Origin of the sequence: Microbacterium sp. GbtcB4 (assembly GCF_019091465.1) — a bacterium.
GTDB lineage: Bacteria > Actinomycetota > Actinomycetes > Actinomycetales > Microbacteriaceae > Microbacterium > Microbacterium paraoxydans.
Window position 1 is genome coordinate 111,300 of the sequence record NZ_JAGXJJ010000002.1, and the last position, 50,146, is coordinate 161,445.

46 protein-coding genes (1 of these 46 running past the window's edge) are annotated in these 50,146 nt (G+C 70.7%); 16 read left to right on the forward strand and 30 right to left on the reverse strand.

Annotation, left to right across the window (positions count from 1 at the left end; genetic code table 11):
• The 5 genes from KVS71_RS04385 to KVS71_RS04405 form a co-directional block, all read right to left on the reverse strand.
• Positions 1 to 2,772 carry the 5' portion of a DNA-directed RNA polymerase subunit beta gene (locus KVS71_RS04385; RefSeq protein WP_025104411.1) on the reverse strand. It extends 732 nt beyond the left edge of the window, so the window shows 2,772 of its 3,504 coding nt (coding positions 1–2,772); the start codon lies at positions 2,770 to 2,772; its stop codon lies beyond the left edge, outside the window.
• 296 nt (positions 2,773 to 3,068) lie between these two features.
• Positions 3,069 to 4,835, reverse strand: a complete 1,767-nt coding sequence (locus tag KVS71_RS04390) for an ABC transporter ATP-binding protein (RefSeq protein WP_217584003.1) — start codon at positions 4,833 to 4,835, stop codon at positions 3,069 to 3,071.
• Positions 4,832 to 5,797 (reverse strand): ABC transporter permease, encoded by a 966-nt coding sequence (locus tag KVS71_RS04395; RefSeq protein ID WP_025104413.1) that lies wholly within the window; start codon positions 5,795 to 5,797, stop codon positions 4,832 to 4,834. Before KVS71_RS04395 ends, KVS71_RS04390 begins: the two co-directional genes overlap by 4 nt.
• A gap of 34 nt (positions 5,798 to 5,831) precedes the next feature.
• Positions 5,832 to 6,836: an ABC transporter permease gene (locus KVS71_RS04400; protein ID WP_060922593.1), complete on the reverse strand. Its 1,005-nt coding sequence runs from the start codon at positions 6,834 to 6,836 to the stop codon at positions 5,832 to 5,834.
• 83 nt (positions 6,837 to 6,919) lie between these two features.
• Entirely contained in the window at positions 6,920 to 8,593 is a 1,674-nt protein-coding gene (locus KVS71_RS04405) for an ABC transporter substrate-binding protein (RefSeq protein ID WP_060922594.1), read from the reverse strand.
• Between the two features lie 167 nt (positions 8,594 to 8,760).
• Between KVS71_RS04405 and KVS71_RS04410 the strand changes: the two genes are divergently transcribed.
• Positions 8,761 to 9,681, forward strand: coding sequence for a sugar kinase (locus KVS71_RS04410; protein WP_060922595.1), 921 nt, complete (start codon positions 8,761 to 8,763; stop codon positions 9,679 to 9,681).
• Positions 9,682 to 9,693: 12 nt separating this feature from the next.
• On the opposite strand, the gene KVS71_RS04415 is transcribed toward KVS71_RS04410, so the two are convergent.
• From KVS71_RS04415 to KVS71_RS04435, 5 genes are read right to left on the reverse strand one after another with little or no spacing between them, the layout of a single operon-like run.
• On the reverse strand, positions 9,694 to 10,569 hold the full coding sequence (locus KVS71_RS04415; RefSeq protein ID WP_025104417.1) for a MurR/RpiR family transcriptional regulator: 876 nt from the start codon (positions 10,567 to 10,569) through the stop codon (positions 9,694 to 9,696).
• Positions 10,570 to 10,583: 14 nt separating this feature from the next.
• Entirely contained in the window at positions 10,584 to 12,092 is a 1,509-nt protein-coding gene (locus KVS71_RS04420; protein ID WP_217584005.1) for a glycoside hydrolase family 3 N-terminal domain-containing protein, read from the reverse strand.
• Entirely contained in the window at positions 12,089 to 12,922 is an 834-nt protein-coding gene (locus KVS71_RS04425; protein WP_025104419.1) for a carbohydrate ABC transporter permease, read from the reverse strand. The genes KVS71_RS04420 and KVS71_RS04425 overlap by 4 nt, the downstream gene beginning before the upstream one ends.
• On the reverse strand, positions 12,919 to 13,893 hold the full coding sequence (locus KVS71_RS04430; RefSeq protein WP_025104420.1) for a carbohydrate ABC transporter permease: 975 nt from the start codon (positions 13,891 to 13,893) through the stop codon (positions 12,919 to 12,921). Before KVS71_RS04430 ends, KVS71_RS04425 begins: the two co-directional genes overlap by 4 nt.
• Positions 13,894 to 13,908: 15 nt before the next feature.
• Positions 13,909 to 15,198 (reverse strand): sugar ABC transporter substrate-binding protein, encoded by a 1,290-nt coding sequence (locus KVS71_RS04435; RefSeq protein ID WP_105949318.1) that lies wholly within the window; start codon positions 15,196 to 15,198, stop codon positions 13,909 to 13,911.
• Between the two features lie 146 nt (positions 15,199 to 15,344).
• Between KVS71_RS04435 and KVS71_RS04440 the strand changes: the two genes are divergently transcribed.
• From KVS71_RS04440 to KVS71_RS04455, 4 genes are all read left to right on the forward strand, one after another.
• The gene (locus tag KVS71_RS04440; RefSeq protein WP_217584007.1) at positions 15,345 to 16,619 is read left to right on the forward strand and encodes an LCP family protein; all 1,275 of its coding nucleotides are present in this window, start codon (positions 15,345 to 15,347) and stop codon (positions 16,617 to 16,619) included.
• A gap of 30 nt (positions 16,620 to 16,649) precedes the next feature.
• Positions 16,650 to 17,510 carry a spermidine synthase gene (locus KVS71_RS04445; RefSeq protein WP_060922338.1) on the forward strand — a complete coding sequence of 287 codons (861 nt, stop codon included), beginning with the start codon at positions 16,650 to 16,652 and terminating at the stop codon, positions 17,508 to 17,510.
• A gap of 81 nt (positions 17,511 to 17,591) precedes the next feature.
• Positions 17,592 to 18,119 (forward strand): hypothetical protein, encoded by a 528-nt coding sequence (locus KVS71_RS04450; protein WP_025104424.1) that lies wholly within the window; start codon positions 17,592 to 17,594, stop codon positions 18,117 to 18,119.
• A 44-nt stretch (positions 18,120 to 18,163) separates the two neighbouring features.
• A complete protein-coding gene (locus KVS71_RS04455; protein ID WP_060922339.1) occupies positions 18,164 to 18,652 on the forward strand; it encodes a SprT-like domain-containing protein in 489 nt (162 codons plus the stop codon).
• Positions 18,653 to 18,683: 31 nt separating this feature from the next.
• Here KVS71_RS04455 and KVS71_RS04460 read toward each other — a convergent pair whose 3' ends face one another.
• The 11 genes from KVS71_RS04460 to KVS71_RS04510 form a co-directional block, all read right to left on the reverse strand.
• A complete protein-coding gene (locus KVS71_RS04460) occupies positions 18,684 to 19,226 on the reverse strand; it encodes a DUF3054 domain-containing protein (RefSeq protein WP_082750066.1) in 543 nt (180 codons plus the stop codon).
• Between the two features lie 26 nt (positions 19,227 to 19,252).
• A complete protein-coding gene (locus KVS71_RS04465; protein ID WP_217584009.1) occupies positions 19,253 to 19,912 on the reverse strand; it encodes a 2-phosphosulfolactate phosphatase in 660 nt (219 codons plus the stop codon).
• Between the two features lie 18 nt (positions 19,913 to 19,930).
• The gene (locus KVS71_RS04470; RefSeq protein ID WP_217584011.1) at positions 19,931 to 21,391 is read right to left on the reverse strand and encodes an ABC transporter permease; all 1,461 of its coding nucleotides are present in this window, start codon (positions 21,389 to 21,391) and stop codon (positions 19,931 to 19,933) included.
• Positions 21,388 to 22,149 carry an ABC transporter ATP-binding protein gene (locus KVS71_RS04475; RefSeq protein ID WP_136051761.1) on the reverse strand — a complete coding sequence of 254 codons (762 nt, stop codon included), beginning with the start codon at positions 22,147 to 22,149 and terminating at the stop codon, positions 21,388 to 21,390. The genes KVS71_RS04470 and KVS71_RS04475 overlap by 4 nt, the downstream gene beginning before the upstream one ends.
• Positions 22,150 to 22,317: 168 nt before the next feature.
• Positions 22,318 to 22,953 (reverse strand): response regulator transcription factor, encoded by a 636-nt coding sequence (locus KVS71_RS04480; protein WP_060922342.1) that lies wholly within the window; start codon positions 22,951 to 22,953, stop codon positions 22,318 to 22,320.
• Positions 22,950 to 24,131 carry a sensor histidine kinase gene (locus KVS71_RS04485; RefSeq protein ID WP_105949311.1) on the reverse strand — a complete coding sequence of 394 codons (1,182 nt, stop codon included), beginning with the start codon at positions 24,129 to 24,131 and terminating at the stop codon, positions 22,950 to 22,952. The genes KVS71_RS04480 and KVS71_RS04485 overlap by 4 nt, the downstream gene beginning before the upstream one ends.
• Positions 24,132 to 24,185: 54 nt before the next feature.
• Positions 24,186 to 24,977, reverse strand: coding sequence for a class I SAM-dependent methyltransferase (locus KVS71_RS04490; RefSeq protein WP_105949310.1), 792 nt, complete (start codon positions 24,975 to 24,977; stop codon positions 24,186 to 24,188).
• Positions 24,978 to 25,082: 105 nt separating this feature from the next.
• Positions 25,083 to 26,234 carry an AMP-binding protein gene (locus KVS71_RS04495; RefSeq protein ID WP_217584013.1) on the reverse strand — a complete coding sequence of 384 codons (1,152 nt, stop codon included), beginning with the start codon at positions 26,232 to 26,234 and terminating at the stop codon, positions 25,083 to 25,085.
• A 15-nt stretch (positions 26,235 to 26,249) separates the two neighbouring features.
• Entirely contained in the window at positions 26,250 to 27,191 is a 942-nt protein-coding gene (locus tag KVS71_RS04500) for a 1,4-dihydroxy-2-naphthoyl-CoA synthase (RefSeq protein WP_105949309.1), read from the reverse strand.
• Between the two features lie 5 nt (positions 27,192 to 27,196).
• Positions 27,197 to 28,159, reverse strand: coding sequence for a permease prefix domain 1-containing protein (locus tag KVS71_RS04505; RefSeq protein WP_105949308.1), 963 nt, complete (start codon positions 28,157 to 28,159; stop codon positions 27,197 to 27,199).
• A 1-nt stretch (position 28,160) separates the two neighbouring features.
• A complete protein-coding gene (locus tag KVS71_RS04510) occupies positions 28,161 to 28,493 on the reverse strand; it encodes a PadR family transcriptional regulator (RefSeq protein ID WP_105950747.1) in 333 nt (110 codons plus the stop codon).
• Positions 28,494 to 28,582: 89 nt separating this feature from the next.
• Here KVS71_RS04510 and KVS71_RS04515 point away from each other — a divergent pair, with 89 nt between their 5' ends.
• Positions 28,583 to 29,569, forward strand: a complete 987-nt coding sequence (locus KVS71_RS04515; protein ID WP_105949307.1) for an o-succinylbenzoate synthase — start codon at positions 28,583 to 28,585, stop codon at positions 29,567 to 29,569.
• On the opposite strand, the gene KVS71_RS04520 is transcribed toward KVS71_RS04515, so the two are convergent.
• Positions 29,566 to 30,192, reverse strand: coding sequence for a TetR/AcrR family transcriptional regulator (locus tag KVS71_RS04520; RefSeq protein WP_025104438.1), 627 nt, complete (start codon positions 30,190 to 30,192; stop codon positions 29,566 to 29,568). The genes KVS71_RS04515 and KVS71_RS04520 overlap by 4 nt on opposite strands.
• Positions 30,193 to 30,321: 129 nt before the next feature.
• On the opposite strand from KVS71_RS04520, the gene KVS71_RS04525 reads away from it, so the two are divergent.
• The 3 genes from KVS71_RS04525 to KVS71_RS04535 all read left to right on the forward strand — a co-directional run bounded on the left by KVS71_RS04525 (position 30,322) and on the right by KVS71_RS04535 (position 35,786).
• Entirely contained in the window at positions 30,322 to 33,108 is a 2,787-nt protein-coding gene (locus KVS71_RS04525) for an efflux RND transporter permease subunit (RefSeq protein WP_105949306.1), read from the forward strand.
• The gene (locus tag KVS71_RS04530; RefSeq protein WP_217584015.1) at positions 33,105 to 35,072 is read left to right on the forward strand and encodes a YhgE/Pip family protein; all 1,968 of its coding nucleotides are present in this window, start codon (positions 33,105 to 33,107) and stop codon (positions 35,070 to 35,072) included. The genes KVS71_RS04525 and KVS71_RS04530 overlap by 4 nt, the downstream gene beginning before the upstream one ends.
• Positions 35,073 to 35,195: 123 nt before the next feature.
• On the forward strand, positions 35,196 to 35,786 hold the full coding sequence (locus KVS71_RS04535; protein WP_254635465.1) for a 2'-5' RNA ligase family protein: 591 nt from the start codon (positions 35,196 to 35,198) through the stop codon (positions 35,784 to 35,786).
• A 106-nt stretch (positions 35,787 to 35,892) separates the two neighbouring features.
• Here KVS71_RS04535 and ccsB read toward each other — a convergent pair whose 3' ends face one another.
• Genes ccsB through KVS71_RS04560 form a run of 5 tightly spaced genes read right to left on the reverse strand, consistent with a single transcriptional unit; the run spans position 35,893 to position 40,578 of the window.
• Positions 35,893 to 36,876: a c-type cytochrome biogenesis protein CcsB gene (ccsB, locus tag KVS71_RS04540; protein ID WP_105949304.1), complete on the reverse strand. Its 984-nt coding sequence runs from the start codon at positions 36,874 to 36,876 to the stop codon at positions 35,893 to 35,895.
• A 9-nt stretch (positions 36,877 to 36,885) separates the two neighbouring features.
• A complete protein-coding gene (locus KVS71_RS04545; protein WP_144880672.1) occupies positions 36,886 to 38,667 on the reverse strand; it encodes a cytochrome c biogenesis protein ResB in 1,782 nt (593 codons plus the stop codon).
• 16 nt (positions 38,668 to 38,683) lie between these two features.
• Complete coding sequence (locus KVS71_RS04550; RefSeq protein WP_060921716.1) at positions 38,684 to 39,451, reverse strand: cytochrome c biogenesis CcdA family protein; 768 nt, start codon at positions 39,449 to 39,451, stop codon at positions 38,684 to 38,686.
• Positions 39,452 to 39,467: 16 nt separating this feature from the next.
• Entirely contained in the window at positions 39,468 to 40,118 is a 651-nt protein-coding gene (locus KVS71_RS04555; RefSeq protein WP_082749996.1) for a TlpA disulfide reductase family protein, read from the reverse strand.
• Between the two features lie 55 nt (positions 40,119 to 40,173).
• Entirely contained in the window at positions 40,174 to 40,578 is a 405-nt protein-coding gene (locus KVS71_RS04560) for a MerR family transcriptional regulator (RefSeq protein WP_060921714.1), read from the reverse strand.
• Between the two features lie 55 nt (positions 40,579 to 40,633).
• Here KVS71_RS04560 and KVS71_RS04565 point away from each other — a divergent pair, with 55 nt between their 5' ends.
• Positions 40,634 to 41,527 carry an NAD(P)/FAD-dependent oxidoreductase gene (locus tag KVS71_RS04565; RefSeq protein ID WP_217584017.1) on the forward strand — a complete coding sequence of 298 codons (894 nt, stop codon included), beginning with the start codon at positions 40,634 to 40,636 and terminating at the stop codon, positions 41,525 to 41,527.
• A gap of 66 nt (positions 41,528 to 41,593) precedes the next feature.
• Here KVS71_RS04565 and KVS71_RS04570 read toward each other — a convergent pair whose 3' ends face one another.
• Together KVS71_RS04570 and KVS71_RS04575 are read right to left on the reverse strand one after the other, a co-directional pair.
• Positions 41,594 to 42,235 (reverse strand): histidine phosphatase family protein, encoded by a 642-nt coding sequence (locus tag KVS71_RS04570; RefSeq protein WP_025104448.1) that lies wholly within the window; start codon positions 42,233 to 42,235, stop codon positions 41,594 to 41,596.
• Position 42,236: 1 nt separating this feature from the next.
• Positions 42,237 to 42,626, reverse strand: coding sequence for a DUF5684 domain-containing protein (locus tag KVS71_RS04575; protein ID WP_217584019.1), 390 nt, complete (start codon positions 42,624 to 42,626; stop codon positions 42,237 to 42,239).
• Positions 42,627 to 42,758: 132 nt separating this feature from the next.
• Here KVS71_RS04575 and aspS point away from each other — a divergent pair, with 132 nt between their 5' ends.
• Complete coding sequence (aspS, locus tag KVS71_RS04580) at positions 42,759 to 44,537, forward strand: aspartate--tRNA ligase (protein ID WP_217584021.1); 1,779 nt, start codon at positions 42,759 to 42,761, stop codon at positions 44,535 to 44,537.
• Positions 44,538 to 44,642: 105 nt separating this feature from the next.
• Here the strand turns inward: aspS and KVS71_RS04585 are convergent, their stop codons facing one another.
• The gene (locus KVS71_RS04585) at positions 44,643 to 45,416 is read right to left on the reverse strand and encodes a TSUP family transporter (protein WP_060921721.1); all 774 of its coding nucleotides are present in this window, start codon (positions 45,414 to 45,416) and stop codon (positions 44,643 to 44,645) included.
• A gap of 105 nt (positions 45,417 to 45,521) precedes the next feature.
• Between KVS71_RS04585 and KVS71_RS04590 the strand changes: the two genes are divergently transcribed.
• The 5 genes from KVS71_RS04590 to KVS71_RS04610 all read left to right on the forward strand — a co-directional run bounded on the left by KVS71_RS04590 (position 45,522) and on the right by KVS71_RS04610 (position 50,123).
• On the forward strand, positions 45,522 to 46,037 hold the full coding sequence (locus KVS71_RS04590; RefSeq protein ID WP_144880668.1) for a GNAT family N-acetyltransferase: 516 nt from the start codon (positions 45,522 to 45,524) through the stop codon (positions 46,035 to 46,037).
• Positions 46,038 to 46,172: 135 nt separating this feature from the next.
• The gene (locus tag KVS71_RS04595; RefSeq protein WP_217584023.1) at positions 46,173 to 47,312 is read left to right on the forward strand and encodes an ABC transporter substrate-binding protein; all 1,140 of its coding nucleotides are present in this window, start codon (positions 46,173 to 46,175) and stop codon (positions 47,310 to 47,312) included.
• 89 nt (positions 47,313 to 47,401) lie between these two features.
• The gene (locus tag KVS71_RS04600; protein WP_368874559.1) at positions 47,402 to 48,247 is read left to right on the forward strand and encodes an ABC transporter permease; all 846 of its coding nucleotides are present in this window, start codon (positions 47,402 to 47,404) and stop codon (positions 48,245 to 48,247) included.
• Positions 48,244 to 49,035 carry an ABC transporter permease subunit gene (locus KVS71_RS04605; RefSeq protein ID WP_217584027.1) on the forward strand — a complete coding sequence of 264 codons (792 nt, stop codon included), beginning with the start codon at positions 48,244 to 48,246 and terminating at the stop codon, positions 49,033 to 49,035. The genes KVS71_RS04600 and KVS71_RS04605 overlap by 4 nt, the downstream gene beginning before the upstream one ends.
• On the forward strand, positions 49,032 to 50,123 hold the full coding sequence (locus KVS71_RS04610) for an ABC transporter ATP-binding protein (protein WP_217584029.1): 1,092 nt from the start codon (positions 49,032 to 49,034) through the stop codon (positions 50,121 to 50,123). The genes KVS71_RS04605 and KVS71_RS04610 overlap by 4 nt, the downstream gene beginning before the upstream one ends.
• The last annotated feature ends 23 nt before the right edge of the window (positions 50,124 to 50,146 follow it).

Here is a 50,146-nt window from a genome sequence, read left to right on the forward strand (position 1 = left end):
GACCTGGCCGAAGTTCATTCGACCCGGGATGCCGAGCGGGTTGAGGACGATGTCCACCGGGGTGCCGTCCGCGAGGAACGGCATGTCCTCGACGGGCAGGATCTTCGCGATGACACCCTTGTTGCCGTGGCGGCCGGCGAGCTTGTCGCCCTCGGTGATCTTGCGCTTCTGGGCGATGTAGACCACGACGCGGCGGTTCACGCCGGAGCCGAGCTCGTCGTCGCCGTCCTCGGCGTTGAACTCCTTGACCGCGATGATCGTGCCCTGCTCACCGTGGGGCACCTTCAGCGACGTGTCGCGGACCTCGCGGCTCTTCTCGTTGAAGATCGCGCGGAGCAGACGCTCCTCGGCCGACAGCTCGGTCTCACCCTTCGGCGTGACCTTGCCGACGAGGATGTCGCCGGGGCGGACCTCGGCGCCGATGCGGATGATGCCGCGCTCGTCGAGGTCCTTCAGGAGCTCCGGGCTGACGTTGGGGAGATCACGGGTGATCTCCTCCTTGCCGAGCTTCGTGTCGCGGGCGTCGACCTCGTACTCCTCGATGTGGATCGACGAGAGGGTGTCGTCCTTCACCAGGTCCTGGCTCAGGATGATGGCGTCCTCGAAGTTGTAGCCCTCCCACGTCATGAACGCGACGAGGAGGTTCTTCCCGAGGGCCAGCTCGCCGTTCTCGGTGGCGGGGCCATCGGCGATGACCTCACCGACCTCGACGCGCTCACCGGCCGAGACGACGACCTTCTGGTTGTAGGAGGTGCCCTGGTTCGAACGGTCGAACTTGCGCAGGTGGTACTCCTGCGTGCCGCCCTCGTCGAGCATGACGACGACGCGGTCCGCGGAGACCTCGGAGACGACACCGGCCTTCTCGGCGGTGATCACGTCACCGGCGTCGATGGCCGTGTAGCCCTCCATACCGGTTCCGACGAGCGGCGAGTCGCTGCGGAGCAGCGGCACGGCCTGACGCTGCATGTTGGCGCCCATGAGCGCGCGCTGCGCGTCGTCGTGCTCGAGGAAGGGCACGAGCGAGGTCGCGACCGAGACCATCTGGCGCGGCGAGACGTCGATGTAGCCGATCTCCTCCGGGAGGAACAGGTCGACCTCACCGCTGCCGCCCTTGGGGCGCGCGAGCACGTGGCTCTCGCGGAAGCGACCCTTCGCATCGAGCGGCGCGTTGGCCTGCGCGATGTTGAAGTCGACCTCCTCGGAGGCGGTCAGGTAGTCGATCTGGTCGGTCACGACACCGTCGACGACCTTGCGGTACGGGGTCTCGATGAAGCCGAACGAGTTGATGCGCGCGAAGGTCGCGAGCGCACCGATCAGACCGATGTTCGGGCCTTCCGGCGTCTCGATCGGGCACATGCGGCCGTAGTGCGAGGGGTGGACGTCACGGACCTCGACGCCGGCGCGGTCGCGGCTCAGACCACCGGGGCCCAGAGCCGACAGACGGCGCTTGTTGGTCAGACCCGCGAGCGGGTTGTTCTGGTCCATGAACTGCGACAGCTGCGAGGTTCCGAAGAACTCCTTGATCGCGGCGACGACCGGGCGCACGTTGATCAGGGTCTGCGGCGTGATGGCCTCGATGTCCTGCGTGGTCATGCGCTCGCGGACGACGCGCTCCATGCGGGACAGACCCGTGCGGACCTGGTTCTGGATCAGCTCGCCGACCGCGCGGATGCGACGGTTGCCGAAGTTGTCGATGTCGTCGGTCGCGAGGCGGATCTCGGTCTTCTTGCCGCCGCGGATGCCCTCGAAGGTCTCCTCGGTGCCCGCGTGCAGACGCACGAGGTACTTGATCGTGGCGACGATGTCCTGCACCGTCAGCACCGACTCCGTCAGCGGGGTGTCGAGACCCAGCTTGTGGTTGATCTTGTACCGGCCGACCTTGGCGAGGTCGTAGCGCTTCGGGTTGAAGTAGAAGTTGTCGAGCAGCGCGCGGGCGGCCTCGGCGGCCACCTGCTCGCCCGGACGCAGCTTGCGGTAGATGTCGCGCAGCGCGTCTTCCTTGGTGACGATCGTGTCCTTCGCGAGCGTCTCCTCGATGGAGGTGTAGCCGGCGAACTCCTCGAGGATCTCCTCGCTGGTCATGCCCAGCGCCTTGAGGAAGACCGTCACGGACTGCTTGCGCTTGCGGTCGACGCGGACGCCGACCTGGTCGCGCTTGTCGATCTCGAACTCGAGCCAGGCACCACGGCTCGGGATGACGCGCGCCGAGACGATGTCCTTGTCACTCGTCTTGTCGGGGGTCTTGTCGAAGTAGACACCCGGCGAGCGCACGAGCTGCGAGACGACGACGCGCTCGGAGCCGTTGATGATGAACGTGCCCTTGTCGGTCTGCAGCGGGAAGTCGCCCATGAAGACCGTCTGGGTCTTGATCTCACCCGTGAGGTGGTTCATGAACTCGGCCTCGACGTAGAGCGGGGCCGCGTAGGTCTTGCCACGCTCCTTGCACTCCTCGATGGAGTACTTCTCGGGCTCGAGGTACGGGTTCGTGAACGACAGCTGCATCGTCTCGCCGAGGTCCTCGATCGGGGAGATCTCCTCGAAGATCTCGCCCAGACCGCTGTTCTCGTTCACGTCGGTGCGACCGGCGGCCTTGGCCTCGGCCACGCGCGCCTTCCAGGCGTCGTTGCCGACCAGCCAACCGAAGGACTCGGTCTGCAGGGCGAGAAGGTCGGGGACCGTCAGCGTGTCGGAGATCTTGGCGAACGAGAGACGGGAAGCTCCGCGTCCGTTCTTGGTGGTGGTGGATGTGGATGCGTTGGGAGCAGCAGCCAAGGGAATAACCTCCGTGAGCCCCGCAGGGCTTCTCGATTCCTTTGTCGTCAGGTGGAGTGCGCTCAGAAGCTCACGAGATGCCGACCACCATATGAGGGCAGGGAGAAGCGAGCGCAACTACCAACTATAGACGCGATCTCGCGACATGGCAAGCGCAATCCTTGACCAATCTTCGATGCTGCGGTAATGGGACCGCCGAGACCCCGCCTGCGCGCCGAAACCCCGCCCTCGCCGCGGAGGCAGGGCGGGGTTTCGACGTGAAACCGGGGTCTCGGGTCAGGTCGGCTCGGCGACGGTCAGGAGGCGATGTTGAGCTCGTTGCCGGGGATCGAGGCGAGGAGGCGGCGCGTGTAGGTGTCACGGGGGTTCGTGAAGATCTCCTCCGACGACGCGGCCTCCACGAGCTTCCCGTCCTTCATCACGCACACGTAGTCGCTGATGAGCCGCACCACCGCGAGGTCGTGCGAGATGAACAGGTAGCTCAGCCCGTACTCGCGCTGGAGGTCGCCGAGCAGCCGCAGGATCTGATCCTGCACGAGCACGTCCAGCGCCGACACGGGCTCGTCGCACACGATGAGATCCGGCGAGAGGGCCAGGGCCCGCGCGATCGCCACCCGCTGACGCTGCCCGCCGGACAGCTCGGACGGGTAGCGCCGCAGCATCGACTGCGGCAGCGCGACGTCGTCCAGGAGCTGTCGCACGCGCTTGCGCCGGTCCGCCCCGCTCCCCCGCTTGTAGAACTCCAGCGGCTCCGCGATCAGGCGCTCGATCGTGAACATGGGGTTCAGGCTGGAGTACGGATCCTGGAAGATCGGCTGCACCCGCTGCCGGAAGTCCTTCGTCTCCGCACGGCTCAGCGTCGAGATGTCCTTGCCCTCGTAGCGGATGAGGCCGCTCGTGGGCTCGATCACCTTGAGCAGCATGCGCGCGGTCGTGGTCTTGCCCGATCCGGACTCCCCCACGATCGCGACGGTCTCCCCGCGCGGGATCGCGAGCGAGACGTCGTCGACGGCCACGAAGTCCTCGTGCTTGCCACGCACGGGGTACACCTTCGTGAGGTTCTCGATCTCGACGATGTTGCCCTTCGACGAGCTCAGGGACCCAGGCCCCTCGTGGGTCGCTGAGCCTGTCGAAGCGCCGGACTGGGTCGCTGAGCCTGTCGAAGCGCCCGCTGAGCCTGTCGAAGCGTCCCGCACGAAGGCCTCCGGACGGAGCCGCGCCACCGCCACCGACGGCGCCGCCTTCACCAGCGACTGGGTGTACGGGTGCTGCGGGTCCTCGAGGATCCGCCGCGCGGGGCCCTGCTCCACGACCTTGCCGCGGTGCATCACGATCACCCGCTCGGCCCGCTCGGCGGCGAGCCCGAGGTCGTGCGTGATGAGGAGCACGGCCGTGCCCAGCTCCCTCGTCATCTCGCCGATCTGGTCGAGGATGGTCTGCTGCACCGTCACGTCCAGGGCGCTGGTGGGCTCGTCGGCGATGAGCAGCCGCGGCTTGCACGCCAGCCCGATGGCGATGAGCGCCCGCTGGCGCATGCCGCCGGAGAACTCGTGCGGGTACTGCTTGGCCCGACGCTCCGGATCAGGAAGACCGGCGGCGGTCAGCGCCTCGACGACCTTGGCCTGCACGTTCTGCCGGGTGGCGAGGCCGTGGGCGAGAAGCGTCTCGGCGACCTGGGTGCCGATCTTCGCGACCGGGTTGAGGTTCGACATGGGGTCCTGCGGCACCAGGCCGATGTCCCGTCCTCGGATCGATCGCAGCTCGTTCTCGGAGGCACGGGAGATGTCGCGCCCGTCGAGCTTGATGCTGCCGGCGGCCACCTTCCCCCCGCCCGCGAGCAGCCCGATGATCGCCATCGCGGTGGTCGACTTGCCGGAACCGGACTCGCCGACGATCGCCACGGTCTCCCCCGGGCGGATCTCGAGGTCGACGCCCTCGACGGCGTGCACGACGCCGTCCATGGTGGCGAAGTCCACCGCCAGCCCCTCGACCGACAGCAGGGGCTGGTCCGCCATGCCGTTCTCCTTCGCGGCGCGCACGGCGCCCTCGTCGCGGATGTTCATCGTGCCCTCGTCCTCGGGTCCATGGCCTCACGCAGCGCCTCACCGAGCAGGGTGAAGCCGAGCGCGGTGACGGCGATGCAGATGCCGGGGAGGAACGCCAGCCACGGGGCGATCGCCAGCTCCGCCTGCGCGTACGTGAGCATGCGGCCCCACTCGGCCGTCGCGGGGCCGCCGCCGCCGAGACCGAGGAACGACAGCGCCGCCGCATCGATCACGGCGGTCGCGAGGGTCAGGGTGCCCTGCACGATCACGGGCCCGATCGCGTTCGGGAGGACGTGCGACATCGTGATCCGGCCGCGGCCGAGACCGAGCGTCTGCGCCGAGAGCACGTAGTCGCTGGAGCGCTGCTGGAGCATGGACGCCCGCAGCAGGCGCGCGAAGATCGGCACCTGGGAGGCCCCGATGGCGATCATCACGGCGTACGGCGTCTGTCCGAGGATCGCGGCGATCGACACCGCCAGCAGGAGGTTCGGCACCGAGAGGATGATGTCGACGACGCGCATGATGACGGTGTCGACCCAGCCGCCGAACGTGCCGGCGAGGAGCCCGAGGATCATGCCGCCGACGAGACCCATCGCGGTGGAGACCACGCCGATCAGCAGCGACGCCTGGGCGCCCCAGATGAGCTTGGACAGCACGTCGCCGCCGAACCGATCCAGACCGAGGGGGAACTGCGGCAGCTCCCCCGGGCCGGGGATGTGCGTCGGCGTGATCTCCTTCGCCCCGGGGAGCGCGGTCTCCGGGTACGGGGCGAGGACCGGCGCGAGCACCGCGACGAGGAGGAAGAGGAGCACGATGACGGCGCCGATCCACGCCGTCGGATTGCGGCGGAGCCGGCGGAACACGTCCCGCCAGAACCCGCCGCCGCTCTCCTTGAGGTCGGCCTGGGCGATGGCGACGGTGTCGATGCTGCCGCCGCTCTCGGCGGACGGCCCCTGTGCGGGAGGGAGGGCGATGCTCATGCGAGCGCCTCCTTTCGGATGAGGGAGGAGGACATCACTGCACTCTCACTCTCGGATCGATGAAGCTGTACGACACGTCCACGGCCAGGTTGATGAGGGCGTAGGCGATCGCGATGAAGATGATGAACCCCTGCAGCACCGGGAAGTCGCGCGTGAAGATGGCCCGCGCCAGGAACGACCCGATGCCGGGGAAGGCGAAGACCGTCTCGGTGAGCACCGCCCCGGAGATGAGCAGTCCGGTCTGCAGGCCGATCGTCGTGATGACGGGGAGCATGGCGTTGCGGAGGATGAACCGGCTGCGCAGCGTCGCCGAGCCCACGCCCTTCGCCCGTCCCGTGCGCACGTAGTCGGCGTTCTGCACCTCCAGCACGCTCGCCCTGGTGATGCGGACGATGATCGCGAGCGGGATGGTGCCGAGGGCGAGCGCCGGGAGGATCAGATGGAGGATCGCATCCCACGCGGCGTCGAACTCCCCCGTGATGATGCCGTCCCAGACGTAGAACCCGGTGGGATGGGTGGCATCGATCCGCGGATCCTGCCGACCGTCCGAGGGCAGCCACCCCAGCTGCACGGCGAAGACGTACTTGAGGATGAAGGCAAGGAAGAAGACCGGGATCGTGATGCCGATGAGGCTCAGCACGACCGACGCGTGATCGGTGAACTTGCCGTGGCGACGGGCAGCCCAGTATCCGAGCGGGATCCCGACGCCGATCGCGAAGATGAGCGCCGCGACGCTCAGCTCGATCGTCGCGGGGAAGCGGCGGAGGAACTCCTCCGTGACCGGCCGGTTGGTCTGGATGGACGTGCCGAAGTCGCCCTGCAGCAGCCGGGTGACCCAGATGAAGTACTGCTCGATGAGGGGCTTGTTGAAGCCGTAGAGCTCGTTGACCCTGGCGATGGCCTCCGGGGTGGCCTTCTCGCCGAGGAGGGCGACCGCGGGGCCGCCGGGGAGGGCCCTGACCCAGGCGAACAGCAGGATGCTGAGCCCGAACAGGGTGGGGATGAGGAACAGCAGTCGCCTGCCGATGGTGCGCAGCACAGAGTTCTCCGTCGATCAGAAGGTACGCCGTGCCCCAGTCCCGCGAGAGCGGAACCGGGGCTCGGCATATCAAATGGTCAGGCCTACTTCGTGAGGACGATGTCCGTGAAGACCTCGTCGTTCACCGGGCTGGCGGGGTAGCTCTCGACGCGCGGGTCGAAGGCGAGCGTCGGCGCGGGGTGCGCGAGCGGGACACCGGGGATGAACTCCGCGACCATCTCGTTGATGTCCTCGTAGAGCGCCGTCTGGTCGTCGAGGTTGGAGACCCCGCGCGCCTCGGTCAGCGCCTGGAACAGCTCCGGGTTGTCGAAGCCCCACTCGGAGCTCTTCTGGCCGAAGAACACGCCGACGAAGTTGTCGGTGTCGTTGTAGTCGCCGGTCCAGCCCAGCAGGTGAATGCCGTGGTCGGAAGTGCCGGTGGTGCGGTCGAGGTACTCGACCCACTCCTCGGAGACCGGGGTGGTCTCCACGCCGACCTCGGAGAGCTGCGACGACAGGACGGTATAGATCTGCTCGGGGTCCGGCATGTACGGCCGCGAGACGTTGACCGGGTAGTTGAAGTCCAGCGCCAGCGGGTTGGCCTCGTCGTAGCCGGCCTCCGCGAGCAGCTCCTTGGCCTTCTCCGGGTCGTAGTCGTAGGTCGTGACCTCGTCGTTGTAGCCGTTGACCACCGGCGGGACGAACTGCGTCGCCTTCTCGGTGCCCTCGGGGAGGACCTGGCTGATCAGGGCGTCCTTGTCGATCGCGTAGGACAGCGCCTCACGCACCTTCGGGTCCTGCAGCTCCGGGATGGCCTGGTTGAAGGCGAGGTAGAGGATCGTGAACGGGGGACGCGACACCATGGTGAAGTCGTCCTCCTCCAGGGCCTTCGTGTCGGCGGGGCCCACGAGGTCGTAGCCGTCGATGGAGCCCGACTCGAGCGCCTGGCGACGCGCCGTCGGGTCGTCGATGGTGCGGAAGATGATCTCGTCGATCTGTCCGGCCTCGCCCCAGTAGTCGTCGTAGGCCTTGAGCTTGACCTGCTCGCCCGGCGCCCACTCCTCGAACTGGTAGGGACCCGTGCCGACCGGGTGGCCCATGGCGTACTCGGACAGCTGCGGGGCCTCGGCGGTGCCGCCGACCTCGTCCGCGCCGAACTCCTGCATGGCCGAGGGGCTCTGCATGCCGAAGGCCGGGAGCGAGAGCGAGGCGATGAAGCCGGCGAACGGCTTGTTCAGCTCGATCGTGACGGAGTTCTCGCCGTCGGGCGTGCAGGACTTGTAGACCGCGTCCTCCGGGTTGGAGGCGTAGCCCTTGAAGAGCTTGTTGTAGTAGTAGCCGAAGGCCTCGGAGGCGGCGAGACCGGTCCAGTTGTACCAGCGGTCGAAGTTGGCGCAGACGGCCTCGGCGTTGAACGGCGTGCCGTCCTGGAAGGTCACGCCCTCCTTCAGCGCGAAGGTGTGGGACATGCCGTCCTCGGACGACTCCCACGACTCCGCCAGCAGCGGCGCCGGGTCGGCCGTGCCGGGCTCCGTGCCCACCAGACCCTCGAAGATCTGGCGGGAGACGCGGAAGGTCTCGCCGTCCTGCGCGAACGCCGGGTCGAGGCTCGCGGGATCCGACGAGGCGGCGAAGACGAAGGTGCCGTCGACGTCACCCGATCCTTCCGACCCGTTGTCCCCGCGCTCGCTGGCGACGCATCCGGCGAGTGCGAGAGCGGCGATGGTCGCTCCGGTGACGGCGGCGAGTCCTCGCCGAGGCATGGCTGACTGGTGCATGTGTGTATGACCTTCCCTGTCGGGCGCTTCCTTGCGCGTCTCCGGGCATCGTCGCCGCGGAGACGGTGATTCCTCGAAGGTACCCAGCGGTCCGGCGGATGCCAAGAGTCCGAGGTTGCGATCCGGTATCGACGCGGGGCCGCTCCTGATCCGGTAATGTCCAGAACGTGCCGGACACCACTCCCCGCGTCGTGTGCCTGGGCGAGGGCCTGGTCGCCCTCGTCGCCGCCACCGCCGGACCGCTCGAGACCTGCCGCACGTTCCACCGCTCCCTCGCCGGGGCCGAGTGGAACACCGCCATCGCGCTGGCCTCCGCGGGCATCCGCACCGCGGTCGTGTCCCGCGTCGGCGACGACGGCTTCGGACGCTTCCTCACCGCCGAGCTCCGTGCGCACGGCGTGGACGATCGGGCCGTGGAGGTCGACCCCGTCGCACCGACGGGGATCTACGTCAAGGAGCTCTCACCCCGGGCGGACGGGGCCGTGGAGGGGACGATGCACTACTACCGCGCCGGATCGGCCGCGGCGGCGCTGTCGCCGGCGTCGCTGGAGTCGTCCGTGGCAGTGGACCTGCTCGCCGCGGCGGCCCTCGTGCACACCTCCGGCATCACGCCCGCACTCTCGCCCTCCGCACGCGCCGCCCAGGAGGCCCTGGTCGCAGCCCCGCGACCAGGTCGTCTCGTCAGCTTCGATCTGAACTGGCGCCCCGCGCTGTGGCGGGGCCGGGAGGACGAGGGACGTGCCGTCCTCACCGATCTCGCCCACCGCGCCGACGTGCTGTTCTGCACCCGCCCCGACGCCGAGGCCGTGTTCGGGACGAGCGCGCCGGACGACCTGCGCACGCTGTTCCCCGAGCCGCGGTACCTGGTCGTGACCGACCCCTCCGGCGCCGTGGCGTTCGACGGCGCCGACCGTGCCGCGAGCGATGCCCTCGATACGCCGGTCGTGGAGACGATCGGGGCGGGCGACGCGTTCGCCGCCGGCTTCCTCGCCGGCGTCCTCACCGGCCTGACGCTGCACGGAAGCCTGGCCCGCGCCCACCGCATCGCGACGCGCGCGATCGCCAGCACGCGCGACCACGTCGACTGAGCAGGCGGCGGCTCAGTCCGCGGGGTGCCCGCGCCGTGGCGGGACCGCATCGTGCGTGCGCTGCAAGGACACCGCGACGTGCTCGCCCCGGTGCTGCACGATGCGCACGAAGAGCACGTCGATGAGCGCGAGCTGCGCGATCCGGCTCGACATGGCGGCCATCCGGAACGGCGATTCCTGGGCTTGGCTGAGGAGCACGACGTCGGCGAGGGCCGCGAGCGGGGAGTCGGCCGCGCTCGTCACGGCCACTGCAAGGGCGCCCGCGGCCCGGGCGACCTCCAGGGCGCGGACCGTCTCGGCCGTCTCGCCGCCGTGCGAGAAGGCGATCGCCACATCCGCGGAGGACCGCAATGCAGCCGCGGTGACCGCGAGATGCGGATCGGCCGAGTGGGTCACGGAGCAGCCGATCCGGGAGAGCTTGAGCTGGAGATCCTGCGCCGTCAGCGACGAGGCCGCCTGCCCGAACAGGTCGATGTGCCGGGCGACGACCACCGCCCGCGCCACCCGGTCGAGGGCGTCCGCATCCAGGGCCCTGGCCGTCTTCTCGATCGCGTCGATCTCCTGCGCAGCGAGCTTCGCGGCGATCGCGGCCGGGCCGTCGTCGCGGTCGATCGCCGTGGAGTCGAGTCCGAATCGGGCCTGCTGCGCCTGGGCCAGGGTGACCGCCCGCGCCACGGCGACCCTCAGCTCCCGGTAGCCGCTGTAGCCGAGCGACTGCGCGAAGCGGGCGACGGTCGACAGCGAGGTCTGGCAGAGCTGCGCGAGATCGTTGATCGCGAGGTCCACCACGAGGGTGGGGTCTCCGAGGATCCTCTCGGCGACGCGTCCCTCCGCCGCGCTGAGCTTGGGGAGGGAGCGCCGCACCACGGCCAGAACGTCGTCGTCCATGCGCTGATCCCGTCTCAACCGGTGGCGGTCGTCCTCTGTCGTGGCCGGAACCGGCCGAGGATCGCGTCCCGCGCGGTCTGAGCACCGAGTCGGCTGGCAGCACCGACCTCGACGGTCGGCAGCGGCAGCGGCTCCTGCACGGGCAGGCCGACGTTCACGACGACCGCACTCGGGTCTCGGAGCGCGGTCCGCTCGATCAGCGCCCGCTGCGCCGGCTCGGCATCCGGTCGATCCACGAGGACGACCGTCGTGCCGGTCGCCGCGGCGACCTCGTCGATCACGGCGTCCTGCTCGGCCACGGGACGTGCGGCCACGTCGAGCCGCACCCGGATGCCGTCGCCCGCGAGCGCCTCCGCGACGTACGAGGCGGCGCTGTCCACCGCGAGCGTCGAGCGACGTCGGGCATCGATCACCGCCAGGGCCTCCGCGGCCTCGGGGACGGCGCCGGCGAGCGACACGGACCGACGGACGATCTCGGCGGCGTCGAACGCGGCGGCCTCCTCGTCCGAGGTCGCGCTCGCGCGCAACCGGGTGGCGAGGGCCGACACCCGCGCGGCGGCCTCCTCGACGCGCTCCCGGGAGAGCGAGCCGTCCCGCAGCGCGGCGACGATCCCGTCACGGGCGGCGAGGAAGTCGCGCCGGTCCTGGTCGGGAAGAGCGGCCTCGCCGGGGTTGGTCGGGTTGCCGATGCACAGCAGGTCGGCGCCGGCGGCCAGAGCGAGGGCGGCGCCCCCGCCGAGTCCGACGGTCTCGCGGATCGCGGCCATGTCCAGCGCGTCGGTGATGATGACGCCCCGGAAGCCCCACTCCCGAAGCATGCCGAGCACGCGCGGGTTGAGGGTGGCCGGCTGCGCGCCCCACGCGGGGACGACGATGTGCGCGGTCATGATCGCGTCCACCCCCGCCTCCACGGCGGCGCGGAACGGCTCGAGGTGCACGCGCTCGTACTCGGCGACGTCGAGCGCGATCTCGGGCAGTGCGTGGTGGGAGTCGAGGTGGGTGTCGCCATGGCCGGGGAAGTGCTTGACGCACGCAGCCACCCCGCCGTCCTGGATGCCGTCGACCGTGGCGACGACGTGTCGCGTCACCAGCGCTTCCTCGGAGCCGAACGAGCGCACGCCGATGACGGGGTTGCGCGGGTCGGTGTTGACGTCGGCGACCGGACCGAGCACGACGTTCGCCCCGACGGCGCGCACGCGGCGGGCGAGTTCCGACCCGGTCCGCTCCGATGCGACGACGTCGTCGAGGGCGCCGAGCTGCGCGGCACCGGGGAGGGTGGAGCCGCTCCCGGACTCCAGGCGCGTGACGCTGCCGCCCTCCTCATCCACACCGATCAGGGCATCCGGGTTGGCGTCGAGGATCTGCGCGCTCAGCGCGGGCAGTCCCTCGCCGACGTTCTGGCCGAAGTACACGACGCCGGCCAGGCCCTCGCGCAGCTCCTCCACGAGCCAGGCGGGGGCCGTGGTGCCGAGGAATCCGGGCCAGAGCACGCCGTTCGCGAGGCGCTCGAGCTCGTCGGTCATCCCTTCACCGCCCCCGCGACCATGCCGGCGGAGAGCCGGCGCTGCACGATGACGAAGAAGATCATGACGGGAACGGTGATGATCGTCGAGGCGGCCATGATGCTGCCCCAGTCGTTGGAGTACAGGCCGAAGAACGACTTGAGGCCGATCGAGACCGTGTACTGGTCGGTCTGCGCGCCGAGGATCGTCATGGCGAAGATGAACTCGTTCCACGCCGTGATGAAGCTGAAGATGCTCGTCGCGACGAGACCGGGCATCACGAGCGGCAGCAGGATCGAGCGGAACATCCGCCACCAGCTCGCGCCGTCGATGTAGGCGGCCTCCTCGAGCTCGACGGGGACGGCCGCGACGAAGCCGCGCAGCATCCAGATGCCGAACGCGAGCGACAGCGCCACGTAGACGACCATGAGGCCGATGATGCTGTTGAGCAGACCGAGGCTCTTGACCTGGAGGAACAGCGGGATGACGAGCGCCTCGAGCGGCACCATCTGCACCACGAGGATCATCATCAGGACCGTGGTGCGGAACTTGAAGCGGAAGCGCGCGACGGCGACCGCCGCGAGCAGGCAGACGATGGCGCTGACGAGCACCGTGACGAGGGCGACGATCGCCGAGTTGCGCAGGTACGTGCCGAAGCCGCCCTCGGTGAGCACGAAGGCGAAGTTGTCCCACGTGAACTCCTGCGGGAGGAGCGACTGCCCGCCGCTGGATGCCTTGGCGTCGAACGCGCTGGAGACCATCCAGTAGACGGGGAACAGGGTGAAGACGAGGACGGCGGCGACGCCGATGCCGAGTCCGATTCGCGACCGGAGCCTGGGGCGGGGGTTCACAGCTCGTCCTCCTTCATGAGGGAGCGGATGTAGACGATCGTGATGCCGATCAGCACGAGGGTCAGCAGCACGGCCAGCGCGGCGCCGAATCCGTAGCGGTTCTGACCGAACGACTCCACGTACGACCACACGCCGAGGTTGAGCACCTGGCGGTTGCCGCCGCTGCCGCCGGGCATGAGGTAGACCTGCGCGAAGACCTTGAAGTCCCAGATCGTCGACAGGATGATGACGACGGAGAAGACGGGCTTGAGCGTCGGGAAGATGATCTTCCAGAAGCGGCGCCATGCGCCGGCCCCGTCGAGCGCCGCCGCCTCGAGCATCTCCTTCGAGACGCCCAGGAGCCCGGCGAGCACGGTGATGGCCACGAACGGGAAGCCGTGGTGGACGACGTTCAGCAGCACGATCGCGTAGAACGACCACTGGTTGGTGAACCAGTTGACCTGGCCGTCGATGAGGCCGAGGTCCTGCAGGACGCTGTTGAAGATGCCGCGGTCGGCATCGAAGATGAAGGTCCAGACGTACGTGCCGGTCACGGCGGGCATCGCCCACGCGACCATGATGCAGCTGGAGACGATGGTGCGCCAGACGGTACCCAGGCGCGCCAGCAGCAGCGCCACGAGGGTTCCGAGTGCGACGGTGGTGAACACCGCGACGGCCGCGAAGCCGACCGTGTTGGGGAGCACCACCGTCCACAGGGTCGGATTGGTGAGCGCCTCGGCGTAGTTGGCCAGCCCGATCCAGTTGCTCTCACCGGTGTTGATCTCGCGCAGACCGTAGTCCTGCAGCGAGTAGAGGAACACCTGCACGAGCGGCCAGAGCATGAGCCCCGCGAGGATGATCAGCCCGGGGGCGAGGAGGAGCCAGGGGCGGGCCGTGACGATCGAGAGACCGCGACGCTTCCGGCCGCCGGCCACGGAGGCGGAGGAGGGCTCCGCCTTCGTGGCCGGCAGTGGCGCTTGCACCATCGACATGGAAGGAATGGTTCCTTACTGGTTGAGCAGTTCGGTCATCTCGGCGGCGGCGTCCTTCGTCGCGGTCGCGACGTCCTTCTGCCCGCTGAGGATGGCCTGGATCATGGCGTTGGTGGTCTTCTTCGCCTGCACGGCGCCGAAGTTCGGCGTGACCGGGACGGACGCGCCGCCGTCGACCATCTGCTCGGCGAACGGAGCGACGAGCGGGTCGGTCGAGGCGAGGGCCTCCTCCATCGCGGACTGGACGCCCGGGAAGTAGCCGGTCTCGTCGGACCACTGCTCGGCGAACTCACCGGTGGTCATGAGCTTGACGAACTCCCACGCGAGGTCGGCGTTCTTCGTGGTGTTGAACACCGACAGGTGCGAGCCGCCGAGCACGGACGGAGCGATGCCGCCGTCCTGGCCGGGGATCACGGCGGCGCCGATCTTGCCCTCAAGCTCGGGGTTGGCCTCGATGAGGGCGTTCGGCGTCCAGGAGCCGGAGAGCATCATCGCGACGTTGCCCTGCGTGAAGGCGTCCCGGAGGTCGGTCTCCTTCCACGTGGTCGCACCGGCCGACGAGAAGCCGTGCTCGGTGGCCAGGCCCGTGTAGAACTCGATGCCGGCCTGCGACTCGGCGCTGTCGAGCTCGCTGGTCCAGGTGTCGCCGTCCTTCGTGGCGATCTCGCCGCCGGCGCCCCAGACCCAGGGGTAGACCTGGAACTCGGCGTCACCCGCGACGGGGAAGGGCAGCATGTCGGGCTTGGCGGCCTTGATGGCCTCGCCCGCGGCGACGATGTCGTCCCAGGTCTTCGGGGCCTCGAGACCCAGCTCCTCGAAGACGTCGGTGCGGTAGACGATGGAGCGGACACCCGCGTACCACGGCATGCCGTACAGCTCGTCCTCGTAGGTGCCGGCGACGGCGAGGCCCTCGACGAGGTCGTCACGCAGGCCGTCCTCGGCGTCGACGTACTCGTCGAGCGGCTCGAGCGCGCCGGCGTCGGCGAACTCCGCGGTCCAGGTGGTGCCGGTCTCGGCGATGTCCGGAGTGGTGCCACCGGCGATCGAGGTGACGAAGCGGTCGTGGGCGTCGGCCCACTGGATCTCCTCGATGGTGACCTTCGCGCCGGTCTCCTCCTCGAAGGCGTCCGAGACCTTGTCGTAGAACGCGGTCGCGTCGGGGTTGGTCCCCTTCATGATCCAGACCGTCAGCTCCTGGCCCTCGCCATTGGTCGAGCCGTTGTCGCCGCTGCCGCCGGCGCAGCCGGCCAGAGCGATCGTGGCAGCGGCGCCGAGCGCCACCGCCGGAAGAATGCGCTTGTGCATGGGGGATCTCCTCTTTGAAAGTCCAGGTGTGCATCGGGTGCGTACCGGGGATAGGAAAAAGTATTCACGACTAACTAATTCCCTGCAAGTTCCTCCCAGAATCGTCATACCCCCGTAACATCAGGCCTCCGGGGTAGGCTCCCCGCATGCCCCGCCGTGGATCAGACGCCGACCGCCCTCCGCTCCCCCGGCACGCACCGCCGTCGACGCGCGGCCGGACCTCCCGGGTCCTGCGGGGCCTCGCGATCGGGCTCGCCGTCGCTCTCGTCTCCACCGCGGCGGTCGCGGGATTCCTCGTCTGGGACGTGTTCAACCGCGTGGGCGACGGGGCCGTCACCCTGGAGGGCGCCCCGCAGGTCGACCCGCCCACCCTCGGCGCGTATCCCGACGACAAGGCCTTCAGCCTCCTCATCGTGGGGACGGACGAGTGCGGCCCGAAGGCCACCGCACTCTTCGACGAGCGCTGCGCCGAGGCGGACGGACTCAGCCGGAACGACGTGAACCTCCTCGTGCACGTCTCCGCCGCACCCCGGAACGTGACCGTCGTCTCGCTCCCCCGCGACCTCGGCGTCCCCGTACCGGAGTGCACCCGTGAGGACGGCTCCGTCGCATCCGCGATGGAGAAGGCATCGATGAACTCGCTGTTCGAGCACGCCGGCCTCTCCTGCATCGCGAAGACCGTGAGCGAACTGGGTGACATCCCCGTGGAGTTCGCCGCCAAGATCAGCTTCGACGGTGTCATGGCCGTCACCGACGCGATCGGCGGCGTCGAGGTCTGCATCGCCGGCGACGGCATCCGCGATCGTCACACCGGCATCGACTGGCCGGCGGGCCTGCGGACGGTCTCGGGCGTGGAGGCCCTCCAGTTCATCCGCACCCGGCACGGCGTGGGGGACGAGAGCGACCTCGCGCGCATCTCCAACCAGCAGCAGTACATGTCACGGCTGGCCAAGAAGGTGCTCAGCGAGGACACTCTGACCGACATCCCCAAGGTGCTTCGCCTGACGAACGCCATCGCCGACAACATCGATCCCAGCGACGAGCTCGCCGACCCGCTGCGCCTTGCCCAGCTCGCACTCGCCCTCAAGGATGTGAACTTCAGCGACTTCGTGTTCGTGCAGTACCCGAACGTCGTCGATCCGTTCGACGACGACAAGGTCGTGCCGGACGAGGAGGCCGCGGCCGCGCTGTGGGACGCGGTGCGCGCCGGCCGCCCCCTGCAGCTCACCGGCGACGTGACGACCCATCGCGGCGTGGAATTGGTCACCCCCGCACCCACGGCGCCGGAGACGCCGGAGACGCCGGAGACGGAATCCACTCCCGAGGCGAGCGCCACGCCGGACGCGCGCGCGACGCTCCCGCCGGAGGTGTCGGGTCAGACCCTCGAGCAGGAGACCTGCGCGGTGGGCAACCAGCGCTGACCACCGCGCCCGCGGCGTAGGCTCGACAGCATGGGACGGACGCGAGCACGGGACGCCGAGCACCCGCAGGCCCGCCTCGACCACGGTGGTCTCGCCCGCATCGTCCCCTCGGAGTTCACGAGCGGCTTCGAGCTCGTCGTGGACGACACCCCGCAGTCGCACGTCGACCTCGACGATCCCACGCACCTGCACTTCGAGTACATCGTGCGGATGGGGGCGGTGATCGACCAGCTCCGCCCCGGTCCGCTCACCGCGGTGCACCTCGGCGCCGGGGCCCTCACCATCCCTCGGTACATCGACGCGACCCGCCCCGGGTCACGCCAGCAGGTCATCGAGCTGGAGGCCCCGCTGGTGCAGCTCGTCCGCGAGCACCTCCCGCTGCCCAAGGGGGCGGCCATCCGGTTGCGCATCGGCGATGCGAGGGAGGGGGTCCGTAAGCTTCCGGCGGCCCTGCACAGCGCCTGCGACCTCGTCGTCTCGGATGTGTACTCGGGCGCGCAGACGCCCGCTCACCTCACGAGCGTGGAGTTCTACCGGGAGCTCGCCGCGCTGCTCGCGCCGGGCGGCGTCCTGCTCGTCAACGTCGCCGACGGTCCCGGTCTCGCGTTCGCCCGCCGACAGGCCGCGACCATCGCCGAGGTCCTTCCCGAGATCGGGATCCTCGCCGACACCCAGGTGCTCAAGGGCCGCCGCTTCGGCAACCTCGTGGTGGCGGCCTCCGCCGCCCCTCTCCCGACGGAGTGGCTGCCGCGGATGCTCGCCGCGGGTCCGCATCCGGCGAAGATCGCCCAGGGGGACGAGGCCCGCGCCTTCCTCCAGGGCGCCCGGATCGTCACGGACGCCGACGCCGTCGCGTCCCCGCGACCCGATGCGTCGCTGTTCCTCCGCTGACGTGGCGCGCCGCCCCGAGGAGCGCGGAAGCGGCAGGCAGACTGGACGGGGACAGGTGCGGGGACGCGCGGAAGGAGAGCAATGAGTTTGATCCGGGGATACGACCGGGAGAGCCTCCGCGAACAGGTCGATCTCGACGAGTGCGCGGCACGCCTGGCCGAGATCGAGGAGCAGCGCAGCCTTCCCGCCCTGCTGGAGCGGGTCTGGCTGCTGAAGGTGCTGGGACGCCTCGACGACGCCCTCGCGCTCGCCGACGAAGCCGTGCGGCAGGCCCGGATGGCCGGCACCCGCAAGGACGTGCTCCGCGCCCGTGTGCTGCACGCGACGATCCTGCAGTACCGGGGCGCATACGCCGCGGCCGAGCAGGAGCTGGCGACCTGCGCCGCGGAGGCGGAGGGGCAGCGCTGGCTGTCGATCGCCGCTTTCGCCTATCAGCACCACGGCAAGAACGCCTACGACGCCGAGGACTACGAGACCGCGCGGGAGAGCTTCAAGCAGTCGCTGTTCCTGCGGCGCGAGTCCGGCGCGGAGGACCGGGAGCTGGAGACCGTGCTCCTCGCCATCGAGGCCGTGGAGCGCCGTCGTCCGGCACAGCTCGTCGCCGGCTGACGTCGTTGCGCCCGAGTGTCCGCGGCATGCCTTAGCCTGAGCGCATGGCGGAACTTGACCGCGTGCGCGTCTGGGGCGAGGCACTGATCCGGTTGCATCTCGACGACAGCTGGTCGTTCGACTTCGACCATGCCAAGCGTCGCGCCGGCCAGTGCGACTACACACGCAAGCGCATCACCGTATCGCGGTATCTCGCCGCCCGCTTCGAGGACGACGAGATCCATCAGGTGCTCCTGCACGAGGTGGCCCACGCCCTCGCCGGGCACCAGGCCGCCCACGGCCCCACCTGGAAGCGCGTGGCCCGCGACCTGGGCTATGTCGGCGGCACGACGCACCGCGGGGAGACCGCCGTCGAGCTCGCTCCGTGGGTGGGCCGCTGCCCGGCCGGTCATGTCACGTATCGACACCGCCGCCCGAGCCGGGCCACGTCCTGCGCCCGCTGCTCCCGCACGTTCGATGCCCAGCACCTGTTCGCCTGGACGCGTCGCGAGATCACGACCGACGCCCGCCTCGCCGCGCAGGCCCCGCGCTGAGGGCCGAGGGAGCGGGGCCGCCGCTCCCGCTTCAGTCGGAGGAGCTGCCGGAATGCGGCTTTTCCTCGGAAGCGGAGGTGTCCCCCTCGGCAGGCGTGGCGTCCTCCGCGTCCGCGTCAGCGGCCGTCGGAGCAGGCTCCGCGGCTGCGTCCGGGTCCGCCGCGGAGTCGACAGCCGCGGGAAGTCCTGTTCCGCTCTCGGTCTCGGTCTCGCGAGGGCTGCGGCGTCGACGGACGAGCGCGGCGAGACCACGCCAGCCGAGCAGGAACGCGCCGAGCACGAGCGTGGCGACGATGATGAAGGGCAGCTCCGCGGTGTCGCCGCTGACCAGCCGCAGCAGCATCCCGCCGACGACCGTCACCGCCCAGACCACCGCGCCCCACGGCAGCGACCACGGCCGACGCGGCCGTCCAGGGAGCAGCAGCGCGGCGGCGTGTCCCAGCAGCAGGGCCACGAGGAAGGGCCAGGCCGTGAGGAGGAACCCTGCCGGGTCCTCCTGGTGGGAAGCGCGGCCGATGGCGGCGAAGACGAGGACGAGGACGGCATCGACGAGGAGAGCGGGGAGGAACCTCATTCCTCGACCCTACGCGGATCGCGTGCTCACTCGAAGCGCGTGAACCGCCCGTCGCGCAGAACGGGGACCGCGTCCACCGCATCCAGGACGGCCGCGTCGGCGGTGCTCGTCGGCACCAGTCCGGCGGCCCGGATCCGGTCCGTCGCGGAGACCCCGGCCTGCAGCTCGCGTCCGGAGCCCGTCGCCCCGATCAGGTGCTTCAGCGCACGCCGCAGGGCGCGGAAGCCCTCTGCGGCCACCGCGGCGTCCGGGGCCGTGTGGTCGATGCCGAGATCGGTGAGCGCCGCGGCGATCGCTCCGGCCCCGAGCTGGTCCTCCACGGCGACGCGCAGCTCGCCCGCGGCATCGAGCTCGCCGGCCGGGATCAGCGCCACCGAGGTGCGACCCTGGCGGCGTTCCTGCTCCACCTGCACGGCCCTGGCCACGGCACCGGCGTTGCGGATCGCTCCCAACAGCACCGTGGCGCCGGTCGGGGCGGCGGCCGCCACCACCGCCCCGTTCCGCGACCAGTCGAGCGCTCCGGCCAGCTCGACCTCCGCTCCCGCGGCCACCGCATCGGCGACCGTCGAGGAGAACCGGAGGACGTCGATCACCACGACGACATCGGCCGGGGCGAGACGGGCGAGCCCGGACACCCCCCAGTCGAGTCGGACCTGATACGGGGACTGATCGAACGGCGACGGCATCCGTCCAGCCTAGAGCCGTCAGTCGGCCGCGAGCGCCTCGACGGGAGCCACCCTGGTCGCCAGTCGCGTCGGCGTCGCGGCGGCCACGAGCGTGAGCAGCGCGGTCGCGGCGACGATGATCACCACGGGGAGCCACGGCACCTGCGGGGCGAGCAACCCGGCGGGCGTGAACTCCGGAAGGACGGGCACGGAGCCGAGCAGCGACTGCGCCGCGATCCACCCGTACAGCACCCCGAGCACGAGACCGGTGAGGGTCGCCGCCACCGTGATGTGCGTCGCCTCCAGCAGCACCATGCGGCGCACCTGGCGGTTGGACAGACCGATCGAGCGCAGCAGTCCGAGCTCGCGGCGCCGCTGCACGACGCCGATGGTCAGGAGGTTGACGAGGCCGACGGCCGCGATCACGGCCGACACCGCGACGAGCACCATCATGATGGCCGCGAAGGCGTCGTACGGCGCGAAGAACTCGGCCGGGATCTCCTCCGTGGTCTGGCTGGTCATCAGGCGCTTCGACGACTCCAGCGCCACCGCGAACATGGTCACCAGGGTCACGCCCATGACGACGCCGATGGCCATCCGCGACGACCGCTCCGGGTACCGCAGAGCGTTCTCGGCCGCGAGACGCGCGGTCGCGCTCGAGCCGAAGAGGCGCCCCACAAGCCGGAGCACCGGCGGCATGAACAGCACGGACCCCAGGGCGAGTCCGGTGAAGGAGAGGATGCCGCCGAAGAACGCGACCACGACACCGAGCGGTGTGACGAGTCCGAGGACGACGCCGCCGGCGAGCAGAGCCGCGCCGGAGATCAGCAGCACCCAGGCCCCGACATGGCGGCCCTTCCGCCCGGAGACCTCGTCGCGCGTGCGCTCCACCGCGCCGCCCAGAGCCTGCAGCGGCGTCACCGCGAGCACGCGACGCGAACCCACCCAGGCGGCCGCCCAGGTGGTGAGCGCGACACCGATCGCCGGGAGGGCGAGAGCGGGCTGGGCGAGCGAGAAGGACGACGGTGAGGTGGCGACGAGCTGTCCGCCGAGCTGGACGGCCGCCGCAGAGAGGAGCAATCCGCCGAGAAGGCCGAGCCCTGCGCCGAGGAGCCCGACGACGAGGCCCTGCCGGCCGACCTCCGCCCGCTGCGCACGCGCCGTCGCCCCGATGAGACGCATGAGCGCGATCTGCCGGGTGCGTCCCGCGATGATCGTCGAGAAGGTGTTCGCCGTGACGATCGCGGCCACGTACATCGCGACGGCGGTGAGCAGCACCGACAGGATCGCGACGACGACCGCGAGCGTGCCGCTGTCGCCGATGAACGGATCGGCCTGGAGGACGGCGCCGATGTAGGCCGTGATCTCGACGAGGAAGACGCCGAACGCCGAGGACAGCGCCGCGACGAGGACGCTCGCGCCCATGCCGCGGTCACGGAGCCAGGCCAGCCGGGGTCCGGTCGTCCGCGTCTCCGGGACGACCGTGGCGAGCGCGGTCATGCCGACACCTCCGCGGCGAGCATGTAGGCCGAGATCTGCTCCGCGGTCTGCCGCGGGTGATCCGCCACGATCCGGCCGTCGCCGAGGTAGAGCACCCGGTCGGCGTGGCTCGCCGCGATCGCGTCATGCGTGACCATCGCGATGGACTGGCCATGCTCCCGGCTGGCGGACGCGAGCAGGCGCAGCACCTCCCGTCCGGTCTGGGAGTCGAGGTTGCCCGTGGGCTCGTCCGCGAACACGAGGTCGGGGGCGGTGGCGAGGGCTCTGGCGATGGCGACGCGCTGCTGCTGTCCGCCCGAGAGCTGGTGCGGCCGGTGGCCGAGGCGCTTGCCGAGGCCGAGCGTCTCGATGAGGCCGTCGATCCGTGCCCGCTCGATGGCGCTGGGGCGGCGGCCGTCGAGCTCGAACGGCAGCAGGATGTTGCCGAGGGCGTCGAGCGTGGGGACGAGGTTGAACGCCTGGAAGATGAACCCGACGCGGCGGCGGCGCAGGATGGTGAGGTCGAGGTCGCCGAGACCCGTGATCTCGGTGTCGCCGATCCACGCCCGCCCCTCCGTCGGACTGTCGAGGCCGGCCATGATGTGCATGAGGGTGGATTTGCCGGATCCGGACGGACCCATGATGGCGGTGAACTGTCCGCGGCGGATGCCGACGCTCACATCGTCGAGCGCGCGGACGGTGCCCTCGCCCGAACCGTAGGTCTTCTTCAGGTGCTGGACGCGGGCGGCGAGCCCGAGGTCGGTGGTCGTGATCTCCATGTCCACGACGCTATTTCCGCGCCCCCGGCCCCCGCGTCGCCCGCCGGGAGCATCCCGCTACATCGGGAGGATGATCCCGCGTCCTCCCGACCCACCCCCTTGCGCGCCTCCCACCCCTCTACGGGCCGCCGCAAGGGGCCGGGTCGAACGGAAGGGGGTGGGTCGGCGTCAGGCGAGGCCGTGCTCGAACGCGAACACGACGAGTTGCACGCGGTCGCGGAGCGCGAGCTTCGTGAGGATGCGGCTGATGTGGGTCTTCACCGTGGCCTCGCTGAGGAACTCCCGCGCGGCGATCTCGGCGTTCGAGAGTCCCCGGGCGGCGAGCGCGAAGATCTCCCGCTCGCGCTCCGTCAGCTCGGCGTACTGCGGCGGCACGGGCTTCGGAGCCTCCGCGAAGTGCTCGAACAGTTCCCGGGTCGCCGAGGCCGCGATCACACTCGATCCCGCGTGCACGGTGCGGATCGCGGCGAGCAGGAACTCCGGATCGGCGTCCTTGAGGAGGAAGCCGCTCGCCCCCTGCCGGATCGCCCGGGCCGCCGCCTCGTCGAGGTCGAACGTGGTGAGCATGACGATGCGCGGGGGCTCCGGACGGGACAGGATCTCGGCGGTCGCGGTCAGCCCGTCCATGACCGGCATCCGGATGTCCATGAGGACCACGTCGGGCCGGGTCGCGGCGACCACGGCGAGCGCCTCCTGCCCGTTCCCCGCCTCCCCCACGACCTCGAGGTCCGGCTGGGAGGCCACGAGCATGCGGATCCCGGCCCGGAACAGCGCCTGGTCGTCCACCAGCACGACTCTGATCACTGCGGGGCTCCGATCGGAAGGCTGCTCTGGACGACGAACTGCGCACCACGGCGCTCGGCTTGCAGACTACCGCCCACGAGCTGCGCCCGCTCGCGCATGCCGATGAGGCCGTGTCCTCCGGGGGTCCCCGGCGTCGACTCCGGCGAGACGGTGTTGCGGACCTCGATGTCGACGCGATCGGGGAGCCATGCGAGATGCACGTCCACCGCGCCGTCGCCGTGGCGGATCGCGTTGGTCAGCGCCTCCTGGAGGATCCGGTAGACCGCGAGCTGGATGGCCCCCGGCGGCTCCCCCGGGGGCATGGGGTCGACGGTGACCCGCGGCTCGATGCCGGCCTGGCGCACCTGGGCGAACAGCGTCTCGAGGTCGGCGAGGGTCGGCTGCGGACCGTCCCCCTGCCGATGACGGAGCTGGGTGAGGAGCATCCGCACGTCGCTCAGGGCTCCGCGGGCGGTCTGCGCGATCGTGCCGAGGGCCTCCGTCGCGATCTCCGGCTTCACCGCCGCGGCATAGCGGGCACCGTCAGCCTGGGCGATGACGACCGCGAGCGAGTGGGCCACGACATCATGCATGTCCCGCGCAATGCGGACCCGTTCCTGCTCCTCGGCGGCCAGGGCCTCGGCCTGCAGCTGCGCCGAACGCGTGCGCCGGTTGCGCAGCACGACCCGCCAGAGGAGACCGCACACCCACGCGAACCCCAGCGCCATGATGGAGGCCGCGACGAGCAGGGTGCCGCCGGTCACGAGCTCCCATCCGCTGCCGGAGCCGAACATGACGCCCCCGACGACGACCATGTACAGCGCGGCGACGATGCCGCCGACGATCACCGATCCGAACCCCCACCAGAGCACGCGGCGGGTGCCCCACGCGGAGGTCGCGTACAGCACGAGGAGGATCGCGAAGTCGGTCGGCAGCGGCCCGAACCCGGCGAGCATCTGCACGATGGCGCCGGCCCAGGCCGCGGCGAGCGCAAGACCGGGGGCCAGGCGTCCGATCGCGACACCGCCGAACAGGAACACCGACGACGAGATCAGACCGATGACGTTGACCGCGGAGGACCCGGCCAGGTCCGGTTGGGGCGCATAGAACACGACCCCGAGCGGCGTCAGAAGCGCGAACAGCAGCACCGCCCCGACGATGTCGAGGACGAGGCCGGTACGGGACAGCGGACGGATCACTCCCCCACGCTACGCGAGCGCGCGGGGACTGGCATCCGTCGCGGGATGTATCCGTCAGGCGCGGGCGAGGATCTCCCCGTGCGGCACGAGGAACCAGCCGTCGCCGTCGTCGGACCAGCGCTTCCAGGCGTCGCTGATCTCCTGCAGGTCGGCGGCGGAGGCCATCTCCTGGTCCACGAGCTGCCGCGCGAGCGCCGACTCCAGGATGCGGTCGGCCCACATCCCGCCCCACCAGGCGCGCTCGGACGGCGTCGCGTAGCACCAGGTCGACGCGGTCGCCGAAACGTCCTCGAAGCCCGCCGCCCGCGCCCAGGCCAGGAGGCGGCGGCCGGCATCCGGTTCTCCGCCGTTCGCCCGGGCGGCGGCGCGGTACAGCGCGAGCCAGCGGTCGATTTCCGGGAGCACCGGGAACCACAGGAAGCCCGCGTAGTCGGCGTCGCGGGCGGCGATGAGCCCCCCGGGCTTCGCGACCCGGCGCATCTCCCGCAGCGCCTGCACCGGATCGGCGACGTGCTGCAGCACCTGGTGCGCGTGCACGACGTCGAAGGAGTCGTCGGCGAAGCTCAGCGCGTGCACGTCCTCGACGGAGAAGGCGATGTTCGTGACGCCTCGCGCGGCGGCGAGGTCGCGGGAGAGGGACAGCGCAGCATCGTCGATCTCGGTCGCCGTGACGTGCGCGACCACACCCGCGAAGTCCACCGTGATCGACCCGGGTCCCGCTCCCACGTCGAGGAGCCGGGTTTCTGCCGTGAGGTGCGGTCGAAGGTAGGCCGCCGAGTTCGCGATGTCCCGCACACTGTGCGAGCGGAGGACGGATTCGTGGTGTCCATGCGTGTACGAGGCCATGCCCTCAGTCTGGCACTCCCGCCGACCCACCCCTTTCCGTGTGTCCCGGCCCCTTGCGGCCGTCCGGAAGGGGCCGGGTCGGCGCGAAAGGGGTGGGTCGACGGGCTAGAGGGAGGCGACCATGCGGCGGATCGCCTCGCGGTCGGGTTTGCCGGAGGAGAGGACGTCGAGCTCGTCCACGAGGATCAGGCGGGACGGACGGGCGTGGGCGCCGATCTCGCCGGCCACCGCCTCCCTGGCCTGGGCGAGCTGCTCGGACTCGCTGCGCCGCAGGGCCTCCCCGCGCGCCGCGACGATGACCGAGGCCTCCCCCCAGCGGTCATCCGACACCGCCACGACCACGGCCTGATGCAGCCCGGGCACGGCGCGCACGATGCGCTCCACCCGGTCGAGCGAGATGTTGATGCCGCCCGACACGATCACGTTGTCCGCGCGACCGTGCACGCGCACGACCCCGTCCTCGAGGAGCCCGAGGTCGCCGGTGCGGTACCAGCGGATGCCGTGCTCGTCCCTGACGAACGTGCGCGCGGTCAGTGCCGGGTCGCCCAGATAGCACTCCGCGAGCATGGGGCCGGCGATCCGCAGCTCGCCGTCGACCGCCCGGACGTTCACGGTGTCGAGCGGGACGCCGTCGTACACGCAGCCGCCGCTGGTCTCCGTCGAGCCGTAGGTCCGCACGAGACGCACTCCGAGGTCGGCCGCCCGCTCCCGCAGCGGCTCTGGCAGCGCCTGGCCCCCGACGAGGATGGCTTCGTAAGCTTGCAGCGCCGCGAGCACCCCCGGCTCGGTACTCGCGTCGAGCAGCGTCGCGATCTGCGCCGGGACGAGGGAGGTGTAGAGGGCGGGGAAGACGCCCGCGGTCGTGACGTGCCGCATGCTCCGCGTGGCCTCGGCGAACGCCCGCGGGGTGAACCGCCCCTCGATCCGGGTCGGCTCGGTGCCGGCGAGGATCGACCGCACCATCACCTGCAGCCCCGCGACGTAGCCGGCCGGGAGAGCGAGCAGCCAGCGACCGCTGCCGATCCGGGCGGCGGTGGCCTCCGCACTCGCCCGCAGGGCCTCGCCGCTCAGCGCCACCCGCTTCGGGACGCCGCTGGATCCGGAGGTCGCGATGACCGCGGCGATGCCGTCGTCCACCTCCGCCGGAGCATCGGCGAGCATGCCGAAGCCGAGAGCCGGCCCCTCGTCGAGAGCCCGGAGCAGCGCCTCCCGCAGGAGCCCGGTGTCTTCGGCGTCGGTCGGGATGAGGGCGGTCACGATCGTCCCTCCGGCTCAGTAGTGCCAGGGGAACGAGGACCAGTCGGGGGCGCGCTTCTCGAGGAACGAATCCCGCCCCTCCACCGCCTCGTCGGTGCCGTAGGCGAGACGCGTGGCCTCGCCGGCGAACACCTGCTGCCCTACGAGCCCGTCATCGACGGCGTTGAAGGCGAACTTCAGCATCCGGATCGCGGTCGGCGACTTCGTCAGCACGGTGCGCGCCATCTTCAGCGCCTCGCGCTCGAGCTCGGCGTGCGGCACGACGCGGTTCACGGCGCCCGCCTCGTAGGCCCTCTGCGCCGAGTACTCCTCGGCGAGGAAGAACACCTCCCGCGCGAACTTCTGCCCCGTCTGCCGGGCCATGTAGGCGGAGCCGTACCCGGCATCGAAGCTGCCGACGTCGGCGTCCGTCTGCTTGAAGCGCGCGTGCTCGGCCGACGCGATGGTCAGGTCGCACACCACGTGCAGCGAGTGCCCGCCGCCGGCCGCCCACCCGGGGACCACGGCGATGACGACCTTCGGCATGAACCGAATGAGCCGCTGCACCTCGAGGATGTGCAGCCGCCCGACAGCGGGGGCGGCTCCTTCCCCCTGGGTTGCTGTGCCATCCCCCTGGGTTGCTGAGCCTGTCGAAGCATACTTGTACCCGTCGCGCCCGCGGATGCGCTGATCACCGCCGGAGCAGAACGCCCACCCGCCGTCCTTCGGGCTCGGTCCGTTGCCGGTCAGCAGCACCGCGCCGATACGCGCGTCCTGTCGCGCGATGTCGAGCGCCCGGTAGAGCTCGTCGACCGTGTGCGGGCGGAAGGCGTTGCGCACCTCCGGCCGGTGGAAGGCGATGCGGGCGACCCCGCCGTCGCGGCTCACGTGCGCCGTGATGTCGGTGTAGTGCTCGGCGCCGGGCGCCAGCTCCCACTCGGCGGGATCGAACAGGTCGGAGACGAAGGCATCGGTCACGATCTTCAGCCTATTCCCCGGGCACGCGCCGTCTTCATCCACCCGTCGACGATGTCCCAGGCCGGGAAGGCCACGAGGCAGACCCCGGTGATCACCGTGAGCACGCGCATGGTGTCGGCATCCACCCCGTCGTCCGTGAACACGAACTCCAGGAAGGCCGGGTTGAGGAGCTCGCCCTGCAGGAGCAGGGTGAGGGCCCACACGGCGAAGGCGACGGCGAGGACGGTGTTCACGACGGCCGCGGCGACGGTCCACCGCCGACGCGCGTACACGGCGACGGCCAGGACGGCCTCCGCGATCATGAGCGCGAGGAGGATGCCGATGCCCACCGGCCAGAGCGCGGGCGCCAGGATCGGGATGGGGTCGCCGCCGGTCGGGAAGAATCCGAGCGTCGCGTCCCACACGATCGCGCCGATGCCGGCGAGGAGGAACACGAGCGAGGCGATCACGTCGGCGCGGGCGGCCCCGTGCTCCGTCGGCTCGGGAAGCTGGTCCACGTTCCAGCGCACGCCGGTGTCGGCGCCGGTGCGCTCCAGCACGACGAAGACGAGCGTGACCCAGAAGCACAGGTGCACGATCACCGACAGCGTGACCGAGACGACCGCGCCGATCACCTCTCCGGGTCCGCCGCCGTTGATCAGCTGCCCGATCGCGACGCCCACCGCGGCGAACGGCGGCACGATGAACAGGAGCAGCTTCAGCAGCCGCCACCAGGTGAGGTAGTACCGAGGACCGATGAGGTGGAGCGGTCGGTCGGCGTATCCGGCGGCGAGGATGCCCGGGTCGCCGAGGTCGGTGAGGACGGCGCGCTCCGCCTCCTCCGGGCTCTCGCCCTGTTCCCGCCGCGCGTCGACGGCGTCGGCGATGGCCGCTTCGAGTTCGGCGCGGACCTCGCCCTGCGCCTCCGGCGCGAGGCTGCGGATCGTGGCGCTGATGTAGCGCTCGGTGAGCGTGCTCGTGGGGGTCATGTCAGTTCTCCTCGGGGGTGAGAGAGGCGATCGCGGCGGTCAGCGCGCGCCACTCGTCGGTGAGGGTGTCGGCGAGCCGGGCCCCGGCTTCCGAGGTGCGGTAGAACTTGCGAGGCCGGGCCTCGTCGGTGTTCCACTCGCTCGTGAGGTACTCCTGCTTCTCCAGACGACGGAGCAGCGGGTAGAGCGTGTTCGCATCGGTGGCGAAGCCCCGACTCTCGAGCTGCTCGAGCAGCGCATACCCGTACTCCGACGTGCGCAGCAGCTGCAGGCAGGCGAGCACCACGGTGCCGCGGCGCAGTTCCTGCAGATGCGTGTCGAGCGTCTCGTTCATGTCGATCACAGTAGTGTGCGTCACACACCATTGTCAACGGCACATATACGCGCGACATCCTGTCGAGGGTCGTGGCGCACAATGGGGTCATGATCCCCGCCGTCACGGAGCTCCTCGATTCCGCCCGCGTCGTCGCCCTGCCGATGCAGACCCGCTTCCGCGGCGTCGACACCCGCGAGGCCCTGCTGTTCGAAGGGCCGGAGGGCTGGGCCGAGTTCTCCCCGTTCGTCGAGTACGACGACGCCGAGGCCGCGACCTGGCTGGCGGCCGCGATCGACTACGCGTACGCCCCCCAACCCGCACCGCTGCGCGACCGCGTCGGCGTGAACGCCACCGTGCCCGCCGTCGACGCCACCCGCGTGCCCGAGGTCCTCGGGCGTTTCGCCGGATGCCGGACCGCGAAGGTCAAGGTCGCCGAGCCGGGACAGGTACTGGCGGACGACGTCGCCCGGGTCCGCGCTGTCCGGGAGACGCTCGGGCCGGAGGGCCGCATCCGGATCGACGCGAACGGCCTCTGGAACGTCGATGAGGCCGAGCACGCCGTGCACGCCCTCGCCGTCTTCGACCTGGAGTACATCGAGCAGCCCTGCGCCTCCGTGCCCGAGCTCGTCGAGCTGCGCCGGCGCATCGCCTACATGGGGATCCCGGTCGCCGCGGACGAGAGCATCCGGAAGTCCGGCGACCCCCTCGCCGTCGCCCGCGCGGGCGCGGCGGACATCGTCGTCATCAAGGCGCAGCCCCTGGGCGGCCTGACCCATGCCCTGCAGATCGTCACCGCGGCCGGCCTTCCCGCGGTCGTCTCCAGCGCCCTGGACACCGCGATCGGCCTGTCGCAGGGGGCCGCGCTGGCCGCCGCGCTCCCCACCCTCGACTACGACTGCGGTCTGGGCACGGCCTCCCTGTTCCAGGACGACGTCGCCGACCTCCGCCCCGTGGACGGCGCGATCCCGGTGGGACGCCTGTCCCCCGACCCGGCAGCGCTCACCCGGCTCGCCGCCGCGGACGAGCGTCGGGAATGGTGGCTGGCCCGACTGGCCCGCTGCCACCACGAGCTGCTTGCAGCCCGCAGCGCCTAGGACTCGACGAGGAGTTCCACGAGCCGCCCCAGCTCCTCGCCGCCGGAGTGCCGCAGGGCCGCGTCGTCACGACCGGCCATCGCACCGCGGACGGTCATGCCCTCCCAGAGGATCATGAGCATGCGCGCCGCATCGGTCGCGGGTAGCCGAAGACGCAGCGTGCCCGCCGCCTCCACGATGTCCTCCACGATGCGCGCGATGCTCGCCACCATCTCGCGCTCCTGGGCGAGGTAGGCCTCGCCGAACTGCGGGTCGCGGAGGGCGCGGATGCGGATCTCGCTCATGAGCATCACGCCCAGGCGGTCGTCGCTGCCGAGCTCCATGATCTGCTGGACGAGATCCTTCGGGTCGCAGTCGTCGGCGAGCTCGCCGTCCGCCCGCATCTGCTCCACGCGAGTCCGCACGGCTGCCACCCTCGCGTCGGCAACCCCGGCCGCGAGGGTCAGGAACAGCTCGTCCTTCGAGTCGAAGTTCGAGTAGAACGCCCCGCGCGTGAAGCCGGCGCGCTCGCAGACCGCCTCGACCGAGGCCCCGTCCAGGCCGACCTCGGCGAACACCTGCGCGGCGGCCTCCAGCAGACGCGCTTTCGTGTTCTCCCGGCTGCGGGTGGCGGGTGACGACATCGGAACCTCCTGGCCTTCCCTCTCGACGATTCACACCCGGTGCACAGACTCCGGATGGCGGATGACCTTACGATACATCTATGTATCGGATACACCTGTGTATCCACCCGGCACCCCACGGAGATTCGCGTGTCCACACTCCTCTCGTCCCTCGGACGCTGGTCCTTCCGTCACCCGTGGCGCGTCCTCGTCTCCTGGCTCCTCGCCCTCGGCATCGCCGGAGCCGGAGCCGTGGTCCTCGGCGCCGGCACCGACAACACGTTCTCCATCCCCGGGACCGAGTCCCAGGCCGGCCTCGAGCAGCTCTCCCGCTCCTTCCCGCAGGTGAGCGGCACGAATGCGCAGTTCATCGTCGTGGCCGCCGACGGCGACGAGATCACCGATGACGAGTACCGCGAGCCGATCGAGGATGCCGTGTCGGAGCTCGGCGACCTCGACGAGGTCCTCGCCGCCACCTCGCCGTACGACGAGATGGTCAACGGCATGATCAACGACGACGGCACGGCGGCCATCGTGCGCCTGCAGTTCGACGGTGAGTCCACCGACGTCTCCGAGGAGACCAAGGACGCCCTGCGCTCCACCGTCGGCGAGCTCGCGGCAGAGCTCCCCGACGGTGCGCAGGCCTCTCTCGGCGGCGACCTCTTCGCGATCTCGATCCCCGGCGTCACCCTCACCGAGGCGGTGGGCCTGCTCATCGCGCTCCTCGTGCTCATCGTCACGTTCCGGTCGTTCGTGGTCGCCGGACTCCCCCTGCTCACCGCGATCCTCGGTGTCGGCATCTCCATGGCCGGGATCTTCACGGCGACCGCCTTCGCGACCGTCTCCTCCACCACGCCGCTGCTCGCCCTGATGCTCGGACTCGCGGTGGGGATCGACTACGCGCTCTTCATCGTCGCGCGCCACCAGGACCAGGTCAGGGACGGCGTGGAACCCGAGGAGTCGGCCGCACGGGCCGTGGGCACGGCCGGGTCGGCGGTCGTCTTCGCCGGCGTCACCGTGCTCATCGCGCTGATCGGCCTGGGCTTCGCGGGCATCCCGTTCCTCACCACCATGGGCGTCGCGGCGTCCGTGGCCGTCGCGGTCGCCGTGGCGATCGCGGTGACACTGACCCCGGCCCTGCTCGGATTCCTCAAGGGCCGCGTGGCCGGACGACCGAAGCGCGCGAAGGCCCCGAAGAAGGCGCCCGCGAAGGACGCCGTCACGAAGCCCCGCGGCAGCCGTCGGTGGGTGGAGGGCGTGACGAAGCACCCCGTCCTCGTCTCCCTCGCGGTCGTCCTCGGCCTCGGCATCGTCGCCGTCCCCGCTCTCAGCCTCGACCTCGCCCTGCCGAACGCCGGCGTCCTGCCGAAGGACTCCGAGGCGCGACAGAACTACGACCTCGTCGGCGAGCAGTTCGGCCCCGGGTTCAACGGCCCCCTCATCCTCACCGGCACCATCGTCACCTCCACCGATCCGCTCGGTCTCATGGAGGACCTCGGAGACGCAGTGGCCGAGGTTCCCGGCGTGAAGGAGGTCGCCCTCGCGACGCCGAACGAGACCGCCGACACCGGCATCGTCCAGATCATCCCGGAGACGGCTCCCGACGACCCCGCGACGGCCGATCTCGTGCGCGAGCTCCGCAGCCACCACGACGAGTGGCTGGACGAGTTCGGCATCGACCTCAAGGTCACCGGTTTCACCGCCGTCGGCATCGACATCTCGGATCAGCTCGGGGCGGCTCTGCTGCCGTTCGGGATCTTCGTGATCGGTCTCTCGCTGATCCTCCTCACCATCGTGTTCCGCTCCCTCTGGGTGCCGATCACCGCCGCGGCGGGCTACCTGCTGTCGATCGTCGCCGCCTTCGGCGTCGTCGGGGCGGTCTTCGAGTGGGGCTGGTTCGCCGACCTCCTGCACGTCGCGAAGGTCGGCCCGATCATCAGCTTCATGCCGATCATCCTCATGGGCGTGCTCTTCGGCCTGGCGATGGACTACCAGGTGTTCCTCGTGTCGCGGATGCGCGAGGACTTCGTGCACGATCCCGACCTCCGCGAGGGTGCGGGATCGGTGAACCGCGCCACCCGACGGGCCGCAGCTCTGCGCGCGGTACGGAGCGGGTTCACCGGTTCGGCGAAGGTCGTCACGGCGGCCGGCCTCATCATGTTCGCGGTGTTCGTCGCCTTCGTGCCGGAGGGCGACTCCTCCCTCAAGCCCATCGCCCTCGGACTCGCCGCCGGCATCGCCTTCGACGCCTTCCTCGTGCGCATGACGCTGATCCCGGCGCTCATGGCGATCCTCGGGGAGCGCGCGTGGGAGATCCCGTCGTGGCTCGAGCGGATCCTCCCCCGGGTGGACATCGAGGGCGAGGCGGTGGAACGCGAACGGCACCTCGAGGCGTGGCCGGGCGACGGGTCGCTCGTCGCAGCCGATGACCTGGAGCTCGGCGCGGGCCCCGCGGCGACGGAGGGACTGTCGCTGCGGCTCGCACCCGGCGCGGCCCTGGTCGCGAGCGGCGCGGACGCCGGGACGCTGCGGGCCCTCGCGCTCACGGTCGGCGCCCGCATCGCTCCGGCCGACGGACGCCTCCGCGTCGCCGGGCACCTGCTCCCCGGTCGGGCGGCCTGGGTCCGTTCCCACGTGGGCTGCGTGCTCCCGGGTGACGACGCCCCGGTGCTCGCCGACCTCCGCGAAGCCCTCCGCGGCCGTTCCGAGCTCGTGGTGATCGACGGCGCGGACCGGCTCCGCGGCGGCGAGCGCGACCAGGTCGCCGCGATGCTGCGCGACGCGAGGTCGCGCCGAGAGCTCGCCGTCTTCGCCACGGCCGCCGACCCCGACGCGGCCCGCTCCCTCCTCGCGGACGCCGGATGGCCGTCCGCCGACGTACTCGACACGCGCGCGCCCCGCCCGAGCGCCGCAGAAACGACCGAGGTGCCCGCATGACCCTCCCCCTCGAGCGTGCCCGCTCACGCAAGCCCATCACCTGGCTCACCGTCCTCGGCGTCCTGCTGCTGCCCGCCGCGATCGGCGGCATCCTCATGGCGGCGCTCTACAACCCGACCGAGCGCCTCGACTCCATGACCGCGGCGATCGTGAACCTCGACGAACCCGTCGAGATCGACGGCCAGACCGCTCCCCTCGGGCGACAGCTCGCGTCCGGCCTCGTCGAGGGGTCGGACGATCTCGACTCGAACCTCACGTGGGTCATCTCCAACGAGGAGGACGCCGCCGACGGGCTCGCCGACGGCACCTACCAGGCCGTCATCACGATCCCCGAGGACTTCTCGGCCGCGGCGACCTCCGCGGGTCAGGCGGTCGCGGACGGCGGCGGGGACGCGGAGCAGGCGACGATCCAGGTGACGACGCCCGACGACGGCCTCGTGGCGGACGACCTCATCACCGGGCAGATCGCCGACGTGGCGGCCTCGACGCTCGGCACCACCCTGTCCGAGGCCACGACCGAGAACATCCTCGTCGGCTTCACCACCATCGGCGACCAGATCGGCGATGCGGCGGACGGGGCCCTGAAGCTGGCGCAGGGTGCCCGTGACGCGGCGACCGGCGCCGCGGCCCTCCCGGAGGGCGCGACGCAACTCGCCGCGGGTGCCGGAGAGCTGGGCAGCGGTGCCTCGACGCTCGCGTCCGGCCTCGACACGATCGCGGGGCAGACGCGGCAGGCGGCAACCGGCGCAGGGACGATCGGCGCGGGACTCACCTCCGCGGCGACTGAGCTGCAGGGCCGGGTCGCCGGCGTCCAGAAGCTCACCGGTAGCATCCAGTCGGCGGGCGCGTCGGCGAAGTCGGCCGCGACGGACTCGGCCACGGTCGCACAGGGTCTCGGGACGATGGCGGCCACGGCGTGCGCCGCCGACCCGGACTCGGCGGAGTGCGGGCAGCTCTCGGACCTCGCCTCGAAGGCGGCGGCAGCGGCGAAGTCGGCGGGGACCGCCTCCGGCATCCTCAACAGCCCCCAGGTCGCGGGTGGAATCGCCGCGCTTCCCGCGTCCTTCTCCACGCTCGCCACCCAGCTCGGCGAGGCGGGCGCCGGGGCGACCGAGCTCGCCGGCGGGCTCAACCGCCTCGCGACAGAGGGCGTGGATCAGTCGGCCGCGGGAGCGCGGGCGCTGTCGTCGGGCGCGACGCAGCTCGCCGACGGCGCGACCCAGCTCGCCGACGGCAGCACGGAGCTCGCCACCGGTCTCGACACCCTCGCGACCGGCACCGGCGATCTCGCGGGCGGACTGCGCACCGCGGCCGACTCCCTCCCGTCCTTCAGCGACGAGGAGTCGACGTCGCTGGCGTCGGTGATCGCCGACCCCGTGGCGACCGACTCCTCGATGGGCTCGCTCTTCGGCCCCACCGCGATCCCGCTGCTCACCGCGGTGGTGCTGTGGTTCGGCGGTCTCGCGTCCTTCCTCGTGCTCCGTGCCCACACGGCGCGCACCCTCACCTCACGACGCTCCTCCGCCTCCCTCACCGTCCGCGCGTTCTGGCCGGCCGCGGCGATCGGCGCGGCGCAGGGTCTGCTCGTCTCGCTCATCGTGCAGATCGTGGCCGACTACGACGTCGCGGAGTGGTGGGCGTTCGCGGGGACCGCCGTCCTCGCCGGGGTGGTGTTCGCCGCGGTGAACCAGGCCCTCGTCGCGGTGTTCGGCGGCGTCGGACGCTGGATCGCCGCACTGATCGGGGTCATCGCCGTGGCGACGGGACTCATCTCGACCGTGCCCGACTGGCTCGCGAGCATCGGGGCCGCCCTCCCGACCGCACCGGCCTTCGCGGGTCTCGTGGAGGCGAGCGGGGCCGCCGTCGCCGCCCTCGTCGTCTGGGGCGTGCTCTCGCTCGTCGCCACGACGGTTGTCGTCGCGGTCCGCCGCACGACCACGGCGCGCGCCGTCGTCACCGCCTGACCCCGGGCACGACTTCGGAGATCACGCACGACACGCCGCCGGACAGCCCGCTCCGGCGGCGTGTCGGGTCCGATCTCCGAGACTGTGCCCGGACACGACGGCGATACCCCGTACCCTCGTGCCATGCGCCGACCGTTCATGGACACTCCGGACCAGCTCGCGGGCCTCGACGGGCAGCAGTATCTCGTCCTCCGGCCGAAGGGGGCCGTCGCCGTGGAATACCGGGCGATCCAGGAGGCTGCGCTCGGTCGTCTGGACACACCGCTGCGGCATCCGCACACGGAGCACGTGACGCTTCGAGGCTTCTTCGAGCCGGAGCGTCGGGAGGAGCTGCGAGCCGTGATCCGCGCCTGGGCCACGGAACAGAGTCCTCTCGAGCTCACCGCCGACGCCGTGGACGTCTTCCCCGCGCCGTGGCAGATCGTGATCCTGCGCCTCGCCCGCACGCCCGCCCTCGTGCACGCATACGCCTCACTGACGGAGGTGCTCCGGCCGACGGACTTCCGTCGCCTCGACGAGCTCTCCGTCGAGGACTGGACCTTCCACCTCTCGGTGCTCTACGGCAAGACGCTGGATCCCGAGACATGGCAGCAGCTCGCCGCTACCCAGGTCCGTCCGCTCTCACCCGTCCCGACGGAGGTCGTCACCGAGGCCGAGTTCGTCTGGTACGAGGGCGGCGTCGAGCACGCCGAGGTCATCCCCCTCGGCGCCTGAGCCCTGCTCCGGCGGGCACGACTTCGGAGATGGCGGACGACACGCCGTGACCGAGCCCCGCCCGGCGGCGTGTCCCTCGCGACCTCCGAAGCTGTGCTCGGCGCCCTCAGCTCAGGCCGGAGTAGGCGTGCAGGCCCTTGAAGAAGACGTTGACGATGGTGAAGTTGAAGATCACGGCGGTGAAGCCGACGATCGAGAGCCAGGCCGAGGGGTTGCCGCGCCAGCCGCGCGTCGCCCTGGCGTGGATGTACCCGGCGTAGAGCACCCAGATCACGAAGGTCCAGGTCTCCTTCACGTCGAAGCCCCAGAAGCGGCTCCACGCGTAGTACGCCCAGATGGATCCGGCGATGAGCGTGAAGGTCCAGAGGATGAAGCCGATGATCGTGAACAGGTACGCCAGGCTCTCCAGCCGCTCCGCCGGCGGGAAGGTCCGCAGGAAGCCGGGGCCGGTCTTCGCCGCCCCCTCGCCGAGCAGCCGCTCGCGTCGCGCCTGCATGAGCTGGATCACCGAGAGCGCGAAGGCGAGGGCGAAGAACGCGGTCGCGAGCGAGGCGACGAACACGTGGATGATGAGCCACACGCTCTTCAGCGGGTCCATCAGCGGCGAGACCTCGACGTAGAAGTTCGTCGCGCCGAGGCCCAGGAGGACGACCACGAGGCCCGTGATGAAGGTGCCGAGGAAGCGCAGGTCGAGGCGGGTGAGCACCACGAGGTAGACGGCGATGATGAGCAGCGTCCCCACCATCGCGAACTCGTACAGGTTCGCCCAGGGCACCCGTCCCGCGGCGATACCGCGGGTGAGGGTCGCCGCGAGGTGGAACACGAAGCCGAGCACGGTGAGCGAGGTGCCGATGCGGGCCATGACGAACCGCTGCGGCGCCGCCGTCGGGGCTCCGGTCGCATCGAGCGGAGCGGAGACGGCACCACCGGAACGACCGGCGGCCACGAGCTCGCCCTCACGGACGGTGTGGGCGTCGGCGGTCGCCTGCGAGCGACGCGCGAGATCGAAGGCATAGGCCACGAAGGCCGCCGCGTAGATCGCGATCGCCGTCCAGAGCAGGACCGGCGAGATCACGTTGAGCTCGAGCATGGTGTCAGTCTACTTTCCGGGTGCCGGGGCCGCGGGGTCCGCGGCGGCGTCCGCGGCGTCCTCGTCGGCGTCTTCAGGGGTGCGGGCGATCGTGCCGCCCGCGGCGTCGAGCAGCCGGGCGTGACCGGCGCGGAGGTCGTCCACGGCGCGGGCGAGCGTGGGGTCCTCCCCTCGGGCCAGGGCCGCGTACTCGAGGTCGACGGCGCCCTCCGCCGCGGTGGCCTTCACCCACACGCGCCGACGCGGCACGAACAGGGCGAGCATGAGGCCGCCGAGCGCCAGCAGTGCGAACCCGAGCACGAACACCCCGGACTCGTCGCGGTGGATCTGCAGGGAGGCGAAGCGCTTGACGGACTCCGAGGAGTCGGTGGCGCCCTCCGGCGACTCGTCGTCGAAGGTGACCGAGCCCAGGCCGTTCGGCAGCTGCGCGGTCTCACCCGGTGACAGCTCGATCGACTCGACGTCGGTGCTGCGTCCGGTGAGCTTGGTCATGTCGGAGGTGTCGAGCACGTACACCGAGCGCGGCACGCCGTCGTTGATCCCGAGGTCGCCCGTGTACACGTCGAGCGTGAGTGTCGGGTTGGTGAGGTCGGGGTAGGCGGAGAAGAAGGCGCCCGTGTCGAGCACGCCGGTGGTCGGGTAGAAGAAGCCGACGAGGCCCACCTGCTCGGCCAGGCCGTCCGGCACCTTGAGCACGCCGAGCGAGGTCATGTTGTTGTCCTGCGGGAGGAACGGCGTGCTGTTATGGAACACCACGTTGCCCTCGGGGTCGCGCACGGTGACCGTCGGGGCGTACCCGTTGCCGAGCAGGAACACGTCGTCGTCGGCCACGCCCAGCGGCTCGTTGACCTTGACGGCGCCCTCGCGCTCCTCGCCGTTCTCCTGGATGGTCATGTTCGCGGAGAAGTTCCCGGCCTGGCCGGAGCCGGGCTCACCGAACGGCTGATACGTGACGTCGAAGGAGTCCAGCCGCATCGAGTACGGCGCGAAGGAGTCGTCGGCCACGAAGCGCCCGCGGTTCATGGAGTCGTAGTCGAGCAGCGTGTTCGCGAAGGTCTCCCCCTCGACGAGCACGCGCTGGCCCGTGTACGCGAAGCCGCCGCCGACGCCGATCGTCACGAGCACACCGACGAGGGCGAGGTGGAAGAGCAGGTTGCCCGTCTCCCGCCAGTAGCCGCGCTCGGCCGACACCGAGTACGTGTGCCCGCGGTCGTAGCGCTCCACGCGGTAGCCGAGTGCCTTGAGCTGCTTCGTGGCGACGTCGATCGAGGCGGCGGCCTCCGCGGCGGCGTCCCCCGTGCGCGTGCCGGAGTCGGCGACGGTGTCGCGGGTGACGGCGCGGTAGTCCTCCAGACGTCGCAGCCGCGCGGGCGTGCGCGGCGGGCGGGCCTGCAACGCCTTGGCGTGGTGCTTGATGCGCGGGATGACGCAGCCGACGAGCGAGGTGAACAGCAGCAGGTAGATCGCCGAGAACCAGGGCGACAGGTACACGTCGAAGAGCTTGAGCCCGTCGAGCACCGGGAACAGATCGGGGTTGTCGCGCTCCCACTGCGTCACGCCGTTCGGGTCGGCCATCCGCTGCGGGAAGATCGATCCGGGGATCGCCGCGATCGCCAGAACGAGCAGCAGGACGAGCGCCGTGCGCATCGAGGTGAGCTGACGCCACCCCCACCGCAGCCAGCCGACGAAGCCGAGCCGCGGCTGGGTGATGGTGTCGTCGCCGTCGACGTGGTCGGACGGGCGGAGCGGATCGCTGGAGTCGTTGGTCACGGCACTCTTGTTCTTCGTCATGGTCGTCTCGGAGCGGTCAGAGCGGGAGGATGACACTGCCGATCACCGCCGTCAGCCGCGACATGATGTCGGTCCACAGGCCGGTGACCATCAGGACACCGAGCAGGATCAGCAGCACGCCGCCCAGGATGTTCACGACCCGGATGTGGCGGCGCAGGAACCCGATGGCCTTGGTCGCCCAGCCGAATCCGAGCGCCACGAGCAGGAACGGGATGCCGAGGCCGAGGGAGTACGCGAGGCCGAGGAAGCCCGCACGGACGGGGTCGCCGGCGTTGAAGGAGAGCGCCAGGATGGCGGCGAGCGTGGGGCCCATGCAGGGCGCCCAGCCGATGCCGAGCGCGACGCCGAGGAGCGGGGCACCGACCATGCCGGCCTTTGAGTCGACATGGAAGCGGAGCTCCTTCTGCGCGAACCCGAAGAGCCCGAGGAAGACCAGGCCCATCGCGATGATGACGACGCCGAGGATGCGGGTGATGAGGTCGCCCCACTGGAGCAGGAACACGCCGGCGGTGCCGCCGAGCACCGTGTAGAGGATGAAGACCACGGTGAAGCCGAGGATGAACAGCAGCACGCCGAGGACGAGGCGGCTGCGCGTCGCCGTCTGCGTGGTACCGCCGCCGGTCGTCGAGGTGTTCCGCGGCGTGACGGCTCCCCCGAGGAAGCCGAGGTACCCCGGAACGAGCGGGAGCACGCACGGCGAGAGGAACGAGACGAGTCCGGCGAGCATCGCCACCGGGACCGCGATCCAGAGGGCTCCGGATCCGATGATCGCGTCGGGGTTCACGACGACCTCGCGGACATCAGGAGTCCTCCGCCAGCGCGTCCTTGACGAGCGTGGAGAGCACGGAGGTGCCGTCGATCGGACCGATGATCTTCGCGGCGACGCGGCCCTGCTTGTCGAGCACGAGCGTGGTGGGGGTGGCCGAGATCGGCACGACCTTCGCGAAGGCGAGCTTGGCCTGGGCGGTGTCCACGTCGATGAGGCTCGGGTAGGTGATCCCGAACTCGTCGGCGAACGCGACAGCCGTGTCCGCCTGGTCGCGCGTGTTGATGCCGATGAACTGCACGTCCGCGTCCTGGTGCTCCTGCCAGACGGCCTCCAGGTCAGGGGCCTCGACGCGGCACGGGGCGCAGCCGGCGTACCAGAAGTTCACGACCGCGACCTTCCCGGCGATGTCGGCGCTGTCGAAGTCCTCGCCGTGCTCGGTGACCCCGGCGAACTCGACCGGCTCGCCGCGTTCGGCGACGGGGATCTCGACGATCGCGCCGTCGGCCGCGACATAGCCGGTGTTCTCGCCGTTCAGGAACGACTCGCTCACGGCGTCGGGAGCGCAGGCGCTCAGACCGACGGCGAGCACCGCAGCGAGCGCGGCTCCGCCCAGGCGGCCGAGGGGCCGAAGACGGGAGGGGCGGCCGTTGCGGATCGGGTGAATCCTGGAAGCGCGGGACACGTCTCCGAGTTTACGCAGAGCTTCCTATGCATCGGCCGGGTACCCCCGGGGGGAGTCAGAAGCGCGCGAGCACGTCGTCCACCCCGGCGCGGAACCGCGGACAGGTCGCGATGTCGTGCGCCCGGCACCCCATGGCGTGCTCGGTCATCTCCCGCGATCGCCGCATCTCCTCCATCCGCCGGTCGAGGTCGTCGAGATGTTGCTGCAGCACCTGATGCCGCCCGGCGCTGCCGTCGTCGAGGAGCACGGCGATCTGGTCGAGGCTCATCCCGGCGGCCTTGCTGCGCTGGATGACGGCGATGCGCACGACCTCGTCCTCGCCGTACCGACGCCGGCCCGCCGGGTCGCGGGGCGGCCGGAGCAGTCCGACGGTCTCCCAGTGCCGCAGCACGTTCGTCGGCAGGTCGAACCGCGCGGCGACCTCGCCGACGGACCAGGGGTGCGGGTCGCTTGACTTCATGTTGACATGAAGTCACAGACTGGTGCCGAACGCAAGACGCGAGAAGGGAACCCCCATGTACGACGCGATCGTGATCGGTGCCGGCCCTGCCGGACTCCAGGCGGCGCTCACCCTCGGACGGATGCACCGGCCCGTGCTCCTGCTGGACTCCGGCGAGTACCGCAACGGCACCGTGCGACACATGCACAACATGATCGGCGCCGACGGGAAGGCCCCGGCGGACCTCCGCGCCGAGGCCCGCACGGAGCTCGCGGCCTATGCGGACGTCGAGACGCGGGACGTCGCGGCGCAGCGGATCTCGGGCGACGCGGAGACGGGCTTCTCGGTGAGCCTCGCCGACGGGTCGGTGGCCGACGCCCGACGGGTGATCCTGGCGACCGGCGTCGCGGACGACCTGCCGCCGGTGCCGGGTCTCGCCGAACTGTGGGGCGTCCGGGTCTTCAGCTGCCCGTTCTGCGACGGACACGAGCACGCCGGGAAGCCGATCGCGATCCTCGGGGCGGCTCCCCGGGCGGCCCATCTGATCGGGTTGCTCGGCCGTATCGTCGGCGAGATCACGTTGGTCCCGGTGGGCGAGCCATTCGCCGCGGAGGACCGTGTCGCGCTGGAGGAGCTCGGGGTACGGGTGGCCTCCGCTCCGGTCGAGGCTGTCGCCGCAGACGGAGACGGGGTGCGGGTGCGCAGCGCAGAGGGCGACCTCGACGTCGCGGGGGTGTTCGTGGCCTCCGGCACGATGCGGCACCGGGCGCCCTTCGCCATGGACCTCGGGCTCCGACTCCTGGAGTCGGGGTCCATCGAGATCGACGAGTTCGGACGGACGTCGCTTCCGGGGGTCTTCGCCGCGGGCGACCTCGCCCATCGCGCGACCCTCCCCGGCCCGATGGCCTCGGTCCTCCTCGCCGCCGCCGCGGGACAGCTCGCCGCGGTGGGGGTGCTCCAGTCCCTCTGACTTCGAATCGCCCGACCGGTCCCATCTCCGGGCCGGATGGGGCCATTCAGGCGATTCGAACGGGGATCAGACAGCCCCGACGTCGACAGCACCGCCGGTCGCGGCGGGCTCGGCGTACGAGACCTCGCGCCAGACGTCGCCCACGCGTGCGAACGAGGTCACACTCGACAGGGCGCAACGGCGGGTCCGCGGATCGTGCTGCAGCGGGAGGCCGGCCACGCGGAGGTGCGTGATCCAGATCGGCGCCTGATGCGACACCATCACGATGTCCCCCGCGGTCGGGATCTCGGCGGCGGCCGTCCACGCCTCGTCCATCACGCCGAGCATGCGCTCTGCGATCGAGGCGTACGGCTCCCCCCAGCTCGGCAGCGACGGCTGACGCAGGTGCCACCAGTTCATCGGGTTCATCAGCGACCGCCGCATCCGGGTGCCCTCGAACACGTTCGTCGGCTCGATCAGGCGGATGTCCGTCTCGGGCTCGAGGTCGAACACCTCCGCGAACGGGGCGGCCGACTCCTGCGCACGCTCCAGCGGCGACGCGAACAGCGCGGTCACCGGATCGCCGAGCCCCGCCACGTGCTCCGCCGCCGCCTGGGCCATCTCCTCCCCTGCGGTGCTGAGGTGATAATCGGGCAGCCGTCCGTAGAGCACGCGGGACGGGTTGTGCACCTCACCGTGGCGAACGAGGTGCAGAAGTGATGCCGCCACGTCAGACCTCGCGGTACCGGGAGTCGCCGAACCCGAGGATCAGATAGCCGATGTAGGGGAACAGGAACAGCAGGAAGAACGAGAACACCCCGCCCTTGCCGAAGCGCGCGCCGAGCTTGAACGCGACGATGACCCCGAGGACGAAGTTCGCGATCGGCACGAGGTAGAGCAGGGCGAACCAGCCCGACATCCCGGCGATCTTCACGAGGAACACGACGTTGACGATCGGGATGATCGCGAGGATGCCGGGGTACCCCGCCTTCGTGAAGACCTTCCACAGGCCGACCACGACGAGGATGTAGAAGATGAGGGCGATGAGTCCCGTCGTGCCGGAGAAGATCGCGCCGAACAGGTCGGGAAGGCCGTTGCCATCCGAGATGGAGAGGTGCATGGGGGTCCGCCTTTCGTCGTGGCGATCCTACTGAGGTGCCGCTGCTCCGCGCTGGCGACCCGGCCGGGAAGGGCCGGGACGCCCGCGTAGACTGGGCGGGTTCATCTTTCCCCGGATCAGGAGGAATCCTCCGTGCTGCGCACCCACTCCGCAGGCTCCCTGCGCGCCGAGAACATCGGTCAGACCGTCACCCTCACCGGGTGGGTCGATCGTCGTCGTGACCACGGAGGCGTCGCTTTCATCGATCTGCGGGACGGGTCGGGCATCGCCCAGGTCGTCATCCGCGACGAGGAGATCGCCCACCCGCTGCGCAACGAGTTCGTCCTCAAGGTCACCGGCGAGGTGTCGCGGCGCCCCGAGGGCAACGCGAACCCGAACCTCCCCTCCGGCGAGATCGAGGTCATCGCGGCCGACGTCGAGGTGCTGAACGAGTCGGCCCCGCTGCCGTTCCAGGTCTCGACCGCACTGGCCGACACCGAGACCGTCGGCGAGGAGGCGCGCCTGAAGTATCGCTACCTCGATCTCCGCCGCCCGGCCGCCGCCTCCGCGCTGCGCCTGCGGTCCGACGTCTACAAGGCGATCCGGGACGTGCTGCACGCCGAGGACTTCACCGAGGTCGAGACCCCGACCCTCACCCGTTCCACGCCGGAGGGCGCCCGCGACTTCGTCGTCCCGGCCCGTCTGCACCCGGGCAGCTGGTACGCCCTCCCCCAGTCCCCGCAGCTCTTCAAGCAGCTGCTGATGGTCGGCGGTGTCGAGAAGTACTTCCAGATCGCCCGCTGCTACCGCGACGAGGACTTCCGCGCCGACCGTCAGCCCGAGTTCACGCAGCTCGACATCGAAATGAGCTTCGTCGACCAGGAGGACGTGATCGCCCTCATGGAGTCGCTCATCGTGGCGATGTGGAAGACGATCGGCGTCGAGGTGCAGACCCCGCTGCCGCGGATGACGTACGCCGACGCCATGGCGAAGTACGGCTCCGACAAGCCCGACCTCCGCTTCGGACTCGAGCTCGTCGAGGCGACGGACTACTTCAAGGACACCCCGTTCCGCGTGTTCCAGGCCGAGTACGTCGGTGCGGTGCGCATGCCCGGCGGTGCCAGCCAGCCGCGCAAGCAGCTCGACGCCTGGCAGGACTGGGCCAAGCAGCGCGGCGCCCGTGGTCTCGCCTACGTGCTGTTCAACGAGGACGGCACCCTGGGCGGCCCCGCCGCGAAGAACCTGTCCGAGGCCGAGCAGGCGGGCCTGGCGGAGTTCGTCGGCGCCGAGCCGGGCGACTGCGTGTTCTTCGCCGCCGGTGCCACCAAGGAGAGCCGGGCGCTGCTCGGCGCCGCGCGGGTCGAGATCGGCCGTCGCCTCGGGTACCTGAACCCGGACGAGTTCGCCTTCACCTGGGTCGTCGACGCCCCCATGTTCGAGCCGGCCGCCGACGCGGTGGCCTCCGGTGACGTCGCGGTGGGCGCGGGTGCGTGGACGGCCGTGCACCACGCGTTCACGGGTCCGAAGCCCGAGTTCGAGGACACGTTCGACACCGACCCCGGCTCGGCCCTCGCCTACGCGTACGACATCGTGTGCAACGGCTCGGAGCTCGGCGGCGGGTCCATCCGCATCCACCGCGAGGACATCCAGAAGCGGGTCTTCGAGGTCATGGGCATCAGCGACGAGGTCGCGCAGGAGCAGTTCGGCTTCCTCCTCGACGCGTTCAAGTTCGGCGCTCCCCCGCACGGCGGCATCGCGCTGGGCATGGACCGCGTGCTCCAGCACCTGACGAAGACCGAGTCGATCCGCGACGTCATCGCCTTCCCGAAGTCCGGGAACGGTTTCGATCCCCTCACCTCCGCTCCCGCGCCGATCACCCCCGAGCAGCGCGCCGAGGCCGGTGTGGACTTCACCCCCGAGGACGAGGCCTGACCCGCCGAGACCCCGTCTTTCCGCCGAGACCCCGGGACGCTGCCGCCGGCAGCCCGGGGTCTCGTCGCGTACCCGGGGTCTCGGCGAAGAGAGGAAGAAGGGGAATCAGGCGAAGAGGGGGGCGAGGTTCTCGTTCCACACGTCGACGCCGAGCTTCGCGATGAGAGCCACCACGACGACGAGGAACACCACGCGGATGAACGTCGTGCCGCGGGAGATGGCCATCCGCGAGCCCAGGTAGCTGCCCCCGACGTTCGCGACCGCGAGGATGCCCCCGAGCAGCCACAGCACCGAGCCGTGCGGGATGAAGAGGAGCAGCGCCCCCGCGTTCGTCGCGAGATTCACGATCTTGGCCTTCGCGCTCGCCTGCAGGAAGTCGTAGCCCAGCAGCGCGACGAGGGTGATCACGAGGAAGGTGCCCGTCCCCGGACCGATCATCCCGTCGTAGAACCCGATGCCGAGCCCGGCGAGCCCCGCCATGATGTGGTGCTTGTGCCCGTGGAAGCGCAGCTGCGTCGCGGCCCCGAGCTGCGGCCGGAGCGCCGTGAACAGGGCCACCGCCAGCAGCGCGATCACGATGATGGGCTTGAAGGCGGCCGGGGGCAGCACCGTGGCGACCGCCGCGCCCCCGAACGAGCCGATCAACGCGATCACCGCCATCGGCAGGGCCGTACGGAGGTCGGGCTTGGCCCGGCGGTAGTAGGTGATGCTGCTGGTCGCGGTCCCGAACACGGAGGCGAGCTTGTTCGTCGCGAGCGCCTGGACCGGGGCGATGCCGGGGATGAGGAGGAGCGCCGGGAGCTGCAGCAGCCCTCCGCCGCCGACGACCGCGTCGATCCACCCGGCGCTGAACGCCGCCACGATGATGAGGATCAGCATCCCCCAGGTGAGCTGCTCGAGTCCGAGGAGGCTGCCGATATCCACTCCGCCATGATTCCAGACCCGCGGGCGCCGTCCCGCATCCTCCGCTGGCAGACTGGGCTCATGCTCGCCGCTCTCCCGCTTCCGCATCCGTTCGCGTCGAGGAGCGGGGACGCCGTGCTCCGGCGGGCGACCGAGGCCGATGCCGACGCCGTCATCGCGCTGCTCGCCGACGATCCGATCAGCGCCGCCCGCGGCGACGTGGCGTCCGACGAGGACCGTCCGGCGTACGAGCGCGGCCTCCGCGAGATCCTGGCCGATCCCTCCAACGACCTCCTCGTGGTCGAGCTCGACGGCGCGGTGGTCGGCACCCTTCAGCTCACGTCGATCCCGGGCATGGCACGCCGCGGCGCCCGGCGGCTGCTCGTCGAAGCGGTCCGGGTGCGCAGCGACCTGCGCTCGTCCGGCATCGGCTCCGCGGTCATGCGCTGGGTCGGCGACGCGGCGGCGCCCGCGCTCGGTGCGGCCATGGTGCAGCTCACCTCCGACGCCGCCCGCACCGACGCCCACCGGTTCTACGAGCGCCTCGGCTACGTGGGCTCGCACCGCGGCTTCAAGTACACCGTCCCGCAGCGGTGAATCCGCGGCGCATCGCCGCGCCACCCGCCCGACACCGACCGTTCACCCGCACCGCTCCGTGTGGCTACCTCGGACTCGTAGTGTCCTCTCGCAACCCGACACCGGCTCACAGCGCCGGACACCGAGAGGACACTCATGGCACGCTCCATCCGCCGCGCACGCATCGGCGCCGGCATCGCCCTGGCCACCGCGGCCGTCATCGCTCTGACCTCCTGCGCCTCCGCGACCGACACCCCGGCCGCCGGTGACGACGCCGTGGACGCGGCGAGCGCGACCTCCGTCGAGGACTTCGGCTCGTTCGCCGATCTGGAGGCGGCCGCGAAGGAGGAGGGTCAGCTCAATGTCATCGCCCTCCCTCGCGACTGGGCGAACTACGGCGAGATCCTCGACCTGTTCGCGGAGAAGTACCCCGAGATCACCATCAACGAGGCCTCGCCCGACGTCTCCAGCGCCGAGGAGATCCAGGCGGCCGAGACGAACAAGGGCCTCGACACCGCCCCCGACGTCTTCGACCTCGGCCTCACCGTCGCTCTGCAGAACACCGATGCCTTCGCTCCTTACAAGGTCCAGACCTGGGACGACATCCCCGAGGAGCTGAAGGAGCCCACCGGCCTCTTTGTCGGCGACTACGGCGGCTACATGTCGATCGGCTACGACTCCTCGAAGTTCGAGGCGCCGGCTGAGCTGTCCGACCTGCTCTCCGCCGACTACAAGGGTGCCGTGGCCATCAACGGCGACCCGACGCAGGCCGGCGCCGCCTTCGCCGCCGTGGGCCTGGCGACGGTGCAGTCGGACGGCACGCTCGACGACTTCCAGCCGGGCATCGACTTCTTCGCCGACCTGCAGAAGGCAGGGAACCTCCTCAAGGTCGACGTCACGACCGCGACCGTCGCCAGCGGCGAGACCCCCGTGGTCTTCGACTGGGACTACCTGAACGCGGCCCACACGGCCGACAACCCGGACTGGAAGGTCGTGGTCTTCGACGGCACCGGCTACGCGGGCTACTACAACCAGGCCATCAACGTCGACGCCCCGAACCCGGCCGCCGCGCGTCTGTGGCAGGAGTTCCTCTACAGCGACGAGGTGCAGAACCTGTGGCTGAAGGGCGGCGCCCGTCCGGTGCGCATGGAGGCGATGACCGAGGCCGGCACGATCGACGAGAAGCTCGCGGCCGCTCTCCCCGAGGCCCCGGAGGAGACCGTCGTGCCGACCGAGGAGCAGTCCGAGAACGCCGGCACGCTGCTCGGCGAGAAGTGGGCAGCGGCGGTCCAGTGACCACCGTCGTCGCACCGGGGGTGGACGCCGCGGCGTCCGCCCCCGGCACCGCCGCCGGACCCGCGTCGCACACGCGGGCCCGGCGGTCGGTGCCATCCGTGGCGTGGCTGGGGCTCGTACCGTTCGCCGCCTACGTGCTGCTCTTCCTCGCCGTGCCGACCGTGCTCGCGATCGGCTCCGGGTTCTTCGACGGCGACGGTGCTTTCACCTGGGCGAACGTCGCCGCCCTCGGCGACCCGGTCGTGCTGACGACCTTCGCGAACTCGGCGGGGCTGTCCCTGCTCACCGCGGCGGTCGGCGCCACCGTCGGCGCCCTGGTCTCCTATGCGTTGCTCGGCATGAACCCGGACGGCGTCGTGCGGCGATCCGTGGACGCGGCAGCCGGGGTCCTCGCGCAGTTCGGCGGCGTCATGCTCGCCTTCGCCTTCATCGCCATGATCGGCATCCAGGGCGTGGTCACCGTCCTCCTCCGCGACACGTTCGGCATCGATATCTTCGCCGAGGGGACCTGGCTGTACGAGCTGCCCGGCCTCATCCTCCCGTACATCTACTTCCAGGTGCCGCTCATGGTCATCACCTTCCTCCCCGCCCTCGCCGCCCTGAAGCCGCAGTGGGTCGAGGCGAACCTCACCCTCGGGGGCAGCAGGACGAGCTTCTGGCTGCGGGTCGGCCTCCCGGTGCTGGCGCCGTCGTTCCTCGCGAGCCTGCTGCTGCTCTTCGCGAACGCGTTCTCCTCCTACGCCACGGCCGCGGCGCTCGCGAGTCAGGGCTCGCAGATCGTCCCGCTGCAGATCCGCACGGCGCTCACGAGCGAGACCCTGCTCGGCCGGGAGAATCTCGCGGGCGCTCTCGCCCTCGGCATGATCGTCGTGGTCGGCGTCGTGATGGCGCTGTACTCGGTCATCCAGCGACGCGCCGCGCGGTGGCAGGCATGAACGGCCTCGCCCCGTCCCGCGCGACCCGTGCGGTGATCGGCATCGTGGTCGGCGCGTTCTTCGCTGTGCCTCTCGTGTCGACGTTCCTCTTCACGCTGCGCGGCACGGACGGCCTCTCCTTCGCGCACTGGGCCGCCCTCTTCGACCCCGCGGCGTCGGCGACCCTCAAGCCCATCTGGACGGGGCTCGGCAACTCGCTGATCCTCGCAGTGGTGACCGTGGCGATCGTGCTGTTCCTCCTGGCCCCCACGATGATCCTCGTGAACCTGCGCTTCCCCAGACTGAAGGCGGCCTTCGAGTTCGTCGCGCTCCTCCCGATCTCGATCCCCGCGATCGTCCTCGTGGTGGGCCTCGCGCCGATCTACCTGCAGATCGGTCGCACCGTCGGCACCGGCACCTGGACCCTCGCCTTCGCCTACGGCGTCACCGTCCTCCCCTTCGCGTTCCGCTCGATCCAGGCATCCATCGATGCCGCCGATCTGCGCACGCTGTCCGAGGCAGCACGCTCGCTCGGGGCGGGGTGGACGACGGTCGTGCTCCGTGTCCTCGCGCCGAACCTCCGACAGGGCCTGCTCGCCGCCGCGCTGATCTCCATCGCGGTGGTGCTCGGGGAGTTCACGATCGCGTCCCTCCTCAACCGGCAGGTCTTCCAGACGGCGATGGTCGTGGTGCAGAAGCAGGACCCGTTCGCGCCCGCGATCTTCACGCTGCTCGCCCTGCTGTTCGTCTTCCTCCTGCTCCTGCTCATCGGCCGCGTCGCCCGCGGTCCGCGAAAGGCCCGCTCATGACCCTCGATCACGCACTCCCGCGCACCAAGGACAACCTGCTGCTCGCCCAGGCCGGCGAGGGCACGCGGGTCGAGCTGCACGGCATCGTGAAGAGCTACGGCGGCACGAGGGTGCTGCACGGCGTCGACCTCGACATCGCTCCCGGGGAGTTCGTCTCGCTGCTCGGCCCGTCCGGCTGCGGGAAGACCACCCTGCTCCGCGTGCTCGCCGGACTCGAGGGCGCCGACGAGGGGACTGTCCTCCTCGGCGGCGGAGATGTCTCGCGGGTGCCGACCAACCGGCGCGACATCGGGATGGTGTTCCAGTCGTACTCGCTGTTCCCGCACCTCCGCGTCGTCGACAACACGGCCTTCGGGCTCCGTCGTCGGGGTGTCGGCAAGGGTGAGGCGGCGCGACGGGCCCTCGACGCGCTCGCCCTCGTGGGTCTGGCCGACCTGGCCGACCGTTTCCCGCATCAGCTCTCCGGCGGGCAGCAGCAGCGGGTGGCCCTGGCTCGCGCCCTCGTCACGGAGCCTCGGGTGCTGCTGCTCGACGAGCCGCTGTCGGCACTCGACGCGAAGGTGCGCGTGCAGCTCCGTGACGAGATCCGGCGCATTCAGCTGCGGCTCGGCATCACGACCGTGTTCGTCACGCACGATCAGGAGGAGGCCCTCGCGGTGTCCGACCGGATCGCGGTCATGAACGCGGGTCGCATCGAGCAGATCGGCTCCCCGGAAGAGCTGTACACGACTCCCGCGACCGCCGAGGTCGCCGCATTCGTGGGCCTCTCCAGCGTCGTGTCCGGCGTCGCGGACGGCGAGCACGTCGTCGTGTGGGGGCAGCGTCTCCCGTTGCAGACCCCCGCCGACGGCCCCGTCGACGTGTACCTCCGTCCGGAGAACGTCCGCTTCACCTCCGCGGAGGACGCCGCCACCGATGCGCTCGTGGAGGAGAGCACGTTCCTCGGCAGCATGCGGCGGACCCTCGTGCGCACGGAGTCGGGTGAGCTCGTCCGCGTGCAGCACGATCCCGCCGTGCACCCGTCGTTCGGCGACCGCGTCCGCATCGCGGTGGCCCCCGCCCCGGTGGTCGCGCGTCCCCGCGGCTGACCCGTGGCCCCCGGTTCACGTCG

Coding starts and splice junctions, on each gene's coding strand:
- KVS71_RS04595 (WP_217584023.1), top strand. CDS start 46,173: ATGGCACGCTCCATCCGCCGCGCACGCATCGGCGCCGGCATCGCCCTG.
- KVS71_RS04430 (WP_025104420.1), bottom strand. CDS start 13,893: ATGTCGATGGTGCAAGCGCCACTGCCGGCCACGAAGGCGGAGCCCTCC.
- KVS71_RS04445 (WP_060922338.1), top strand. CDS start 16,650: ATGGGACGGACGCGAGCACGGGACGCCGAGCACCCGCAGGCCCGCCTC.
- KVS71_RS04530 (WP_217584015.1), top strand. CDS start 33,105: ATGACCCTCCCCCTCGAGCGTGCCCGCTCACGCAAGCCCATCACCTGG.
- KVS71_RS04515 (WP_105949307.1), top strand. CDS start 28,583: ATGATCCCCGCCGTCACGGAGCTCCTCGATTCCGCCCGCGTCGTCGCC.
- KVS71_RS04435 (WP_105949318.1), bottom strand. CDS start 15,198: ATGCACAAGCGCATTCTTCCGGCGGTGGCGCTCGGCGCCGCTGCCACG.
- KVS71_RS04505 (WP_105949308.1), bottom strand. CDS start 28,159: ATGACCCCCACGAGCACGCTCACCGAGCGCTACATCAGCGCCACGATC.
- KVS71_RS04395 (WP_025104413.1), bottom strand. CDS start 5,797: ATGAGCATCGCCCTCCCTCCCGCACAGGGGCCGTCCGCCGAGAGCGGC.
- KVS71_RS04490 (WP_105949310.1), bottom strand. CDS start 24,977: ATGGCCTCGTACACGCATGGACACCACGAATCCGTCCTCCGCTCGCAC.
- KVS71_RS04440 (WP_217584007.1), top strand. CDS start 15,345: ATGCCCCGCCGTGGATCAGACGCCGACCGCCCTCCGCTCCCCCGGCAC.
- KVS71_RS04405 (WP_060922594.1), bottom strand. CDS start 8,593: ATGCACCAGTCAGCCATGCCTCGGCGAGGACTCGCCGCCGTCACCGGA.
- ccsB (WP_105949304.1), bottom strand. CDS start 36,876: ATGCTCGAGCTCAACGTGATCTCGCCGGTCCTGCTCTGGACGGCGATC.
- KVS71_RS04475 (WP_136051761.1), bottom strand. CDS start 22,149: ATGGAGATCACGACCACCGACCTCGGGCTCGCCGCCCGCGTCCAGCAC.
- KVS71_RS04610 (WP_217584029.1), top strand. CDS start 49,032: ATGACCCTCGATCACGCACTCCCGCGCACCAAGGACAACCTGCTGCTC.
- KVS71_RS04455 (WP_060922339.1), top strand. CDS start 18,164: ATGGCGGAACTTGACCGCGTGCGCGTCTGGGGCGAGGCACTGATCCGG.
- KVS71_RS04590 (WP_144880668.1), top strand. CDS start 45,522: ATGCTCGCCGCTCTCCCGCTTCCGCATCCGTTCGCGTCGAGGAGCGGG.
- KVS71_RS04520 (WP_025104438.1), bottom strand. CDS start 30,192: ATGTCGTCACCCGCCACCCGCAGCCGGGAGAACACGAAAGCGCGTCTG.
- KVS71_RS04605 (WP_217584027.1), top strand. CDS start 48,244: ATGAACGGCCTCGCCCCGTCCCGCGCGACCCGTGCGGTGATCGGCATC.
- KVS71_RS04510 (WP_105950747.1), bottom strand. CDS start 28,493: ATGAACGAGACGCTCGACACGCATCTGCAGGAACTGCGCCGCGGCACC.
- KVS71_RS04465 (WP_217584009.1), bottom strand. CDS start 19,912: ATGCCGTCGCCGTTCGATCAGTCCCCGTATCAGGTCCGACTCGACTGG.
- KVS71_RS04390 (WP_217584003.1), bottom strand. CDS start 4,835: ATGAACATCCGCGACGAGGGCGCCGTGCGCGCCGCGAAGGAGAACGGC.
- KVS71_RS04585 (WP_060921721.1), bottom strand. CDS start 45,416: ATGCTGATCCTCATCATCGTGGCGGCGTTCAGCGCCGGGTGGATCGAC.
- KVS71_RS04450 (WP_025104424.1), top strand. CDS start 17,592: ATGAGTTTGATCCGGGGATACGACCGGGAGAGCCTCCGCGAACAGGTC.
- KVS71_RS04415 (WP_025104417.1), bottom strand. CDS start 10,569: ATGGACGACGACGTTCTGGCCGTGGTGCGGCGCTCCCTCCCCAAGCTC.
- KVS71_RS04575 (WP_217584019.1), bottom strand. CDS start 42,626: ATGCACCTCTCCATCTCGGATGGCAACGGCCTTCCCGACCTGTTCGGC.
- KVS71_RS04460 (WP_082750066.1), bottom strand. CDS start 19,226: ATGAGGTTCCTCCCCGCTCTCCTCGTCGATGCCGTCCTCGTCCTCGTC.
- KVS71_RS04535 (WP_254635465.1), top strand. CDS start 35,196: ATGCGCCGACCGTTCATGGACACTCCGGACCAGCTCGCGGGCCTCGAC.
- KVS71_RS04565 (WP_217584017.1), top strand. CDS start 40,634: ATGTACGACGCGATCGTGATCGGTGCCGGCCCTGCCGGACTCCAGGCG.
- KVS71_RS04560 (WP_060921714.1), bottom strand. CDS start 40,578: ATGAAGTCAAGCGACCCGCACCCCTGGTCCGTCGGCGAGGTCGCCGCG.
- KVS71_RS04470 (WP_217584011.1), bottom strand. CDS start 21,391: ATGACCGCGCTCGCCACGGTCGTCCCGGAGACGCGGACGACCGGACCC.
- KVS71_RS04420 (WP_217584005.1), bottom strand. CDS start 12,092: ATGACCGACGAGCTCGAGCGCCTCGCGAACGGCGTGCTCTGGCCCGGA.
- KVS71_RS04545 (WP_144880672.1), bottom strand. CDS start 38,667: ATGACGAAGAACAAGAGTGCCGTGACCAACGACTCCAGCGATCCGCTC.